Source organism: Nostoc sp., assembly GCF_036917975.1.
Lineage (GTDB): Bacteria > Cyanobacteriota > Cyanobacteriia > Cyanobacteriales > Nostocaceae > Nostoc.
This window is the reverse complement of record NZ_JBALEJ010000038.1, coordinates 57,672-115,342: the sequence shown is the minus strand read 5'-3', so window position 1 is coordinate 115,342 and position 57,671 is coordinate 57,672. Positions and strand designations below refer to the sequence as shown.

The following is a 57,671-nucleotide window of genomic DNA, read 5'->3' as shown; positions in this document are numbered from 1 at the left end:
AAAATTGCTTAACTGAACTGTATTGTACTTAGGGGTTGCTGAATAAACAGAAAACCTTGATAAATCAATGCCTTGAGTGGGATAAAAGGTGAATAAGGTGCGAGGAAAAAGACTTGATATCACAAAAAATCAATCACTTTTTCGGATTCAAGAGATTTAGGGGTAGCTTGTAATTCCCCTTCTGCCTCTTACCTACTTAGACGAGTCATTTCAAACAATTGCTGGGCATTATTTCCTAAAAAAGCATCAAAAAGTACCTGCTTTCCAGATTCCACTTCTACTAGATAGCGCTGGGCAATTTCATAATAGGCGTAAGTCCAAGGAATCTGAATTTCTGCACCACTGTTATCATCTAATACCGTCACCATTTCTGTGACTGCTTGAGTTGCAGTTTGCCGCAAACCACAAGTAATATTTCCCTCTATCTCTGCTTTCATTGGTACACCCAGGTTAGCTAAAGCACTGGCGGTAGTATCAATATCTGGATATTCTGGAGTATTCTGCCCGTTGACATAGCCTGTGAAATGGTTGACAGCATAACCGTGTAGCAACACCCAAGCCCCATATTGAGTAACCTGATTCACCTCTTCGACAAAAGAACGCTGGGGAAGTTGCCAAGGGCGGGTAAAGACTTGCTGGAGTTCTTTGGCGATGGTTTCAATATTCCTGTCTTTTTGTAGAATAATCAGGGGTGAGGTTAGTTCCTTTGGGATTGAATATACTGTTTTAGAGATGAGTTGGGCAATATTAGCAGGCAATTCATCGACAATCAACTCGCTGATAAACAGCTTGGGTAAGTTAAATTCCTCTTGCTGTGGATGACGATAATGACGAGCGTACAAATGAGTTTGAGCAAAAGTATACTCTCCAGCCGCCACGTAACCTAAAGCTTCTGCAAGTTGTCCAAGGTAGTCAATTCCCAAGTTAACTTGACCCTGTGGAGTATCTACTAATAAACGCAATGACCGAAAAGCAATGTGGTCGTTGGCGACAGTCCCACCCGCAGCAGTAATCATTTGTTGGTAGGTACGGGCATAATTTACCCTGGCGCTGTATTCTTGCCAAAGTAATTTCCATAAATTCAGGGTTATTTCGGGTTTCATAATGAACTGGGGATTGGGGATTGGGGACTGGGGATTGGGGATTGGGGATTGGAAATTGGGGATTGGAAATTGGGGATTGGGAATTGGGAATTGGAAATTGGGGATTGGGAATTGGGAATTGGGGATTGGGAATTAGAGATTGGATTAAGTATTAAGGTTCAACTAATTTTTTTCAGTCCCCAGTCCCCAGTCCCCAGTCCCCAATCCCCAATCCCTATAATTTTTTAATAACTTAAAATCTCGCTGATAATCTCAAGGGCTATCTGAATTTGGTCGCTGTCGATAACTAGAGGGGGACAGAAACGAATTGCGGCTTTACCGCAACCTAGTAATAATAAACCGCGTAAAAAAGCTTCTTGGATAATGCGATCGCGTAATTTATGATCGAGATTACCCACTTCATCCAATAAATCCACCGCTACCATCAAACCCTTACCTCGTGGCGGCGATACTCTGGGAAATCTTTGATGCAACTTGGTCAGACTAGCTTGTAATAATTCGCCCATCTGGGTAGCGTTTGCCATCAAACCACTTTCCAAGAGTCGCAGTGTGGCAATACCAGCAGCACAAGCTACAGGATTACCACCAAATGTAGTAGCGTGAGAACCGGGAGGCCAAGTCATTAACTCTGGTCTGGCAAGTATCGCTCCCAAGGGCATACCACTGGCGATACCTTTAGCTGTGGTAATGATATCAGGCATCACACCCCAATGCTCGATCGCAAATAAGCGACCAGTCCGCCCCATCCCCGCTTGTACTTCATCCACTACCATCAGAATACCGTGGCGATCGCATATCTCCCGAATCCGTTTTAAAAAACCATCTTCGGGTACGATATATCCACCTTCTCCTTGAATCGGTTCGACGATGATCGCTGCTACTTCTTGCGGTGGTAAAATTGTCGTAAATAGCTGTTGTTCCAAGTAATCTAAACTAGCGTGAGTGCCGTAGGGAATATGAGTTACCCCAGGAACTAAAGGCCCAAAATTAGCTCGTTGCACTGCTTTGGAACCAGTAAGAGACATTGCCCCATAAGTGCGTCCGTGAAATGCACCTAAGAATGCCACAATTAGCGATCGCTTGGTGTAATATCTAGCTAGCTTAATTGCTCCTTCGTTGGATTCTGCCCCAGAATTGCTAAAAAATATCTTTGCGGGAAACACACCATTACTCTGTGGCTGGGGAAAAGGGGCGCGCATCGCTAATTGTTCCGCTAGTTCTACCATCGGCTCATAATAAAAATCTGTCCCTGACATGTGCAACAGACGCGCCGATTGTTCTTGAATTGCCTTGACAACTTCTGGGTGAGCGTGTCCGGTGGCGGTAACGGCAATACCTGCGGTCATATCTAGAAATACGTTGCCATCCACATCTTCTAGCATACAGCCCTGACCGCGAGATACAACTAACGGGTAATCGCGGGTATAAGAAGGAGAAGTTACGGCGCGATCGCGTTGTACAATTGCTTGAGCGCGAGGCCCAGGTAAAACAGTTATTAAATGGGGTATACGAGGTAAATTTAGGTTAATAGGAATACTTAACATATTTTTTTCGGGATTTTTAAAGATTACTGATAATTAAACGCTAAAGTATTGATTGCTTACAGTAACATTTGATTCCATTGCTGTAAGAATTACGCATTTACCGAAAAATCAGAGTATACGTCAGCGACTCAGGAAAAATACAGCTAATTTTCCCTGAATCCTCAGAAGTATTTCACAAAAAAGCTTGACATTAAGCCCTTTCGTATTGTTTAACCGACTACCGTGGGTTTAAATCCCCCAGTTCAATAACTGGCAAGTTTTGGGTCGGGGTCTAAATCCCCGTCACAAAACTTAATTACGAATTACGAATTACGAATTACGAATTATTTAAGACTCTTGCCCGTTTTTATAACACAACTTTTAGAAAATATTAGATATCTGGTGAAAATGAATGTAGAGACGTAGCAGTGCTACGTCTCTACAAGGATTCTGGATAACGCATATTTAATTTCTGGAGATGTCTATTCCCCATTCCCTCTATGGAAACCACCAGCCTCTACCATTGCCGTAAAACTGAAACCGTCCAAAGCCAAGAAATTGACCGTGAGATTTTTCACCCACAGGGAATGCTGTAACACCTAATAAGTAGACACCAGAAAAGCTGGGATTACTCACAGGGCGGAGGGCGATGGTAATTGTCTGTCCTGGAGTTACAGGTGGGTCAAAGTTTACAGAAACCGTACGTGTGTCGCGGTCGTTTGTGACTGGGCCTAGTTTCAGTTGCGTTTCTTTGCGATCGCGTGTGCCGACAAATGCGCGGGTATCATCAAGATTGTAGCGGATGTTTTCCGATCCTTCTTTTTGTGCGATCGTTACCTTCTGGAGTGATTCTCCAGCATTTTCCGGCACATCGATAGTGAAATAGTAAGTTGCGCCCCAAAAATTCACCTCTTTGTAAGTAGTTGTCGCGTTAACAAGTTTTGGCGGTTGCACGAAATAGACTAGGCCATCTCTAAGCTGCACAGCTTGAGTCACCGGAAGTGTAACTTCTCCAATGCCTATTGCTAACGAGAGTGTTATTCCAAACAAAGTTGCAACGCGCATGATTTTCAGATATAAAAACGCACTTACTTTGATTCTAGTTCCTTGGGAATCAGTGATTTCGGAATAATAGAAGCTTGTTTTTCCCCAACCGAAGATTTCGTATACCACCAAGCCCAAGCAATTAAAACAGCTTGAAAGGGAAGTCTAACTACGTGTACCCAAGGTGAGTTTGGTATATGTTCTAGCTGAATGTGATTAACCGCCATATTGATATTGGCAGGGAAAACCGCAATAAAAAGAGCAATAAGTCCCCAAGCAGCAGCTTGACTCACAGGCGGAACTAATAACCCAATACCACCCAAAATCTCATAAAAGCCACTGAGATAAACTAATCCTAAGTGGTAAGGAAGTTGTGGCGGCATAATTTTGACATAAGGTTCTGGAATCACAAAGTGTGTCACTCCAACCACAATGATGGATATAGCAAGGATGACACGTAATATTTCCTTATACTTCTTCATGGTTTTTGCCTTATTATATACTTACCCTCATTACCTCAGTTTGACTGACGGATGTTAATCTGCAATAAAAATTTTCTTAACTAGTTTCAATCCCTAATAGGGATTTAGGTCAATTGCAATAATGCGCCCATCTTTTTAAAGAAGGCGAATATTACGGTTTCAATCCCTAATAGGGATTTAGGTCAATTGCAATTAGATAACTTGAGGTCGATGATATTCAGGGCGAATTGTTTCAATCCCTAATAGGGATTTAGGTCAATTGCAATTAATCCGTCAGCAGCGTAGTCCCCAATGCCCAATGTTTCAATCCCTAATAGGGATTTAGGTCAATTGCAATATGTGCAAGCGGCGGCGCTTGTGGAAGCGGAAAGCAATGCGTTGTTTCAATCCCTAATAGGGATTTAGGTCAATTGCAATTTCATCAGAGATGAAAAGCGCACGAACTTTGAAACTAGGATGAATTTCAGGTTTCAATCCCTAATAGGGATTTAGGTCAATTGCAATCTCGTGGGGGCTTCCGATCCATAATCGCAACTTTATGTTTCAATCCCTAATAGGGATTTAGGTCAATTGCAATAAACCCGTATACAGGTTTAATATATCAATAGGATGTTTCAATCCCTAATAGGGATTTAGGTCAATTGCAATTAAAGGTAATAGTAAAAAGCCCTGTCACTTCGTTGTTTCAATCCCTAATAGGGATTTAGGTCAATTGCAATCTTTTAATCAAGAAGCTACAGGCATACCATTACGTTTCAATCCCTAATAGGGATTTAGGTCAATTGCAATCTACTTGAGCCTGGTACTGGGGCTGCGCTGCTATTTGTTTCAATCCCTAATAGGGATTTAGGTCAATTGCAATGTTGCAGCGCACTAATTGCCGTGGAAACTGCCGAGATGCCGGTTTCAATCCCTAATAGGGATTTAGGTCAATTGCAATTCGCCAAAAAACAATTACACTCTAGCTTCGTAGCTGTTTCAATCCCTAATAGGGATTTAGGTCAATTGCAATACTTACGCTTTGAGGTGTATCTTCGGCATAAAGTGTTTCAATCCCTAATAGGGATTTAGGTCAATTGCAATCAAAAAACAATTACACTCTAGCTTCGTGGGACACGTTTCAATCCCTAATAGGGATTTAGGTCAATTGCAATTTAACAAAGAAGGGGATGAAATTAATATTAGTCAGTTTCAATCCCTAATAGGGATTTAGGTCAATTGCAATCTCAAGCCAGTAAACGCGGTAAGTAAATTATCATGTTTCAATCCCTAATAGGGATTTAGGTCAATTGCAATATTACACTCTAGCTTCGTAGCCGTCGACAGCGGTTTCAATCCCTAATAGGGATTTAGGTCAATTGCAATCCGTTTGCGAACTGTTCTAGAAACGGTATCCACCGTGTCGACAGCGGTTTCAATCCCTAATAGGGATTTAGGTCAATTGCAATCAGAACTTGAAAATACATCATCGCTCGCCAATGTGTTTCAATCCCTAATAGGGATTTAGGTCAATTGCAATTTAAAAAAGAAGCTTTGTAATACCTGTGTGGTAGTTTCAATCCCTAATAGGGATTTAGGTCAATTGCAATACTCTAATTCTTGTCCTTCGCGTTGAATTCCTTCTGTTTCAATCCCTAATAGGGATTTAGGTCAATTGCAATCATAGACTTAAACCCTGGCAGCAACAACTCTAATTCTCGTTTCAATCCCTAATAGGGATTTAGGTCAATTGCAATCTACCACCAAGGCTACCCTCAAACGAGATTTCACCGTTTCAATCCCTAATAGGGATTTAGGTCAATTGCAATCGCTGGAAGCTGAAAGCAATGCTGTATTTGGTTTTCAAGGTACGGTTGCGCGAGTAGGCAAATCATAACACAGAGAATAGTCATAGCATAAGATGCAAATCGCTGAAACGCAGTCCCTATAAGGTGCGCGGATGGTTTAAAGGTATGATTGCCCTCAAAGCCTTGTATAGATGGAGCGTACAGCCTTTTTTGCTCCTTCTCATTTTGTACACCTACCCATCCGCGCATAAGGCAAGGAAATTAGTCTAATTAGCGATCGCTACTACCATTAAAATAAGCGATCGCCTGACACTTGCATACCTTAATTTACCAAGTCAGGGAATACCTCTTGCACAGCCGGATGTACTAATTGATGATTCTGCACATTCACACCCTTAGCTAAGGCTGGGTTAACTTCCAGTGCCTTAATTCCCAAATTCGCTAACTGGACAACATAAGGTAATGTACTATTATTGAGTGCCTGAGTTGCTGTCCAAGGTACTGCACCTGGCATATTGGGAACGCCATAATGCACCACACCCTCTTCAACGTATACCGGATTTGTATGTGATGTGGGGTGTAAGGTTTCTATGCAGCCGCCTTGGTCAACAGCTACGTCAACTATTACTGAACCAGGACGCATTTGTTTGACCAATTCACGAGATACTAATATTGGCGCTCTACGTCCTAACACTAAAACTGCACCGATGAGCAAATCGGCTTCTTTGACTGCGGCTTCAATATGAGCAGAGTTGCTATAAATCAATTCGACTCTAGAGCCAAAGAGAGTTTCTAAGTAAGATAAGCGTTCAACACTCACATCTAAAATCTGCACGATCGCACCCACGCCCACAGCAATTTTAGCTGCTTCTGTGCCGACAACGCCGCCACCTAAAATTACTACTTTGCCCGGTTGCACTCCAGGAACACCGCCTAAAAGTACACCTCTACCACCTTGCTGACGTTCTAAGAATCTGGCTCCAAATTGTACTGCTAACCGACCGGCAATTACGCTCATGGGAGTGAGCAAGGGTAATCTGTTAGCGCCTGGTTGTTCTACGGTTTCGTAAGCGATCGCAGTTGTGCCACAATCAATTAAATGCTCTGTCAACTTGCGATCGGCTGCTAAGTGTAAATAAGTAAATAATATCTGCCCTTTCTGCAAAAAATTATACTCAGATGTCAGAGGCTCTTTAACTTTAACAACCAATTCCCGATTCCAAGCCGTTTCTGATGTGGGGACAATTTCGGCTCCAGCACTTCTGTAGTCATCATCGGAGAATCCAGCACCATTACCTGCTTGTGTCTGCACAAAGATGCTATGACCACTTTCTCGCAGCACCCGCACACTAGAAGGACTTAATCCTACCCGAAACTCTTGATCTTTATTTTCCTTAGGAACACCAATTTCCATATATCGCCTCTGATAATTTTTTTTGTTTAACTGTAGCCTGCCAATTTCAACCTTGCTACTTTCCTATTGGCGCTGACCTATTACAGATAGCTGCATTAGAGATCATTAATCTGTGTTCTAAGTTTCTCAATTAAATTTGAGTAGCCCCAAACTCTTATCCCAATACGGTTCAGTTAGCGCCAAAAACCCCTCAGATGCGTAGGTTAGGTGGAGGAACGAAACCCAACATTTTCGCGGGTTTGTTGGGTTTCACTTCGTTCCACCCAACCTACGATTATCCTTAACTGAACCGTATTGACTCTTATCCTTGACTATTGCCCCAGTATTTATACAATATATAAAGAATAGTAACGATTTATTAAAAGAGCGATTGTATAGCTCCCGACTAGGAAGCTTTTGCTGAATTTCTCAAGTCATCTTGGCATTCAAGCACTGCAATCGGTCTTATAAGCGACCAAGTGTAGGATAAAAACCCCCACTTTCCTCGACTTCTGCCAGAAGTCTGATATCAATTCCCGTTTGCCGAAAAAAGGTTTCTAAAAAAAATGACACAGACACAACCAACAATTACACCTAAACTAGAAGAGCCTAAGTTTGGCTTTAACGAATATGCCGAACGCTTGAATGGTCGAGCGGCAATGATTGGCTTCGCTTTGCTGCTGGTGATTGAATATACAAGCAATCAAGGGGTGTTATCATGGCTGGGTCTAAAGTAGTGCCATCAACAAGCACAATTTTGAAGTTGTAAGCTAGTGGTCTGTCAAGAACTAATTGACGGATAAGTTCTCTGTAGAGAAGGCGATTTATCGCGTCTCTCTAACCGCCAAAATGAATTTGACAGACCACTAGTACCGCAAGGCGGAATTCAAAATTCAAAATTAATACAGCGTAAGCGTTTCATTGATTTTGAATAGGTGGTTTATTTACGCCGTGCTGTACTAGATACTTTAATTAGACTTATTCATAAATAATTGCCCTAAAATGTAAGCAAGAGAGGAATCGAAATACCTATTTTTGATTTAAATATCATAGACTTGCAACTAGCTGATGCAAGGCGATTAATGAGTAAACTTCCTCCCCTACTAAAGAAAATCATAAATTAGTGTCTGCCTTGGATGAGAAAGGCAAATTACGGGTGAGGTATTCTTGGTAAATATACACAAAAGGTGAACAGGAACCAACCAAGCTGTGATGAATGCTGTATTACCTCGTTTTTTGAAGTCAACCTACCGAAAAGAGCCAATAATCAGTGTATTAATGACGATGGGCGTTATGGATGCTCTGATTGGCGGATTGAATGATAGCTGGTCGTTGTTTGCTTTTGGTTTGGGAACGGCAGGGATAGCGCTAGGCTTTAAGTTGTGGCGTTTCCAGCAGCGTCGTCCCTTACCAGAGGAACCTGTAGTGCAACATTATTTGCCCTCTCGTTCTTCTTCTAGTACGCCTTTACCAATGTTAAGCGTTTCTAAGAAAAAACCGCCTCTTTAAGGATGTGCAGAGTTATTAAGTAATAGCTCTGCAAAATTAATTTGGGTAACTGTATCTATAAAAGTGAGGAAAAACAGTGAGTAGTGAGGGAAGAGGTGGCGGTAATTTTCTGCGGCCGTATATTATCTTGGCATTTATGGCAGCTGTTGCCCTTCCAGTGACTATCTGGAAAGGGTTTTACATTCATCAGGCTCATGCTGCCATTGAAGTAACGCCAAACTCCCAAGCTACTAGCAACTTTGCTAATGCCCAATTGCTTTACACACTTAGAGGACATAACGGAACCGTCAAATCCCTCGCTTTCAGTCCAGATAGCAGAATTCTTGCGAGTGGAGGTGCAGAAAACGAGGGTATAATTCTTCTGTGGAATACAACAAACGGCAAAAAGTTAGGGGATATTAACAAAGCACACAAAGCCGCCATAGAATCTTTAGTGATTTCGCCAGATGGTCAAACCCTCGCTAGCTGTAGTGATGACAACACAATTAACCTCTGGAGCCTGAAAAATTTTAAATTTAGCCGCTCTTTTGTTGGACATACCAGTAACGTATTATCTTTAGCGGTGTCTCCTGATAGTAAAATTCTCATCAGTGGAGCTTTGGATGGGATTCGTCTCTGGGATTTGCTACAGCAGCGCCCTCTAGGGACTCTAGTCAGCTTTGATAATTTGATTTATACCGTGGCTATTAGTCCTGATGGGCAGACCTTGGCTAGTGGTGATAATAAGGGTGTAATCAAGCTGTGGAATTTGAGTACTGGTAAATTAATCCGTGAATCAGTAGCTCATTCTAATGCTGTTAGCGCTGTTATCTTTACGCCAGATGGAGAAACATTAGTTAGTGCTAGCCGCGATCGCACCATAAAACAGTGGAATATTAATACTGGAGAATTAGTCCGCACCTTCACAGGACATAATAACTGGGTAAATGCGATCGCCATTAATCCCGATGGACAAACCCTTGCTAGTGCCGGCAGAGACGGGATTAAATTGTGGAATTTAACTACAGGCGAGTTAATAAATACCCTGAGTGGACATACAGACTGGGTAAGTGCGATCGCTTTTAGTCCAAATGGTAAAATTCTTGCCAGTGGTGGATTTGATCGACAAATCAAGATTTGGGGGATTCCAATAAAACGTAAATAATTGCGAACACCAGATACCCGACTTCTTAAAGAATTTGAGGAACTGAATGCCGTGTGGTGGAAAATGCGTAGTTTACCGCCGTAAGCATCGCGTTATAGTAGTACAAAGCTGATAAATATTATGAATATTGAGCAAGCAGTTTTGGAAAAATTGCGCCAACTACCTATAGATAGACAGCAAGAGTTATTGAATTTTGCAGAGTTTTTGTATCAAAAAAATACTCCTAAAACTCCCTTACATAGCGTCAAAGGGTTATGTGCTGATTTAGCATCAGAATTCAGAATTCAGAATACTCTACCCATAAAGGGATAGAGTTTTAAGGCGAGAATATTTTAATTTTTTTCGCCTACCAGGGGCGAGGTTTTAACCAATATTCATTACCCACTCATACAGAATTCATACTGAATTCTGACCGGAGGCGGAGCGTCTCCGGCTCCGCTCCTGAGTTCTGAATTCTTCTTATAAAAAAATACTCAACTACTTCGTGGGCATCTTGCCTGCCCATATACAAAGGCGGGCAAGATGCCCACCCTACAAGATTGGGTAATTTATTTGTAGGAAGTCCCTAGCGTGTCGCAGACAAGATTTGTTTGCGCCAGGAGAGAAGAGCATCTCTCAGTTTTAGTGATTACCGTTCAGGTTTCTAGCCTGATAGTGATTTTTAGATTGTTGGCTAAAATTTGGTCTTGCCTTTTTATAGTTGTTATAGTAAACAATCAATCAAGGATCAGATCAAATTTTGCCAAAACAAGCCAAAATCAATGATGGTCGCAACCAAGAGCGATGTCTACGACGGGCTACACCTACCCCAAATGTTGCATAACTGTGAATACTTGATGAAAATAGAGCCGAGCTAATATCTAATCCAGGAAATTACTGTAAGTATAAACATAGGGAATTTCAAATCATCTATGCAGCTACTTGCCCTCTAGAACGGAACAAATTCTGAACTTAGACAATCTTAGAAATGGTCATCGTCAGTAAATGCACTCAGGTAAAAATCACTATCTTGGCTTAAGCAAAGGTTTGTAGCGCTGAAGCGCAATTTCAAACATTAGATAACTTGCTACTTAAATAATGTTTAATTTTCCCGAACTGCTTTTGATCCCCATTTCGATAGAATGACTAGGCAGAACCCTAAAACTAAAAACCGCTTTTGACTGCGACACCCATGAATGAACTGAACAATGGTTTTACGCTATTTCTAAGTCTGCTAGTCGAGGCGATGCCTTTTTTGCTTCTTGGGGTTTTATTCTCCAGTTTGCTGCTGTTTTTTGTTGATGAGCGCAAACTCGTAGAAAAAATGCCCACAAATCCGCTATTGGGTGCTTTAGTTGGCAGCATGATCGGCTTTTTATTTCCGGTGTGTGAGTGCGGGAATGTACCGGTAGCGCGGCGGTTCCTGATTCAGGGAGTACCCACACCAGTGGCAATTGGTTTTTTGCTAGCAGCACCAACAATTAACCCAATTGTAATTTGGTCAACTTGGACAGCATTTCGAGATCAGCCAGAAATAGTAGTCTTACGAGTCGTGTTTTCTCTAGCAATTGCCACAATTATCGGGTATGTTTTCAGTTTTCAAAAGGACTTAAATCCGATAATTCAGCCTGCGATCGCTCGTTATATGAAGTTTAACCCACCAGCACCGCCTGAAACCAAGCGCCGTGGTAAGCGTTACCAAGCACAAGAGGAAGCAACAATACCGAATATCTTACAATCTGGGACTTATATCTTAGGAGGAAAAGCAGGTACACCACTGCGGATAGATGCTAATTTAGTACCGCCTACCTCAGCGTCTACTACCAATAAACCCTTGGCAGCGAAACTGCGTCTAGTGGTGGATAATAGCATCCAAGAATTCCGAGAACTCGGCGGCGTCATGGTTGTAGGAAGTGCGATCGCGGCTGCCATTCAAGTCCTCGCTCCCCGTGAATTAATTCTCAGTTTGGGTGCTGGCCCCATTATCTCAATTGTGGTAATGCTGATATTAGCAGTAGTGGTGTCAATTTGTTCTACAGTTGATTCTTTCTTCGCCCTATCTTTTGCCTCAACCTTTAGCAGTGGTTCATTGTTGGCATTTCTAGTGTTTGGGCCAATGATTGACATCAAAGGTATTGGTTTGATGTTATCCATTTTTAAACCCAAAACGGTCTTTTACTTATTTGCGTTAGCAGCACAATTAACATTTGTGTTCACCCTTTTCCTGAACTTGCACGTCTTTTAAAAAATTATTTGTCATTTGTCCTTTGCTAATGACCAATGACTAATGACCAATGACTAATGACTAATGACTAACAAAACCCCCAAATCTAAAATCCCAAATCTGTTACTCCCTTGGCTGGATGCTATAGCAATTACAGCTTGGGGCACTTTGATGTTGAGATATTGGTTAACTAACAAGCTGAACCTGTTGATTCACCCAAATTACATTTGGTTCGTGGTCGTGACTGGTATCAGCTTGATTATTATTGGTTTCTTCAAGATGCAGGAACTTTGGCAACATCGTCGCCGTGATGTGACACCAAACACCCCGCATATTAGTTTATTTCCCCCAGGTTGGGGCAGTACTTTATTGTTGACTACGGCGATTCTAGGTTTTATCATTACACCGCAAGTTTTTGCTAGTGACAAAGCACTCCAAAGAGGTATAACGACTGATTCATTGGGAAGCACACGTGTTAAACCCCAAGCCTTTCGCGCTACCGTTCGCCCAGAGGAGCGATCGCTTGTAGATTGGGTGCGTACTGTCAATGTCTATCCAGAGCCAGATACATATACAGGACAAAAAGTCAAAGTACAGGGGTTTGTCATCCACCCGCCAGATATAGGAAAAGAATATTTGTTCTTAGCACGATTTGTCTTAACTTGCTGTGCAGCAGATGCTTACCCTGTGGGATTGCCCGTCAAACTACAAAATAATCAAGAGGCTTATGCCGCCGATACCTGGCTGGAAGTCGAAGGACAAATGGTGACAGAAAATTTGTCAGGTAAACGCCAACTTACCATTGCTGCCACCTCCCTCAAAAATATTCCTCAACCCCAAAATCCTTATAGTTATTAGTTATTTGTTGATGACAAATGACAAATGACAAATGACAAATGACTAATAACCAATGACTAAATCTAAAATATTTATTCAACCACTAGATCGGATTGCGATCGCACTAATGCTACTGCTGAGTGTGCTGATTGGGTTAATCATCTTGCAAGGTGATGTGGTAACTGCTCGTGTCCGGGATTTTACCTGGCAAAATCAACAAATTGGGGCAGAAGATAACTCTTTCACCCTCACCTTCAGCCGCCCAATGGAAATCAAAAGCGTCGAGGATAACTTGAAAATTGAGCCACCCCTCGCAGGTAAATTCAGTTGGGCTGGGCGGCGGATGGTTTATACACTGGTAGCACCAGCACCTTATGGCACGAATTATAAAGTGCAGTTACAAGGAGCCAAAGATAAGTTTGCCCTGCAAGAGGGCAACAATCGGCTGATACAACCCTTTACAGGTAGCTTTCGTACACGCGATCGCGTTATCCTTTACATCGGCACTGATAAAGAAGAAAAAGGGCGGTTAGTTCTTTACAACTTGACCCAAGAACAAAAAAGGGTACTTACCCCTAAAGACTTGGTAGTAATAGACTTTGAATCATTTCCTGATGGGGAGAAAATTTTATTTTCTGCTCGCGCCGCAAACAATCAAGACTTACTTTCAGCCCAAATATATACAGTAACAACCGGCGTTTCTGCTAAATCTGGACAAAAAGCAGAACCAGAAGGCAAAGTTGACCTGATTTTAGATAATAAAGATTATCAAAACCTGAAATTTGACTTATCACCCGATGGGCAAACTATTGTCATCCAACGGGGAAACAAAAATAATCCTGGCGACTTTGGACTCTGGTTTATGCCAGCAACCAGTGACGCTTCCGCAAAAAAACCCGTCCCGCAACGCCTCAAAAGCCAACCAGGGGGAGACTTTATGATCACGCCAGATAGTAAAGCCGTTGCAGTTGCCCAAGGACAGGGAGCAGCGATTTTACCACTGCAAGGTGATGCAAGTAAACCTTTAGATTTTCTGCCGCAGTTTGGTTTGGTACAGGCTTTCTCTAAAGATGGCTCTCAAGCAGCAATGGTAAGGTTTAATACAGATTACACGCGAGATTTGTTTTTAGTGACAAACCAGGGTGTGCAGAAACAACTAGTAAAAACAACAGGCTCAATTGTCAGTTGCCAATTTGACATCGCCTCACCCACCCTCTATTGTTTGCTGACACAGCTAGTATCCAAGGAACAATACATAGAACAACCTTATGTGGTGGCAATTGATCTGAAAACCGGACAACAGAAACCACTATTAGTACTGCCTCCCGCCCAACGGAATGTGCAAATGAGTTTATCTGCCGACGGTTTGGGCTTGTTATTTGACCAAGTAGTACCGCAGACAAACACCACAGCATCATTACCCCCAAACACTTTAAAAACTGATGATGGAGATACGATCGCTACCAGTAGCCTGTGGTTAATGCCTCTATTACCCATCGCTGATGCTACGACTGTTGAAATTAAACCAGAACAACTCCCCTTAGCTGGGTTTCATCCCCGATGGCTACCTTGAGAGCATAATTCGTAAGGAACGTGGATTAAATTAAGATGCAAAACTTCATCCTGTCTCTAGCTTCCCTCTCCTTTATAAGGAGAGGGATTGAGGGTGAGGTAAACCAGGGACATAAATTGTAAGTAAGTCGGTGCTAATATTTCCAGCTATGTTAAGGAATTTTAATGTAGGGTGTGTTGTCGCAAAGCGCAACGCACCGTCAACAATCTCAGGTGCGTTAGCCTACGGCATAACACACCCTACAGCTACCTTGAGAAAATAAGAGGCAATATCTAGCCTATCAACATTGGGATGAGGATTAATACTGTTGATTTTGACAACTTCAACTTTAAAAATACTCATATCTCACCTCTTTGAAAAATATCCGAATTACAAACTAGTAATTATTTGTTGATAATTTGTCCAAGCTTCCCAAAAAATATAAATTGATAGTATTCCTAGAAAAATACGCAGCACTAAACTCACAGTATAATCTGGTAGTTTTGGCAACGTGCGAGTACTCATCTGAACGCCTAAAAGACCACCAAAGCCTAAAACTATACCTTGAGCAAACAGAATATTTCCCTCTAATGTGTGTCCTGTGCAGGCAGCTAAACCAGTTATGACAATCACACCTAAACTAGTTTGAATTGCTACTTTAATTTCTTCTCCCAATAGCAACATTTGCAACGGCACCATAATCGTACCGCCACCTAAGCCAAATAAACCTGCTAAAATTCCTGCTGCTCCCCCAGTGCCAATTTTAGAAACTAATGGGTTAAATACTGGGGCTGTATTCTCTATTTCTTTAAAGGCTAGTTGCTTACGAAGCTCAATCAGATAGATATTAGTGAGTAGTATAATGCCAAATGTAAAGAGTATTATATAGGATGGAATTTTATTGGCAAAATATACACCTATTCCAGTAGTTAGAAAAGCTGGAATTCCTAAATAGATTACTCGTTTAAAGTCAAAGTAGCCCATCCACAAATTTTGCAAACTTCCAGAAATTGAAGTAATCACAATAGCAAGGCTACTAGTAGCGATCGCCTGAACGGGAGTATAACCTAGTGTGACTAAAAGAGGAATCGTGATAATACCGCCACCTATTCCTAAAAGTCCAGCTATGACTCCCGATATTAAACCCCCACTCACTAAAATCAACCAACTAAAATCAATCATAAATAATTCTTTTTCTAGACAACTGATAGTGCTGAATAGGCATTAGACATCTCCAGAAATTAAATATGCGTTACCCATAACCCTTGTAGAGACGTAGCAGTGCTACGTCTCTACATTCTTTTTCGGAGATGTCTATTGGGAATTGGGCATGGTTATTAATTATTCTCTTTGTCCCCTTGTCCTCCTCATCCCCGTACCATCACCGGATGATTAACAACGCCTCCGTAGAGCAATCCAGAATCATTCCACGGAACTGTAATCGGTTGTGTATTACCTAAATTGTCTGTAGCACGAGCCTGGAGAAAATATTCCCCAGGAAGTGGGTTCCATTCAATGTCCCACCGTACCCATGCAAATGGAAAATTGGGTTCTCTCAGTCGTGCAAATTGCCAAGTTTTGCCGCCATCTAGGCTGACTTCTACACGTGCAATCTTTCCTTTCCCAGACCAAGAACGTCCACGCAGTAAGTGGGTTTTAGCCGAAAGCGTAGCTGGCCAAGCCAACTCAAAAGCACTCTTAACATTTTGGTAGGTAATCAGCTTACCTTTATATGGTGCGATCGCTGGATAGTCTGCACCAACCAGCACCATCTGTTCTGTCACCCACTGGGTATATATCGGTGTTTCAGAAACTTCAATCCGCTCAATCCATTTAACGTTGGCGTTTCCTCCCCAACCAGGAAATAAGACACGGCACGGCTGACCATGATCTGGGGGTAATGGTTCTCCATTCATTGCATAGACAACGAGCGAATTATCTGCTAATGCTTTGCTAATTGGAACTACACTGCTGAACTTGGATTTATTTGTCTCTTTTGAGTCCAGCGAATCTACATCTGCACCCTCAACGAGTACATCTTTTGCTGTGGATTTCAATCCAGCCCGCTCTAATAACATACCAAGTGGTACACCAGTCCACTCAGCCACACCAATCGCCCCAAGCCTCCAACGTGTTCCAGGAAGTGGTGTGTTGTAAGCTTCTTCAAAGAACCGCCGACCATTAGCAGCACACTCAATAGCACAAGTGACTGAGACGGATGGCATGGCAATGATTTCATCGTAAGTAAACTCGCAAGGTGCAGAAACGCCAGTTCCATGAATTTGCAAACGCCATGTAGACGGGTCAAAAGGGGGAGGTGTACTGCGGTTGTGAACATAAAACCAATCGTTTGGTACTAAATAACCACGTCCATACATCGCTTCCCAGTTCATCTCTAATGTGCCTTTGCTATGAGAGATATACCCTGGTGGTAATGGCTTAAGTATTTTGCTCCCTTTAGTTTTAACAGCTGTCTGACTGTGAGCAGATGAAGGTTTAGCTAATCCCCCAATGGCTGTTGCGCCAACCATAGTAGCTAGTATTTTCAGAAAACGCTGGCGCGAAATACCCGCATCTGTACTTTTTTGCCAGATGCACTGCTCAACCCGTTTCTGTACATAATCCTCTTGGTCAAAGAGGTTTTCATCGCTCAAGCTATTACCCCCTTTCAATTCGTAATTCGTAATTCGTAATTCGTAATTTAAGATACACACAATAAGGCTTGATGAAGGAGCAAGGGAGATGAATTAATAACCAATGCCCAATGCCCCATGCCCAATATCCTAAAAAACTAGCTATTTATCGCTGTCCAAACACCAGTTATCTGATCTTGTGTGTAGTTGGGTAAATAGTGAGCAAATCCGTTTTTAGCTATTTGAGCGATCGCATTTATAAAGCGATCGCAGTCTTCTAATGTATTATATACAGCAAAGCTGGCTCGGATAATACTAGGAATGTTGCGCGTAATTCCTCTGTCTACTTCCTGAGCAATTTCGGAGTCTTGTTCGTCTGAAACATTCTTGAGTTTGCGAATGTATTCATAAGTACAGAAAGCCCCAGCCCGAACGCCAATACCGTATTCTTGTGCCAGAATCTCTGCTACTAAGCGTCCGTCAAACCCATCAATATCGAAGGGAATAACATGGGCTAAATTATCTTCGGGAATATGTATTTTTACACCAGTAATCATCTCCAGCCGTGTATATGTGAATTCAACTAAACAGTGTTCATATTGAGCAATGCGATCGCGTCCTACTGCTTCGATAATTTCAATCGCTTTGGCAATGGCGATCGCACCCATTGCGTTTGGTGTTCCAGGATCGTGGGCCCGTTCTGTATAAAAACGCTTGATCTCTAGATTTCTGGTGATATAAGGCAGGTTTCCACCGCCGATTTGATAAGGGTAGGAGCTATCAAAAAATTCCTTTGGCCCTAGCAAAACCCCGGTTCCATAAGGCGCATACATCTTGTGTCCAGAGAAAGCCACAAAATCTAAATGACATGGGTCATCATCAGCACGCATATCTACTCGTTCATGCTGAATTAACTGACACACATCAGCAAATATCTTTGCGCCATACCGATGTGCTAAAGCTGCAATCTCGTAAATCGGAGGTCTATAACCTGTAATTGTCGAAGCACCTGTAATAGTTACTAACTTAATTTGCTCGGCTTCGGGGAGATTTTGGTGGGCTTTGAAGATATCTTCAATTTCTGCAACACTTACACTTCCATCCGGCTGAGTTCTATACTGCACAACTTCGTCTCTAGTCACCCAAGGCAGTAGGTTGGATGAATGCTCAATATCAGAAACTAAGATTTTCCCCGGTTTTTTTGCCCAAAGTGTCGCGGCTCCATTAATTGCTTCTGTTGTATTCTTCGCAAAGATTACATAGTTGTCTGAAGATGACCCTACAAAGTCTCGAATGATGTTTCGGCTAACGTCATATTCTCGTGTAGTGATGATGGACTTTTGCCCAGAACCTCGATGCACGCTGCCATAACCGTCAAGCATTTCATCGACATGCTGCTTGACGGTTGCAAAAGGAGTGGTTGTAGCTCCATTATCCAAGTTTACGTACTTGACATAGTTTCCGTTGAGAGTTTTAACCTTGAAAGATAGAGACTCTTCTGTAAATAACGGTCTGATTTCTTTGTCCCAAAAACTGTCAAAATTTTCTGACAACAGCGATAGTTTGGCAGCTTCTTGCTTGATATTTGCACCCATTGTAAGTATATCGGTCATCTTTAGCACCCCTATTTTAAAATTGAATTTTTTGGACAAGCCTAACTGCCATAACGCTTTATTTCACGCCCAAATCATCTCAATGGCAGTAATAATAGTCTTTATAACTTCTTTATAACTACTTTATTACTAGTGGAAAACTCGGTTATATAAATTATTCTTTAACAAAAGGATTAAAAAGTGTATCCATATTAATACTTAATTATAGTATTTTTACTGTTAGCGAAAATACAATGTAAATAATGTTATTAAGTAGTTAAGTATACTTTAAATGATTTTCTTGTAGTCATTAAAGAAACTTGACGCATTGAAGGCAAGTTGAGAGAAAAACCTCTCACGAACTAAGCCGATAATTGCTTACTAGAACTGCATTTACCCAGATAAAAGCCAGTACTAAGTTGAGATTACTCTTTAAAAAAGTTTCATTAATACACTTAGGTGTATTATTACTTCTTCAATAACTCTTTATAAGTATTTATTCGTGGTCAGCAGAATTTTTTAACATTATCGCGTCTCGAAAACCCAAAATTGTTGCCAGTAGCCCTTAACCCAAGCGTATTATTACAGAATCATCATTAAATAAAAGATACTGGTACTGTGATGTATCCTAAGTATTGAAGAATTCAGAAGTCAGAATAAATCAGTCGGGGATTCAGACCGGCGCAGGAATTGTTGCACCACCAAATTGAAAATTTGGTGGGGGTGCAAAAACGCCGATTATTCAGACGCTCGAAGACTCGCTCTAAGCGAAGCCATGCCGTTGGCGGAGCCTCTCGTAGAGAAGGCTTTACGCTGCGCTATCCGCCAGTCGTACAGAAAACATTGCTGAATTCTGACCGGAGGCGGAGCGTCTCCGGCTCCGCTCCTGACTCCTGAATTCTGTTCGATAAATAAGCCAGCATGTGAATGTATTTAAAAACACATTTATTATTTGTCTCTAAAGACAGATGCGGTTTTAAATAATAAAGTGTAGGTTTAGGCAGTTTTTTCACATAGAAAAACTTCATCAGCCAATATAATTTAGTTCTTAACTATCGGGTTTCTCCTCTCTCTTGCCTGTTCTCAAAGATCGCCGGAGTTCCCCTTCTGCCTACTATCCTTGACGGGAAAGAGCATCATAGTGTTATAACGGCATCAGTCTAGATACAAAATGGGGAACACCAATTGATAATTAATTGCTGGTGCTTGGAGAGAGTTAAACTTAGCTTCTAGAGCAAACCCTGATTAGACAGAGTTGATAAGCAATGCTAATGCCAGCACTGCTGAATATTTTTAAGCAGGTGAGTCAAGAGTGATGAATGAAGCTAACACCTCAAATAAGGGGGCTGTGATGGAATCCCTAAATTCTGCTAATTCGCCACAATCAGAACAGGCGAGTTGTCCCTTTTACTCAGTTGTGCCTAATGACAATATGGCAGTTAAAAAGCTGCCACTCCTCATGCCAGCTGAAGATACACAATTTTCACAAGATACCACCCAGCAGGACTGGGTTGCAGAGCCGGAAAGCGGCAAACAAGCACTTATTGACTCGGAGTTTCAAAACCTGCTGGCATTGAACGAAGAATTACGTGCGGCTAACAATAAATTGTATGAACAAGTGGAGCAGCTAAAAGATAACCTAGCTGAGTCAGAAAAGGTTTTGCAGTGGCAAAAAACGCGCTCCAGCGTTAGTGAGTCGATGCTCAACCAACATACTCAGGAACTCGCTGCCGCTCAAGAACAGATAAAATCTCTATTTCAACAATTAGAAACCGCTGTACAAACTATTCAGCGCCAGGAAATTTTTACTGATACTTATAAAGCACAGTTGCAAATTAGCCAACAACGCCTTGCCCAGTTAGAGCGAGAATGTACGTTGCTACACACTAGCAACAACGAACAGTCTGAGCAGCTATTGCAGTCAGAAAATGTTTGTCGGGAATTACGTACTAGACTGATGCGACAACAACGCCAAACGCTGCAATTTAAAGCAGCTTTAGAAAAATGTCTAGATACATCGGTTCCTAGCTATGACTCCCTAGAGGATGCGGCAAAACATCCTAAAGACATAACTAGTAGCCAAGGAAGATTCTCCAGAAAAGCTCGGTCTTTGTTTCCTAACGCACAGCCAATTACACCTTGGTCAGCAGAAGCAGAATCCTTGAATAACGATCCAGATAATTCTTGGGGCGAACCTTCAGCACCAATCCCATTCCAAAGAAATGAAGTCCCACCAACGCCTTCATCTCCTTGGAACTGGACAGTTAAGAAAGACACGCCAACACCAACGCAACCAGAGTCATCTCCAAAAGTTAATGATTCCCCAAATACAGAGGAAGCTGTTTCATCTTCGGGTTCATCAAATTTAGATCAGCAATTAGATAGTCTAATTCAAATGTTTTTCACCTCCCAGCCTGCATCTGCATCACCACCACCTGCTGCGAAAACGGATGTAGGTGATGCGCCTATCTGGGAGACTTTAGCAACAATCTTAGAAGACGATGAGGAACTAGAAAATCCCCAAAAGGAGCCGGTAGAAGAAGAAAATAATCCTCCTGCAACTACCCCTACTTCTTGGACGACGGATTCTGTGCTTTCACCAGCTAACAGCTTACTGGTTCCCTCTACTCCAACTCACACCGAAACGCCTGTTGGAGAAGCTGAAGACTACTGGTCAGAAGTTTCACAATTGACGAATTTGGAATTGTCAACAACTGATTTGTCCCCAGAGTCATCAAGTGATAACACTAATGATGCCAATTCACCTTCACCAGTGGTTTATCCCCAGCGTCCACCCAAGGGACGTAAGTCATTGGCATCTGTAGAACTACCGAATTTTCGCTCCAAGAGTTAAGAGTGCTGAGTGCTGAGTTTGGAGTAATAAAGTGATTAGTAATTAGTGACCAATGACCAATGACTAATGACTAATTCTTGCTTCTGACTTCGGAATTATGGCTTCTGGGTTGGTTTTTGCGACTTGACTGCGCGATCGCGGTTTGCCTGTGGCGATCGCATAATTAATCGCCAATAGCCGTAGCCACAAGCCTGGATTCCGGGGTTCTAGCCAAAAACCTACCCGATTCAAGAAGCGCTCAAACCACGGACTCAGCAAAGCGCTAACTAGGGCATGACGACCAAAGTTGAAATAACTACCAAGCCATCGCACTAAATCTCTAGGGCCAGCAAGTTCCCAAATCCATAAAAGTAAGGCAGGATTTTTACTGGCGGCTTTCAGTGCTAGGCGGTTAAAGGTTAACCAATCACACTTATCTTTGATGAAATTATCTGCCACCTCTAGTGGTTCGTCTGTTAACAGTCCAAAAAAGGTGTTGAGCATGGCGTTAATTCGTTGCGGGGGTAAAAATTTCCCTGTGGGTACCATCATGCCTTTGGAAAATAGCCAAGTCACGGAAACGTTGCTTTGGTAAGCGCGAATTTGGTTTAAGTGTCGGAAACTTAACAAGTCATGTTTGAGAGCAATATCCAACAGTGTTGTTAAACGCTCTAAGTTGCGAACTAGGGAACCAAAACCAGTGAATACGAGGGGAGATTGCAGTGATGCCGCATCACCGATCGCTATCAATCGATCGAAGGCAACTGTGCGATCGCTACTTCCGATACTAAAATGCCCCGGTATATACCCAAATGTCGGTTTCTTCCACACCAATTTATCCATGTCGCACCTGCGATACTCTGGCAAAATCGTGAAAAAGTCCTCGTACATCTCTAGCAAGGAACCGGGATTTTCGGCATTGACTTGGTGGTAATGAAATAAATAAATCGTCAGTTCATCACCTGCTCCAGGAAACAATTCCCAAATCAACTGCCTTCCCCGCGAAATATCCCCATGACTGTAAAGAACGTCTCCATATTGGGAATCCCATACTCCTGGCTCAAATCCGCTCTCAATTGCCGCTCCCACTGTCGGACAGACACTATCAAAAGCACGACCACCATTTAATTGCCAAGCAATGGGTGATGCAGTTCCCATTGCATCGATTAGCAGTCGTCCACTTACTTGTTTTTCAATCTGACTGGGTAAATGCTTGACTTTCAAAATGACTTGTGATATATCAATATCTGCACGGATAAACTCTGTTTCATCCCAGATTTCGCCACCTGCGGCTTGCAGCTTTTGCCCACACATTTGGAGCCATTTTTCGGAATCCAAGCCTAAATTTAGGACTGTGGGTGTGTGGAGGACGGGCGATCGCAGTTTGGCTGGATTATTAGCATCAAAAAACTTATTGAATCCATCTTTGTATTCCCTGGCAATGATGGTTTCTAACTCAGCGGGGGTGACTAAACCCAGGTTAACCAAGCTTTGAATCTCATCGCGCGAAATATTCCATTCTCGGTTCATCTTCCCAAAGGGCATTCGTTCCACCAGCAAGACTTTATATCCCAGTTTTGCCATCAGTGCTGCATGAATCGCACCTAATGCGCCGCCGATATAAATGATGTCGTACTGGGGATTAGGGACTGGCGATTGGGTATTGGGATGATCTTTTCCCCAGTCCCCAGTCCCCAGTCCCCAGTCCCCTTTACCAGAAAACACAACTTGACGCGGCTGCTGCGGATTCCGTACCCCTTCGCGCCATCGTTGTTCCCACCAATAGGCACGTGTGAGGTCATATTCACCGTTGGGCATTTTCTGAAAATACTTGACGGTGAGGGGGTAAGCAGAGGCTAGCGCGGCAAAAATCGATTGCTGGGATAAATCAATCGCTGGCGGTTCTGGGTAATGATGCGGAAAACGGCTTCTGATTTCTTTGGTTAGGTGTCGCAGAATTTGTCCCTCTCCGGGAAAGGGTTGTTCTGCCCAACGAAACACTTTCAGATAGGTAGTTCGTTGCACTGACCAGACAAATACCGAAAGTTCCGCAGGCAAGTTTTCGGAAAGAGCCGTGCCAGCAGGTGTAGTAGCACTAGGTATTTTGAGGCGAAAGCCTTCTGAGGTAAGCAATTTTTCCCCATTTCCAGGTTCAAAATCTGTTTGTAGCCAGCTACGCACAGTTGCCATATCTGGAGTTGGAATTTCTAAATAAAGGATTTCTCTCATCGTTTCCTGACATCTCCGATCAATCTACTCACTAAGACAGATTTTCTTCAGGCACAAAGTAAGGTAAACTCCGCCCTATTGGTTTGGTAAAGATTCAGTGAAGAAATTTTAAGAATTTGTTGAATTTATTGTTCATTTTGTATTTCTGTAAACCCACGCCATGAATTATCCCATTCCAGACAGTCCCCAGGAAATTTTTGCTCTGCGACAACAGCCGATTGATGAAGAATTAGTTGCTGCTGCGATCGCTGGAGTAATTAAAGTTGTCCGCGCTCAGGGTCAATCTTTGGAAGAATTAACCACTCAGTTACTAGCAGATGATCCACTGCTGGATCAGCAACAGCGTCGCTGGTTGAGCCAATTAGTTGCCCAATCATGGGAAAAGTTCTCCTAAAACCTTTTATTATGATGAAGTTTTGCTCGCAGCATGAGATTTCTCGGTCTGCACCTAAATATTAGCGATGCCTGGGTTGGGCTGCGCCTACGCATTTTAGGTATAGAAGCAACAATAGTTATCAGTATCAGATTGGCAATTGGTTTCTATTTTTGTGTTCATGGCACAGAAGCCACTAGATTAACCATATCAGCGTTTTAAATCTCGTTCCCAGTCGGAGACTGGGAATGGTCGTCGTTGGGGCTGCCGCCTCTCTTACTGGCGGCAGAGCCGCTTTTGAGTTGCATTTCCAGCTGGAGGCTGGAAACGAGGTTTTAAAGCAATACGGTTCAGTTAAGGGTTTACTCTTTGTCAAAGTAATTTTTTTTAACGAACCGCAAAGGACACATAGACACGAAGTGGCTTCCCGCAGGGTAGGACGCAAAGAAAGAGAAGGAAGAGAAGGAAGAGAAGGAAGAGAAGCTTAAATGAACTGTATTGGGTTTTAAAGGAGTTTCAGCTGAAGTTGACACTAATGAGCAATGCTGTACCCTATTGTGTATTGCTTCCATTCGAGAATCGCTATACATATCCCTTTTGTCAACTAGAAGCCTTTAAAGCTGCTAATGCTTGGGAATGTAACAACAAACCATATTCCAAACCCTCCACCACCGCTTGATAGGAAGCCGCCAAAATATTGTTAGAAACCCCTACCGTCGTCCAGCGTTGACGACCATTACCTGACTCTACTAACACACGGGTTTTCGCCGCAGTACCCGTATGCCCATCGAGAATCCGCACTTTGTAATCTGTCAAATCAAAGGTTGCGATTTGGGGATAAAAATTCACCAAAGCCTTGCGTAAAGCTGCATCCAAAGCTGCCACAGGGCCGTTACCTTCCGCCGCCTCCAGAATATTTTTCCCCTCAACAGCGACTTTAACTGTAGCTAGGGCATTGCTAGTTTCTTTCCCCTCAATTAAGTCGCAGTGGACTTGAAAACCTTTGACTTCAAAAAACTTCTGGCGATCTCCTAAAGCTTCGTGCATCAACAGTACAAAACTGGCTTCTGCTGCTTCAAATTGAAATCCTTCACTCTCCAAATCTTTGAGGCGCTGAAGAATTTCCCTCGCCTCTGCTTTTTGCTGATCTAATTCAATGCCAAAACTGCGGGCTTTAGCTAAAACATTGCTCAGTCCAGACTGTTCAGAAATCACAATGCGGCGACGATTGCCGACTTGTTCCGGCTGAATGTGTTCGTAAGTTAGGGGATTACGTTCCACGGCTGATACATGAATACCGCCCTTGTGGGCAAAAGCCGAACGTCCTACAAAAGGGGCATGTTCATCTGGTGCAAGGTTGACAACCTCACTCACAAAACGACTAGCTTCTGTAAGTTGTGTGAGCTGGTCTTCTGTGATACAACTGTAACCCGCCTTCAATTGTAAATTGGGAATTAACGAACAGAGGTTAGCATTGCCGCAACGTTCACCATAACCATTAATTGTACCCTGTACCATCTTTGCCCCGGCCATCACGGCAGCTATTGCGTTAGCAACCGCCATTTCCGAATCGTTATGAGTATGAATTCCAATTTGGGGCATTGGGCATTGGGAAGAGTCTTTCCTAGTCCCCAGTCCCCAGTCCCCAGTCCCCAGTTCCCCAGTCACCCTGACAACATCTTGAACAATTTGGCTAATTTCGTGGGGTAAAGTGCCGCCATTGGTATCACAGAGGACTAGCCATTCAGCACCAGATGCGATCGCCACCTCTAATGTCTGTAAAGCATAATCTCGATTGTGCTTATAGCCATCAAACCAATGTTCAGCATCGTAGATAATCCGACGACCTTGAGAACGGAGGTACTCAATGGTGTCACGAATCATCGCCAAATTTTCTTCTAATGTCGTCTTGAGTCCTGTTGTCACGTGTAAATCCCAAGACTTGCCAAAAATCGTTACCCAGCGAGTTCCCGCAGCTAAAATATCCTGTAGCATTGGTTCGGTTGCAGCAGTGGAGTTGGGGCGTCGAGTCGAACAAAAAGCCACAATTTCAGCAAGTTTTAGCGGATCTTCTTGGAGTTGCCAGAAAAATTGTACATCCTTGGGATTGGCACCAGGCCAACCTCCTTCAATAAAGGGAATTCCCAGTTGATCGAGTCTCCGGGCAATGCGTAACTTATCTTCTATCGATACTGATAGCCCCTCGCGCTGAGTGCCATCCCGTAATGTAGTGTCATAGAGCCAAAGTTGAGGTGATGAATTTGTGGTCATAAAACTGGGACTGACGAGACAACTTTCGAGGCAATGTGTCAATATACAACAAAAAGCCATTTTGGCAGTTTAAAAATGCCTAAAGTACTAACTGAAGGTAAAACAATTGATTGTGAGCAAGGAAGCAATCTCCGAGAGATTTTGCTGCAAAATAGTATTGAACTCTACAATGGCGGTGCTAAGGTAATAAACTGTCGGGGCATTGGCAGTTGTGGTACTTGTACGGTTAAGGTAGAGGGCAAAGTATCAGCAGCGAATTAGCGCGATCGAGCGTGAAAGTGACAAAGTTTGATGGATTTTGGGGACAAGGTTCTCGAATAGTGTGGACACCAAAAGGTTAAAAAGGAGTAAGACAAGATGGGTAGATGGACACCCTTAATTTTGATGGCTGGAGGTTTGGCCATTCTGCTTGGTACGTTACTAGGCATCAATTTTCCGATGGGGGTACAAACTGCTAACGCTCCCAGTGAGAAAAAATCTCAAGTTCTCCCAGCTAATATCAATGTTAATAGCAGTGCAGGCAGCAAGAATGATGAAACTGCAACTGAAGGAAATGAAAAAACTGAAACAAACGAAAACAGGCGCGGCATTGTAGCCCCAAGACCTGATAACAGGAGTAGTGTTGCCCAGAATCCTTCCACTGACTCAACCTCACCTGCTGACAGTACAACTGATGGTAGTACAAATAATTCCGACACAAACACCCCATCCAGCGATACAAATCAAAACAGCGAACCAATTCGCGCCTTGTGGTAACTCTCGATCCGTCTTTAGTTACGAGTTATAAGTTATAAGTTATGAGTTATGAGTTATGAGTTATGAGTTATGTACAAATGACAAATGACTAATGACTAATGACAAATGACCAATGACTAATGACTAATGACTAGTGAGACTGTAATTATTGGTGGCGGCGTTATTGGTTTGGCGATCGCCATTGAACTAAAACTGCGCGGGGCAAACGTCACCGTGCTTTGTCGTGACTTCCAGGCTGCCGCTACCCACGCCGCCGCCGGGATGTTGGCACCAGATGCCGAAAACATCCCTAATGGGGCAATGCGTTCCTTGTGCTGGCGATCGCGTGCCTTATATCCCGACTGGACGCGCAAATTAGAAGAACTGACCGGCTTAAATACTGGCTACCGTCCCTGCGGTATCCTCGCACCTGTCTTTGAAGAGGCAGGGGGGGAGGGGAAAGCAGGGGGAGTAGGGGAAGTAAATTCTTCCTCTTCCCCATCATCCCCGGCTTACTGGTTAAATAAAGAGGCAATTCATCAATATCAGCCAGGATTGGGAGCAGAAGTAATTGGTGGTTGGTGGTATCCTGAAGACGCACAAGTTGATAATAAGGCTCTCGCTCACGTATTGCGGACGGCGGCTGAGTCTATTGGTGTTGAACTCAAAGACGGCATTACAGTAGAAGCATTTTTACAGCAGCAAGGGCAAGTGGTTGGTGTACAAACCAATGCTGGAATGATTCACGCCGCGCACTATGTTTTAGCTTCAGGTGCTTGGTCAAATGAATTGTTACCGCTACCTGTGCTACCCAGAAAAGGACAAATGCTGAGTGTGCGGATACCAGAAGTTTCGCCGGAATTGCCGTTGAAGCGGGTTTTGTTTGGGCAGGATATTTACATCGTACCAAGATGCGATCGCCTCGTTATTGGCGCAACCAGCGAAGATGTTGGCTTTATTCCCAACAACACCCCAGAAGGTATTCAAAAATTACTACAAGCTGCCATCCGGCTTTATCCCCAACTAAAGCATTATCCCATTCAAGAATTCTGGTGGGGATTTCGCCCAGCTACCCCTGATGAATTACCCATCCTTGGCACTAGCCACTGTCAAAATTTAACTCTGGCGACTGGTCATTACCGCAACGGAATTCTACTTGCGCCCATAACTGCCAAATTAATTGCCGATTTCATCTTGGAACAAAAGTCTGACCCTCTACTTGCTAATTTTCACTATTCGCGCTTCCAGTCCAAGCCATCTACCTCCACCCCAATGCTGACTCACTCTGCCAATTTTTCCAACGGGCATCGTACCCCAGACGCGATGAATCGCGTCTCTACAAATTCCCCATTAATTATTGCTGGCAAAACCTTCCAATCCCGCTTGATGACGGGAACTGGTAAGTATCGCAGCATCGAGGAAATGCAGCAAAGCGTCGCCGCCAGCGATTGCCAGATTGTCACTGTGGCAGTCCGACGGGTACAAACCAAGGCTCCTGGACATGAAGGTTTAGCAGAAGCCTTAGATTGGAAGAAAATTTGGATGTTGCCCAATACCGCAGGCTGTCAAACTGCGGAAGAGGCGATTCGGGTAGCGCGTTTGGGGCGAGAAATGGCAAAATTGTTAGGACAGGAAGATAATAATTTTGTCAAGTTAGAAGTAATACCTGACCTTAAGTATTTACTCCCAGATCCGATCGGGACGCTGCAAGCAGCAGAACAACTAGTAAAAGAGGGCTTTGCAGTATTGCCCTATATTAACGCTGACCCGATGTTAGCCAAGCGTTTAGAAGAAGTAGGCTGTGCGACAGTAATGCCTTTGGCATCGCCAATTGGTTCTGGACAAGGGCTAAAAACAACTGCCAATATCCAAATCATCATTGAAAATGCAGGTGTGCCAGTGGTGGTAGATGCTGGTATTGGTTCACCCTCAGAAGCCGCCCAGGCAATGGAATTGGGAGCAGATGCCTTGTTAATTAATAGTGCGATCGCTCTTTCTCTAAACCCAGCAGCAATGGCCCGCGCCATGAATTTAGCAACAGTTGCCGGTCGTCTCGCATACCTTGCTGGCAGAATGCCCATTAAAGATTACGCCAGTCCTAGTTCTCCTCTGACTGGAACGATTACTAGTTAGGGACTGGGGACTGGGGACTGGGGACTGGGACTGGGACTGGGACTGGGACTGAGGAGAGTTAGAACTCCTCATTAATCCACCTTAAAAACTTAATTAACGGAGTTCAAAGACTCATAGAAATATGCGGGATGCGGGAAACGAGCGCGTCTTCAGACCTGAGAGGGAAGCGGCACGGGTGGATGGGATTGATGATGGTGACACAACTTCCCAAAAGTGACTTGAAGTTATGTGCAGTCTTACTGTACTGTTCCCATCGACTCAACCAAATTTGTTCAAATGCCTTTAGGCAAGTTGAAAGACAGATTAAAACAACTGTGTGATTTGCACAGCATTAGATTTATTGAAACAGAGGAAGCCTACACGAGCAAGTCGAGCTTTTTAGATGGAGACTCCCTACCCAAATATGGTGAAAAGCTAGTTGGTTGGAAAGCATGTGCGATTCGTTCAGTCGAAACCTGAATAAGGAGGATGACTGGCTTTGATTGAGTAACCTATTAAGGGTAGAGTTCGCACTTTTAAATCCTCAATCAATGACAACTCACTATCCATGTAGGTGTGGAAATCTAGCCGAGCCAACAGCTAAGAAAGCGAGAAGATAAAGGGAAAGATTTAAGTAACTCAACTTGAATTATAACCTAATCCACAATATACCAAGTCCTACTGTCCCGGTGCGGGATTAAAAGCACACAAACTACCAGACAACTGGTAGCCCCTACATCTGAGACTGATTATCAAAGGCGTAAAGCGGGGGTGAAAGCAGGAATGGGTGGTAATAGCTGAAAGCACCCACTGCAAGCAAGAGTTTATGGGCAGAGAAAACGAAGTGTCATCTGAACCATCGTCACCACCCACCAAGGGAAATAAGCTCACATCTCTTGGGTCAGAAATATCCGACAAGGGTAACAAAGACTATCAGGATTATGCTACCGAGATAGCGCACCTCTTTAAACCCCGGTGGAGAGACACGCCCTAAGAACCCAACCAATGGATAGCGGGAACGAAGTAACCTTCTTGTCTGCGCCTGTAAATAATTATAGGTAGGTATCAAACCATAAGCTACAGGAGGTAGAGATGGTTCAAAAAGTCAATGCCTAGCCCGAATTAACGGGTAATGCCTAAAAAGGGATGGCGTAACTGCCGGGATATACAGACGTGAACCGCAATGTGGAAAAGCTAGAGGTACTAGTAGCAATGTACAAGCCTAATTCGGATTCAGAAATGAAAACTGAGGGATGGAAATCTATTGATTGGCGAAAAGCTGAGAAATATGTTTTTAAGTTGCAAAAACGCATCTATGCTGCTTCCCGACGTGGTGATGTCAAACGATGCCGCAAACTCCAAAGAACGTTGATGAGTTCTTGGTCTAATAGGGTTATAGCGGTACGACGGGTCACAGTTGAAAACCAGGGTAAGCAGTTGTTTCCAACATCTGATAGCGAAGCGGGCGCACGTACCCGTGCGACGGGTACGCCGCAGGGTGGGGTAATTTCCCCGTTACTAGCTAACATCGCCCTTCACGGGATGGAAGAACGGATAAATAAGGCATTTCCAGAAATGTCTCAAACCATGAGGGAAACTTGGTATCACAAAAAAGGTACAAAGTTTAGAAGCCCTCAAGTTATCCGATACGCCGACGACTTTGTGATTCTCCATAAAGACATAACCGTTGTCCAAAGATGCAGGGAGATAATCTCTGAATGGTTAATAGACATGGGTCTGGAATTAAAACCTTCAAAAACACGTCTAACCCACACTCTAAACGAGTATGGGTCAGAAAAACCTGTCATTTTAGTTTGATGCCAAGCAAAACCCCCTCTTTTACCGTCTTTAAATAGACATTCAATCCAAGATCGCATCGAATACCAACAAGCATCCGCAACTTCGGGATGTAAATCGGTGAGAATTAACCAAGGTTCGGCATAACCCTCGTCATGACGGGCTAACAATGTACATTCAATCGGGTTACTTTTGAAACAAGTTACCAATGACTCAAATGACTGACCAACTTCTGGAACAAGAGTATTTAGAGGTAGCCAAGAAACAGTACCTTTAATTTTAAACTGCCCCTGAAAGTTAATCCGCATAAAAGGATGCCAACCACAGTTCAAGATTTGTTGATACAACCACTCAGCATAAAGCCCTCTATCTGTGGTGACAATTACAAACCAATCTGTTGGTACGGTTTTGTCTATATGGCGAAATAATTCTTTCCAGTGGGGTTTCCAACTTCCTGGCTTGGTTGCTTCAACAATTTTCCAGGCAATTGGAATTCCACAGCCACGATAAACAATGCTAATTGCTAATACAGTAAAGCGATGCCTGCGGCGGGCTGCGCCTACGCTCAAAGTTGAGGCATCAGCTGCCAATGCCAGACGTTTTTCGCCTTCAGGCCAAAGACTTATTATCCAAGATAGTAGCGGACTAAAACAAGATGTCACATCTAATGAAGTTCGACCAGTTTTTGTTTTATCTTCTGCGTCTCGATACCATTCCCGCAGTTGCTGACGTATGGTATTCTCCTTTTTTCCCAGTAGTTCTGCTAAAAATACTGAAACCGTTGTCAGTCCACAAGATTCAAGTCATTACTATCCCAAAAGTCCACATTGCGAGTACAACAGCTTGAGGTTTTGTGAGATTTGGCATTTTTTCAATGACTTTTCTAGTCCATTCTCTTAATTCCTCGCTTTTTCCTACTTGCATTCACCCTCCTGCACCCGTAGTAATTCTGCTGATAAAAGCTAGATAAACCTCATCTATGTTGAAACCTAGAGTTTTTTAAAAGATATATTTATGTAGGTTGGGTGGAGTGAAACGCAACCCAACATTACCACCAAATTTTATGTTGGGTTACGCTATCGCTGCACCCAACCTACAAAACTACGGTTTTCAAGGTAGACGAGGTTTAGTATTTTACCTGCAAAAATACGCTCCAGGACAGGCTGCTGCCCACCACGAACAACTTCAATCAATAGAGCGATCGCTCCTGAAGCAACGCAACTAGCCACACCTGTTACCAATCCTTTGACAGCACTGAGTATTGCCAAAGAAATAGAAGCGACACTGGAGTTTCACCAACAGATGTGGCTTCTTGACTATCTGCAACACTGCTGGAGGAAATCCCTAAATAATAGTGATTGGTTATCGAAATTGTCAGCAGCCAAAAACTCCTTGCTCAAAGCTTCTCCTAGATTAATATGGGAAGTTTTACTGCTGAGTAAATAATTCCAAGTAATTGACACTGCTGCAAACCTTTAGAACTTCCAGTGACTTGAATCCTGTAGAAAAAACGCAGGGTATCCTGAACCTCCTGTCAAGCCTGATTACCAATAAAATGAAACCAGCACATAAAAAGCCTGTCTATCGGGAGACTGTTCATGACGGCGACAAACAGTGACAAACAACTGTCGAGAATAGTTTTAAAAGGATTCAAGTCTATCGCTAAGTGTGACCTTGAACTCTCCAAACTTAACGTTTTGATTGGCGCTAACGGGGCGGGTAAATCTAATTTTATCGGCTTCTTCCGCATGGTTGGGCAGTTGCTTGAGCAGAACCTGCAAGTTTTTGTCAGCCGTCAAGGCAGTCCCGATGCCTTATTGCATTTTGGACGTAAAACAACGGAACAACTGGAGTTTCAGTTATGCTTCGGTAATAATGGATACTTCGCTACCCTTGAACCAACCCAAGACAATCGCCTGATGTTCGCTTCTGAATCCTTCTGGTGGAACATGAGTGGTGAGCGTGAAATAGGTAAGGGTCATTTCGAGACTAGGGCTTTTGTCGGTACAGGGACTGCAATTGATGAGTACGTTTTGTCTGCTATGCAGCAGTGGCGGGTTTATCATTTTCATGACACCAGCGAGAGTGCCTATATAAAACAGCCGCACGGTATCAATGACAACGCCTACCTGCGAACTGATGCACGCAATCTTGCATCCTTCCTGTATCTATTGCGTGACAGCTACCCAGCATCATATCAAAGAATCGTCAAAACCATTCGACTTGTTGCCCCATTCTTTGGGGACTTTTACCTGCGTCCTTCTCCACAAAACAAGGAGGTTATTGAGCTGGAATGGTTCGAGCGGGGGCAGGATATCCCGTTTAAGGCACATCTGCTTTCAGATGGCACGCTGCGTTTCATGTGTCTGGCAACTGTTTTTCTGCAACCAGAAGACTTTCAGCCGGAAACAATTCTGGTTGATGAGCCAGAACTGGGTCTGCACCCATATGCTATCACCGTTCTGGCATCATTGATACATAGTGCCAAAAAACAGGTAATTGTTTCAACTCAGTCAGTGGAACTACTAAACGAATTTGATGCCACGGATGTGATTGTTGTAGACCGAGATGAGGGGAAATCATCACTTCGCAGACTGAATCAGCACGAGTTGTCGGCGTGGCTTGAAGACTATAGCCTGGGCGAGCTTTGGCAGAAGAACGTCCTGGGCGGGAGACCTTCACGATGATCCGAGTAAATGTTTTTGTGGAAGGGCAAACTGAGGAAACGTTCGTTAGGGAACTGCTCTACGAGTATTTTCAGGATAAAAATATATACCTCAACCCGATTCTGGTGAAAACCAGTTCAACGGGCAAGGGGGGTGTGGTGAGTTATGCCAAAATCAAGCCGCAATTAAATCGTAAGTGCCTTGAAGACAAATCGGCGTTCGTCACCACAATGTTTGATATGTACGCCTTGCCCAATGATTTTCCAGGAATTAGTTCAGAGCCAAAAACCAGCGACCCGTTCCAGAAAGCTGAACATCTAGAACAGGAAATGGGCAAGGATATCGGCCACAAGAATTTTATCCCGAATTTGCTAGTTCACGAGTTTGAAGGACTTCTGTACAGTCAGCCAGAAGCGTTTGCTGGGTGGTTTGATGCCAGTGTGGTCAGTATTTTACAAGCTGAATGTAACGCCTTTCCTTCCCCTGAGCATATTAACGATCATCCCCTAACAGCACCATCAAAACGAATTCGTAATTGTTGCAATGGATACGACAAACCCCTGCATGGTTCGCTGCTGGCGATCGATATTGGGCTGGATACGATACGTCAACAATGTCAGCATTTTAACCAATGGTTGCTGCGTCTTGAAAGCATAATTCCATAACGAGATAAAAGGAAAAATATCTAATAAGCTAATGCGCGCTAAAAAAGCATAACTAGTCGCGGTGGTTGTTGACAGTTAACCGTTAACTGTCAACCGTCAACCGTCAACCGTCAACTGATAATTTTAGGTCACTAGAAAAGAGAATTACATGACTACGAGCATTAGTTTTAAGATTGGTTTTGACCAAAATAACTATATTCAGTGTTTGGGCAAATTCTTTGTGGAGTAAAGGAGCTTGATAAACATCAGTTTGGATTTCATCTTCTATGCTACTTTTACATAAATACTTTTTAGGTATGTTACAATACTCAGTCTTATCACCGTATTTACGGCGTGAGTATTACAGAATTTATTCGTCGTGCTGCACTACGACGACGTGTTGTAGAACCTCCACCACCCCCACAGTTGAATTGGAAATTGTACGAAGAACTGAATGCGATTGGGGTGAATCTCAATCAGATAGCTAAAGCAGCAAACATTGCTGTCAAGTCTGGACAAGACGTAAATATTGATGTTGAGCAATTACAAAACTTAGTGGAATCTCTGCGTGCTTCAATCAGGGAAACTCAGATGCAGCTGCTGGAGTGCGGAGTAACGGATGATGACCAGGAAGAATCAACGTGATTGGGAATGCGATCGCCTCCGGTGGGCGGGTACGCCATCGCAAAGCGCGCCCTACGCCCCAAATCTCCGATTTTGGGAGGGGGTTTCTGAAAAACCCCCTGGGCGTATACGGGCGATCGCATTCATTCCTCAAAAGTTAAGCTGAAAAAAATGAAAACATTGCTGCACAATCGCCAGAACCACCAACACAGACGACTGCCGTAACTCTAACCGCAGTAACCACTCCCTTCCCAACAACTCAAAATCCTTTGGTTGTATCTTCCCAAAATATTCCCCAAACGGGAGTAATGGCTGACGCTGTAGGAAATTATGAGCAAGCCACTATTGATAGTTTAAGGATTAAAGTCTCAGTATACTTAGCAAGCATCAAACCAGATTCCCATATCATCTCAAATATAAACATCACAAATCATGGCTACTAACGGCAGTGCAAAGAGTCTCAACGGCCAGAGGATATCTTAGAGTGGCAACTGAAAGCGATCGCTCTCTGTTGATCGAGTGGCTTTCTGCATTTTTATCTGAGACAGATCAGGCAGTGAGCGAAGATGTCAAACACCAAGTAGATAATCAGTTGAAACAGCAGAATACTTATTTTTGGGTTGATAATACTCCAGTTTCAGTTGCGTCTAGTAAACAATTGTTACCTACAATTGGTCGGATCAATTTAGCTTATACACCACCAGAGTATCGTCGCCAAGGATATGCCACTGCCTGTATCGCAGCGTTAAGCCAAAAACTGCTAGATCAGGGATGCCGCCATTGTTTCCTCATAGCAGATTTAGCCAATCCCACAGCCAATCATATTTATCAAGCAATTGGGTATCGCCCCCTAAGCGATTGGCACGAATACTCATTCACCTCAAAGGAGTAAGCATAATAAAGCGATCGCTCCAATTAAATTACTTTGGTGAGAGTTTTGGCAAACCTCCTCTAACTTGTCATGCTTGGGTGGAGGTTAGGTATGCTGTATTCTGAACTTCAGTCATAAATTGCTTTTTGAATAAATGCTTAATTTTATTTCCTATTTATTTTTGGCTCAAGCATCGCCTTCTCCTGCACCACAGGAAATTTTCATTCCCCAACAAACAAGACCTTTAACAGGACATCTTGACGAAGTACCAGTATTTAACAGTAATAACCCAGAAGTAGTTCAGAGTGAAGGAATTCTGCTGTCTACATTTCCTCCTCAAGGCAAAAAAGTGCCCAGCGCCCACCTGAACTTTCCATTTCAGGGACGGTTTGATTTATTTTCTCACCATATTGCTAGAGCGATTGAGACGCCAAATGATTTGCGGACTCTTTATTTGGGAGTGATTGTTTACAATCCCAGCGATCGCCCTGCAACTGTCAACATCTTGCAAGCAGCTAGTTATGTTAGTCAACCTGATGCACCTTTTGTCAAGCTTCCTCCCATGCAGGACAATAATTCGGGAGACATTTATGCTGGGCCGGGCGATCGCGTGATGAATGATGTGCTGCGAGTTAGACGGCAGTCAGGATGGCCAACCCAGTTGGTAATTCCAGCAAAACAAAGCCGGATGTTAATGAATCATCCCATTCCAGTGCGGACTTTAACGCCGCCATTGAATGGATGTTCTACTTTGTTACGTTTGTATAGCGATCGTCCTGTTTATCTGGCAAACCTGGCCATGTTTGCTAAACCCAATCCCGATGGTAGTGAACGAGCGCCAACTTTAGAAGAATGGGAGAATTTGTTAGAAAATGGTGATTTTGCAGGGCCTCGTGAACCTGCCCCCAGTCCTCCAGATCGGCTTGCAGGGGCAACAGAAATTTACGGACGGGTAGCGGGGGTAGCTGTTGGCTCTCGTTGGCAAGCACAAGTTACTGACTCTAATAGTTCATACCTGACAATTCCTAAATCAGGACAAGCTTTTTCTTACGGTTTAAGTACGCTTTTAGCAGGCAAAATGGGTACTGGACAAAACCAAACTGCGAAACTAGTGGCGCGTTATCCTGGTACTGCTTACGAAGCTCATGGCAACTACGGCATTGAATACAATATCTCTCTACCATTATTCAACAATACCGATAAGCCGCAAACTATAAAAGTGCTTTTCCAAACGCCTATTAAAGAAGATGAGTTAAGTAAACCAGGGCTGCGCTTTTTTTCACCACCCGAACCATCTATCTTTTTCCGTGGCACAGTTCGTATTCGCTACAATGACGATCGTGGCTTACCCAGAACTCAATATTGGCATTTAGTTCAACAAGGGGGACAGATGGGAGAACCACTTGCACAATTAAAAATATCTCCTGGCCAACGCCGACTGGTAGAAGTGGATTTTCTCTACCCACCTGATGCTACGCCCCCTCAAATGCTGACAATTCAAACTGTAGACCAAACTTAACAATTTAAAATTCCTAATGATGATCTTTGAGAGACGCTGCGCGTAGCTTAGGGACTGACAATTAACAATTCAAAATTCAAAATGACGCTCGTTCGCTCTTAGCGTCTCCCCTTCTCCCAAAGGGAGAGGCTAACGCCAAGGGAGAAGACTCGCTCATAGCCTTGCCATGCCGAAGGCGTTGCCTCTCGAAGAGAAGGCTTTATTTGGATAATTTATTTCTTGGAAATCTCTTAATTGTTCAGTAATCTTTTTGAACGGAGAGGGGGGGATTCGAACCCCCGTTGAGTTTCCCCAAAACGCATTTCGAGTGCGTCACCATGAACCGCTCGGACACCTCTCCATATATTTATTTAGACACTTGGGTATCTATTTGAGATTCAAATGTCGTGCTGCTTAGGGAAATTTTACCGAATTCCCTGTGCCATTATAGCATTATTGCTTTTTTGCGTTACGCAAAAAAAGCAATAATTCCCAATCTGCTTTAGTTAGTTGATTAAGGGGGGTAATTTGACTCTCCGAATTTTAGATTTTAGATTTTAGATTTTAGATTTTAAATTGTTTTTGGTTCAAGCCCCGCCCCTGGTGGGCGGAACAAATCTAAAATCGTCAATTTAAAATCTTTAAGCTGTGTCCCCTTGTGGGCGCAGTCAATCCAAAAGACGCTCTCTACGAGACGCTGCGCGTAGCTTGCTTCTCTGTAAGAGTACGCGGACTCGCTTGCCGCCGGCGCTATCGCAAATCTAAAATCCAAAATTGTTTGACCTGGTTTAGCAACTACAATAATATCTCGCAAACTAGAAACGACTTGCGATCGCCTAAAATCCCATAGCTTTTGTAACAATTGTGTAATAAATTCGCTAACAGTACTCAGTACTCACTGAGACAACCGCCAAATCTTAATAGTGTTATCTTCACTACCACTGACAAGGGTTTTGTCATCAGGACTGAAGGTAACGGATGTCACGGTGTTGGTGTGCCCTGTCAATGTGAGAATTTCCTTTCCTGTGGCTGGATTCCACAGTTTTATGGTGCGATCGCGGCTACCACTAGCAAGAATTTTACCATCGGCGCTGAAGGCTACGGATGTGACTGTGTTGCTATGTCCCGCCAGTGTGCGAATTTCTCTACCAGTATGTAGATCCCAAAGTTTGATGGTGCGATCACGGCTACCACTAGCTAAAGTTTTACCATCTGGGCTAATAGCCACAGTTGTAACTGTTTGAAAATTTCCTTCTAGTGTACGGATTGGGTATCCCTTTGTTAAATTCCAGATTTTGATCGTCTTGTCAAAGCTGCCACTAGCCAGGATCACGCTGTCGGGGCTGATGGCTACTGAACGCACCCAGAATGTATGCCCTGCTAGTGTCCGAATTTGTTCTCCTGTTGCCAAATCCCAAATTTTGATTGTGTTGTCATCACTACCAGTAACCAGAGTCTCGCTATCAGCACTGATGGCTAGGGCATGAACTGAATCAGAATGCCCCATAAGAGTGCGAATTTGTTTTCGCGTTGTCAGATTCCAGATTTTGATGGTGTTGTCATCGCTGGCACTAACCAGAATTTTGCCATCTGGGCTAATTACCACGACATTCACCTGCTGAAAATGCCCGTTGAGTGAAGAGATTTGTTTTCCAGTTGCGAGATTCCAAAGTTTGATTGTGCTATTGTCGCCACTGCTGGCAATGGTTTTACCATCGGGGCTGATGGCGACAGATAAAACTGAGTTTTCGTGTGCTTGGAGGGTGTTAATTAGGGAAACCTGATCCAAAGTAATCTTTAGTGGTTGACTTAAAAGCGCTTCATCTTTGCCAGAATTATTATGGTGAATCAACCTAGAAACCAAAGTGGTCTGAATTTGGCGAAAATGTTTATACCAAGATTCTCCAAAGCCGAACAACATCATCAAAGCACTTACCAAGATTAGAATTCTCAGTAAGGGATAATTTTTTGGTAAAGATGGTGCCCTAGTTGGTGGTATTTTCCCAGATGATTTACCTGCTGGTGGTAAGGCGAGGAGTTGTTTTGGGGTCAAGTCTCTAAGGACTTCATCGGCTGACTGATAACGTTCATGAATATCTTTTTTCAAAAGCTTGTCGATGACAAAATCCAACTCAGGATTTAATGGACTCCGCAAATATGCCCGCCAATTACTCACCCAAGAGTACCCAGATTCCATCCACAACTGAAAGGGCGAATTTCCCGTTAGCAGATGAAAGCAGGTAGCCCCCACACCAAACAAGTCGCTGGCGGGGAAAGCTTTACCATCTCGAATCTGTTCTAGGGGAGAATAACCATGTGAACCAATGGATGTGCCAGATTTCTGCTGAACTTTGGCGGTGAATTGCTTTGAGGAACCAAAATCAATCAAGCTTAATCGCCCATCGCTTTTATGGCGGATAATATTTTCTGGCTTGATGTCCCGATGAATGACTTTGCGATCGTGGATAAATTTCAGGATGGGCAATAAATCTAGCAAAATAGATTGAATTTCCCTAGCGTTATAAGACTTGCGCTGTTGCAACTCCTTTAACAAATTCTCCCCATTGATAAACTGCTGAACTAAATATAGGCAGCCATCTTGCTCAAAGTAAGCTATCAAAGTTGGAATTTGGGGATGTTCCCCAAGGTCTTGTAGACGCTGGGCTTCTTCAGCAAACAACTCCATCGCCTTTTTTTGCGACCAAGTTCCTTGGAATTTGGGAGCTAACTGCTTGATAACACAACGTTCGTTGAGTTTATCTACATCTTCTGATAGATAGGTTCTGCCAAATCCCCCCTCATCTGAAAGGACTCGGATGACACGGAAGCGATTTCTTAAAAGTGACACCAGCGGGGTGTTACAACTTTGGCAAAACTTCTTTCCATTGGAATTCAGGGGATTTGAGCAATCGGGATTTAAGCAGCAGATCATGATCTGACAGGCGCGACTGCATGACAACTTAGGCTAAGTTTGCCCCGAACTTTCCCTTAATAAAATTGACTCTCGGTTACTGGTGGTAGAAAACCCTGTTCTGGGGATTGGGGAATTACTTATATAGTTAGCGTTTGTAAATAGTAGTCAGTCTTCCTCTTCTGTGGAAAACTACGAGAGTCATAAGATTAATTATTCTATCGATTATATAATAATTTGAATATAAATAATTTTCTGAAATATTAAACCTAGTAAATTTGCTTGTATATTGATAAGCAATAACTAACTAAGTATTGAAGATAAACCCTGATTAATTAATCATCACTGAATATCAAGTATAGTTAAAATAATTACTAAATTTGTTTTGGCTATTTTAAATCGCAGATGATTAGTTATTCATTTGATACTTTAGATAAATAAGGCTTCTAGCTGTGTTACCGTGTTTCCTTGAGCCTTGCTCTCAATTTCCGAATGGCATTAGCAGTTCTGGCTACAGGTGGTATGTATACATCATAATTTTCGTATTGTGTAATTTCGTGTTTTGTAATTTCATGTTTGGTAATTTCGTGTTGTGTAATACTTCTATTATTCAATTTTTGGGTAGTTAAACAGTTCGCCAAAGTAGGTGAATAGCTATCATTACCTAAAGCTTTAATCACTTGATCAGCAGTCTTAAATCGATCCTCTAAGGTAATTTTCACCATCTTTCCTAAAATCTGGGCGAAACTGTTGCTGATATTTACGTGTTTTTGCCAAGATATTTCACCAGTATTATGGTCATAATCCAGTTCTAAAGGACTTTTTGCAGTCAACATATAAATACAAGTTATACCCAGTGCATAAATATCACTGGCATAAACTGGACGCAGAGAAAACTGTTCAGGTGGTGCAAATCCCCTAGTCCCGATAAAGTTGGTATTTGCGTGATTCATTGAGTTTTCACAAGCATTAACTAATTGCTCTTTCACCGCCCCAAAATCAATCAGCACTACCCGCCCATCATACTCACACCGTAATAAATTCTGGGGCTTAATATCCCGATGAATCACATGATGTTTATGAAGATACTGTAATACAGGTAATATTTCCTGTAGAAATTGCTTAACTGAGGCTTCACTTTTGGGCCCAGTTTGCCGCACTTCTCGCGCTAAAGTCAAACCCGGCACGTATTCTTGAATTAAAAAAAACTCCCCATTTGCCTGAAAGTAGTCTAATAGCATGGGAATTTGCGAATGACTACCGAGTTTACCCAAAGTTCTTGCTTCTTTTTCAAAGCGCATACATGCCCTTTGCCAACTTTGGGGGTTAGTTACTTTCGGACAAAGTTGTTTAATGACACACAGGGGATTCCCAGGTAATACTGCATTTTTGGCTAAAAAAGTGATGCCAAAACCACCTCGACCCAAAATTTGTAGTATTTCATAGCGATCGCGAAATAACCGTTTAGAACCACACATCTGACCAAGCTGAGTTTGCTGTGAAATAATCTGTTGAGAATTCGTTATTTTCTGAGAAAAGCGATTCATTAGTATAAAATATCTGCTCTGAGATGTCTCTAATTCTACGACAATTTTTTATTGTTGCCAGTAAAATTACTGGGTCTTTGCCAAATCCTCATTAGTCTTCTATTAAAAATTTAAAAAGTAAAAATAAATTTTTGTAGAACTGAGTAAGTTGGCAATGATAAATCAAACTATGTTAATACCGTTTTTGCTTCTGTTAGCGCAGCAAGGCGTAGCTCATTCTGACCGGAGGCAGAGCTTCTCCGGCTCCGCTTCTGAATTCTGCTGTAGATTTATTTAGCTTATATTCTCTAAAAGAAATCTCAAATGCCGTTTTTAAGCAATTTTACTGATTTTGCTTCAAACTAAGAATATAGTCAACACCAATTTTCAAACGGAGAAGGTTAATATATGAGTTTGATAGATGGTATATTCCTGACGCTGTTAAATACTGTTGCCTGCCTAGCACTACCTAAGCTGCTATCTGTAATTCTGCATGGCAAAAGTCAATACACTGAACCATTGCCATCTGCTTCACAAGATTAAAATTGTTAAATTGCCAGTTTTTCTTAGTGTTAACTGACTTTATCTATAGCGGTTCCCATTCAGATGAGGTACAACACTATATCCCAAGGTGTAGTGGCACGGCACATTGGTGTCAACTTAACGTGAAAGCAAGTCTAGAACTAGCTTTTAGATTGCCTCGTTCCCAGTCTCTGACTGGGAATGCTCGTCGTTGAGGCTCCGCCTCTCTTACTGGCGGCAGAGCCTCCAAGAGCAGCATTTCCAGCCGGAGGCTGGAAATGAGGTTTTAAATAAATGATAGAATTACACTTTATTTTCTTCTTAGCACTTGTATTTTTTATCATTTAAAGATTACTAAAAGTTAGTATAGTTGGCGCGATCGCTAATCAGGAAAGCAATATCTTTTTATAAGAAGAATTCAGAACTCAGGAGTCAGAATTCAGTATGAATTCTGTACGAGTGGGTGATGACTATTGGTTAAAACCTCGCCCCTGATGGGCGAAAAAATTAAAATATTCTCGCCTTAAAACTCTATCCCTTTATGGGTAGAGTATTCTGAATTCTGAATTCTGTATTCTGACTCCTGTTTTATTATCTTGGAAGAATAAACTTCTTTCAGCAAAATGTTGACGATCACAAATCTGGAGTTTATAGTATGAACGAAGGCATCGATAACTTCACGTAGAAAATATTTTAATGCTTATATTAAAAACTCCAATCTGGCTAAAAGCTTTAGTTATTTTTATATTAACATTGGGAATATTTTTTCGCTTTATTAATTTAGATAAAAAGATTTATTGGGGAGATGAAACTTTCACGTCACTAAGGCTTTCAGGCTATACAACAAAAGAGGTAAATAGCCAACTCTTTGACGGCAGAATAGTTACTATAGAAGACATCCAAAAATATCAACGCACCAATTATCAAAAAGATTTCACTGATACTATTAAAGGATTAGCATTAGAAGAACCGCAGCTTCCACCGCTATATTTTCTCATAGCTAGGTTTTGGGTAACACTTTTTGGTAATTCTATTGCAGTAACGCGGAGTATTTCTGCACTGATAAGTCTGCTAATCTTCCCTTGCACCTATTGGTTGTGTTTAGAATTATTTGGTTCATCACTGGTAGGGTGGATAGCAATGGCAATTATGGCTGTTTCACCTTTTAATGTGCTGTATGCCCAGGAAGCAAGACCTTATAGTTTATGGGCAGTGACTATTGTTTTATCAAATGCCTCATTTTTGCGAGCATTGCGACTCAAAACAAAACTGAGTTGGTTACTCTATGGAATAACAATGACTCTTGGCTTATACACATATTTACTCACTATATTAGTAGCAATTGGGAATGGATTATATGTGTTGGTAATTGAACGCTTCCGATTTACTAAAACTGTCATTGCCTATATTCTCGCGTCATTTTTGGCACTTTTAGCGTTTGTTCCGTGGATTTTGTCTATTATTGTTAATTTTAATAGTCTTCAAGACACTTCCAATTGGGCATCTGAAACTATGTCAATATCAAATGTCGTTCAAGAATGGATGAGAAATATCAGCTATAGCTTTATGGATTTTTGGTATTTCTTTACATATTTCCCAGATTCTAAATTTAATTTATCTTTTGGTACTTATTTAATTCCTCTACTTTTGATTTTAGTTGGATACTCAGTTTATTTTATTTGCCGTGAAACTCCCCCAAAAATCTCAGTTTTTATTCTGACATTGATGGGTGCTAGCTCTTTACCCCTAATTCTGTCAGATTTAGTTTCAGGGGGATATCGGTCGATTATGGCACGATATTTTGTTCCCTCTTACATAGGTATTTATTTATCTGTAGCCTACTTATTTGCTAAAAAAATAACTTCTATAAATAGAAGGTTATTTATCACTAACTTATGGAAAGTATCTTTCCTTGCTCTTCTAATGGGAGGAATTATATCTTTTTATGTTAGTTCTCAAGCAGAAACTTGGTGGACTAAAAGAACTCTTGATCATGTTATAGTACCCAAGCTAATTAACCAAACTTCTCATCCACTATTAATCCTTGAAAACTCTATCCCAATGGTAGAATCTCTTAGTTATTTACTTAATTCAGACGTTGAGTTCCAGTTTATAAAAACTAAACAACTCCCAATTGTTCCTAACAAATTCAGCAATGTGTTCTTGCTGGAGTCTCCCAAATTCCCAGTAAATAAATTTGAGGAGGAGCAAAAACTGAAAGGGAAGCTTGTCTATAAAGGTCGAAAGCAAAACCTATGGAAACTAGAGAAGAATTCAGGCATAAAATAGACTTAGAGTACTCCAAGTAAAAAAATGCCCAATTGTCATTGCGAGCGAAGCTCGCAATGACGGGTTTTAGATCATTTATTTTTTGGAAGACTCTTAAGTAGATCAACGTAAGGCTTTACACTGCGCTATCTGCCACTCGTACAGAATTCATTCTGACTCCTGAATTCTGCTCAAGAAAATTAGGTAATAGATAAAAATACAATCATTTGCGATTTTCGCGCCGCCACTTACCGCGTACTAAGCGAATTTCATCAAAACTATAGCTTTCACCTAGTTGTTCTCGAATTGGTGTCAAAGAGATATCACCAAGCACTTCTAAAACTTGCCAAATTTTTTGTTGATGTTCCAGAGATACTAACTGATTTAAATCTACGGGCTGATTTTTCTCAATTAAATCTGCCAAATGACGAATAATTGTTGTAGGGCGAATGTTGCGTTTTTTGGCAATTTCATCAACACTCAAACCTTGTTTATGCAATTGGAATGTGAATATTTCTGTGTCGGAAGGTAAGCTAATAGAGGGTGTAAAATTAGCCTGTGGTGGATCTAGCAAACCTTTTTCTTGGCGGTAGGCGCGAATTTCTGTGAGAAATTTATCGCCATATTGGGAAAGTTTGTGACTGCCGACGCCCGAAAGTTTACCAAATTCGGTTATTGTTGTAGGTTGTTGCTGTGCCATCAATTTCAGGGTAGAATCCTGAAAGACAACGTAAGGTGGAACGGCTTGTTCATCGGCAAGTTGTTTACGGAGCGATCGCAACCTCTGCATTAATATCTCCGCTTCAACAGCTTTTTCACTGCCTTCTTCCCAATTAATCTTCTGTGCTACCGGAACAGCAAGGGAAACTGTACGCTGTCGCCGCATCACTTCCCAACTAAGAGGGTTAAGCTTCAAAACTGAGTAACCATCGCTAGTCTGTTCTAGTAATCCTTGATGTAAAAGCGATCGCCCCAGCATTCGCCATTCATCCACACTTTTATCTTTGCCAATACCGTAGGTAGAAAGCTGATCGTGTTCATTTTGGATGATTTTCTGGCTTTTTGCCCCCCGCAACACATCAATAATGTACAGCATCCCAAATCTTTCTTTACAACGCGCCACACAAGATAAAAACTTCATGGCTTCAATTGTCCAATCTTGCATTGGTTTGGGATAACGGCAATTATCGCAGTTACCACAATTTCCCGGAAAACGTTCTCCAAAATAACCTAGCTGAATTGTCCGGCGGCAGACAGTACCTTGAGCATAGTCAATTACTTGACGTAGTTGTTGTTTAGCAATCAACTGTTCTTGAGGATCGGTTTTTTGATCAATACTCCATTCAATGGTTTTAATATCACTAAAACTGAAAAAAAGTGTACAACGGGATGGTTCGCTATCTCTTCCCGCCCTACCGGATTCTTGATAATAACTTTCTAAATTACGCGGTAAATCAAAGTGAATTACTAACCGCACATCGGGCTTATTAATGCCCATGCCAAAGGCAATTGTTGCCACCATGACACGCACATCATCTCGAATAAATCGAGTTTGATTGCTGCTGCGTTCTTCATCAGTTAATCCGGCATGATAAGACAAGGCGGCAATCTTATCATTTTGCAATTTAAAGGTGAGTTCATCAACTTTTTTTCGCGTCAGACAATAAATAATTGCTGAACCATCAGTTTCTCGAACTAGTTCTAATAATTCAGCATAAGCAGACTTGCTTTTAGAACGAACTTCATAGTAAAGATTTTGACGGTTAAAGCTAGCAATGTGGATACTGGGTTGCTTTAGCCCTAATTGTTGGATAATATCAGCACGGACGCGATCGGTTGCTGTGGCAGTCAGGGCAAGGGTAGGAACATCAGGATAACGTTTCCGCAGAGATTTCATTTGACGGTATTCTGGGCGGAAGTCGTGTCCCCACTCAGAGACGCAGTGGGCTTCGTCGATGGCAAAGGCCGCAATGCCAATTTTTTCCTTGACTAAATCGAGAAATGGGAGAAATCTTTCACTCAAAAGACGTTCTGGGGCGACGTAAAGTAATCTCACTTTGCCACTAAGGATGGCTTCTTCCCGCGATCGCACTTTATAAGGATTCAGACTACTATTTAAAAATGTGGCAGCAATGTTATTATTCCGTAATCCTTCCACTTGGTCTTGCATCAAAGCGATTAATGGCGACACCACCACCGTTAAACCTTTTTTGATCAATGCAGGTAACTGAAAGCACAGAGATTTTCCCCCGCCCGTAGGCATAACAATCAATAAATCTCGATTTTGCAGCGCATCTTCGATAATTTGCCGTTGTCCGGGGCGGAATCTGTCGTAACCGAAGTGATATTTTAGCGCTTGTTCGAGATTGGGGTATTGAAGCATAGCGATCGCTTTTTCGGGGGCGTTCTGCGTGGGTTAGTTATTGAAGATATCAGGATTTTAACTCACTTCATCGTTAGCTTTGGTCAGACTTGCCTTTCTCTACTATGCTTTTTGGTATCAAGTAGGCTTTTCTGACTTTTCACAGCGTCCTACTTCCCTTAATTGAAGAAGAATGCAGAATGGGCTACGCCCCGCTGCGCTAACAGAATTCAGAATCAAGACGCGACTCGAAAATACTCGCTCTAAGCGTTGGCGCAGCCTCTCGTAGAGAAGCCATGCCGCAGGCTTTACGCTGCGAAGCACCGCCAGTCGTACAGAATTCATTCTGAATTCTGTACGCCTGGAGGATAGCGATTAAGAAGTAAAAAGTGCATTAGACGTAGGTTGGGTGGAGCGGAGCGCAACCCAACATCAACATATATCAGGATGTTGGGTTACGCAAAGCCTCCAACGCCAGTTGCTACAACGCTCTTAACCCGCGCAACGCAGTGGCTCCCCAACAAAGCAATTTTTTCTTTCTTTTACCTTTTTACTTTTTACTTTTTACTTTTTACTTTTTACTTTTGCCTTGTTCAGTCACGAGCATCTTGATTCTGAATTCTGAATTCTTCTTCAACTAATCATCTTCTCTAAAGCGATTTGCAAATCTTTTTTCAAATCGCTCACAGCTTGTTTAGCCGCCAGGCGATCGCCCTGACAATTGCGAGAGCGTTCTGTAACTGAAATTGGCTTCCCCACGGTGATTTGTGCCTGTCGCAGACCTAACCGAGGTCGTCCTGGAAGTGTTGTATCTTGAATTCTAGAAAGCATATCGAATACAAGCAAAGCTGTTTCTGCAAATCGTTCCGCCGTTGGTTTTTCTTGAATATAAGTAGCTGTGACTGCAACAAAACTTTCCACTATCCGCATGTGTCGCATTCGCAAGTCTGCTTCCTCTGCAATCCAGTCTGCTAAACCGCGTTTGAAGGGTGCTAAAGCATTAATATCTGGCAAATCTTCTCGGTAAATGTAACTCCAGCCAGCCTCTTCTAAGCGGCGACAACGGTCAATAAAATTACCCTGTCCTTGAACTTCAAAATATTGCTCGGTAACTTGTAAAGCCTTATCTAGTAAATGATGAAGTCGGGCAATTAATATCTGATTAGTATTAGCAGATTCATCAATTGAGATGGTTTTGGGGATGTCTTGATGATAGAAGCGACGATAAAATTCTTCCATCTCGCTAATCAGATATTCAGCCAACCTACAGAGGCGTTGATAGTAAATCTCTTCGCGATTACCCGAATCAATTTCCAAAACTTTCAAGCCGCTATCAGCTTCCAACTGACTCAATAGCCAATCTATTTTAGACCAAGGTGGCTCAACGTAACTATATTGGATAGCGATCGGCACAATGATTACAGTCTCAGTCCGGTTAGCTTTTTGTAAATCTTCTACACACCAGAAACCCATTTGAGCAACACCAGGTTCCAAGGGGCTAACAATACCACTATGACCATTAGTACCGCCTTCTGGTGCTACTGCGATCGGTAGTTCGCCATTAGCAAACAACTCCCGTGCAGTTTGGATCGCTTGCCGATCTAGTCGCCTACCGCGATGAACCGGCACACCTCCCAGCCGAGAAAACAGCCAACCTAACCACTTTCCCGCCCAAACTGTCATACCGCGATCGTAAAGAAAATAGCTGTGGACTAGGGATGGTAGTGTAATCCCTTTTTGACGAGCAACTTTTGGTACAATGCGAGAAAGCAAATACAGCATACAGAGGGGATCTTCTACCTCTGGGTGGCGAAATGCCAACAAAAGGCGAATTTTTCCAGCCTGGAATTGTTGATAAAGTTCAGCTAATACCTCAACATTCTTGGCTTCAATTTTGACAATCCCAGCCGGTAGCCAAGAGCGAGTACGAAACCGTAGTGCGATCGGCAATAACCACCTAACAATCTGGAGTACCAGCAGGTTCAACCGTTGGGGAATAAATTTTAGTGGTGGTTGAGTAGACTGAATCGATCTAGGCAAGTCGCTCTCCCGATTGTATTTCTAGCGATTGTACAACGTGGGGTCTTGGTTTTGTGTAAACCCGTAGCCTCTTGTCGTCAAACATTTCAATCCCCATAAGGTTGTTGGGAGAATGCCACTAAGTTAAGATACAGCCCTTGCGCTGACTGGTTCCTAGCCTCCAGGCTGGGAACCCATTCTGGGAGGCTCCGCCTCCTCTTTCTTGACCAGAGGCGGAGCCTCTCGGAATACATTCACAAGCCTCCAGGCTGGGAACGAGGCTACACAGGCTTTTGGGCTTTTCTTAGTGCCATTCGGTCGTTGGGATAAGGCAGGAGGCAGTCCTGATGAAACAAGTTTCACAGCTTTGAATGAAAGAATATACTAAAAACGGCTGAGAACTTGACTTTTGAATAATCGCCAAAAGCTTGTTTGTGCCAAGCTTATAGCCATTTTTTAAAAAGTCTCGTTGTTACCCGTTCGCAGTATAACTGGGGACTGGGGACTGGGAACTAGTATTTTTACTCAGCACTCAGCACTCAGCACTTTCAAGTCAGGGGGCAGGAGTTATTTCTCCTATTTCTCCTTCATCTCCATCACTCACTACTCAGCACTCAGCACTCAGCACTCAGCACTCACTACTCAGCACTCAGCACTTTCAAGTCAGGAGAGTTTCAGCCTCGTTCATTTTTGTTAACATAAAAAATTAGTTTTAATGTTTAGGAAAATTTCGGAGTAAATAGCCAAATACAGCTAAATTCAATACAAAAACCAATACTTTTATCAGAGATATTCCCCGAATTAATTCATAAATCTCTGGTGGAATACTGATACCGACAAGCACCAATACCAAGACGTGTGCCCAACGCTTTTCGTACCATAAACCAACGGCTTCAATAGCCGTAACGATAGCATAGATTCCTGATCCAATACCACTAAATGCTAGAGTTCTAGGATTTAAATTAGTAACTTTCCTTAAAACCCAATCAATAATTATCGATTTACTTTCTAAAACATAGTCGTCTGAAAATATCTCTAGAGTTTGATAATTTTTTAATGTCAATAATAAAGCAATCGAAGTAACCATAAGCAGCAAGGCGGCAAATGATTTATAAAGAACAATTGCCACTAACCCCAATGGACGCTTTTCCAAACAACCCCCTAAGTATATTAAGTCAAAAATTAATTAGCTGGCTTTGGATTATGCCAACTCAGACGCTTATTGTAGCAGGAGTTGATGGAAGCATCTCACCTTTGCATATTCCTTAAATCACTGACAATATGTCATTGCGTTGGCGTAAGCCTTCCAGCAGGGTATGCAACGAAGTGGATGTACTCCTTTGGAGAACCCACAGGGTAGCGATCGCAAAGCTTTGGGATTGCTGCGCTCCCCTCGCAATGATAAACCTCGTTTCCCGCTAGAGGCGGGAAACGAGATATATGTCTAAAAGCTTGTTCTAGACTGGCTTTTACCTTCAGTTGACACCTAGCTTAATAGCTACCAATAGAGTGTAGCAACGCTATTTAGCGTCGAACTTGCTTAGAGATATCTTTGCCTGTCTGCGCTGCACTTTCCCCTACATCACTAGCAGTTTTTTGAGCGCCTTCTACATACCCAGATCCGAATTGTTTAAAGGCTTCTGCTGACTCTTCACCAATTTTTTGAAGTCGTTTTCCAGGAGAACCTTCCGTTTCACGAGCTTCTTTATTCCACTCGCCTATTGTTTTTGGTCTTTGAGAATCATCTTGCTGTACCTGTTCGCGAACTCTTTCACCTAAGGCTTTGTCGTTGTGCCCATAACCAACATTCGTTGTCAGCATTACAAAACCAGCTAGGACAACAGCCAACAAACTTTTTGTCTGAAGTCCTTTAAGCAAGGAACTGATGTGACTAATAGTCCGAGAAATCAAATTTGTCATGCCAATTAGCTTGTTTTTTTGAAGTACAAATAAACATTAACTATAAAAAAGTGATTATCCTTCTAACAAAAGGCATATCTCAGTTATGAAAAGTATTAGATGAGACTATGCCAATCATCTGAGAACAAATTAACTAAATCAAACCATAGGATTTCTGTATGTCAACTGTTTTCATATATTGTATTGCTTGACTTTGACATCACCTAAGCGAGAGAAATTGGTCTACTGAATGTTGATGATTGACTCAAACACGATTTTCTGAGTGAAAATAGACCAATCCACACCCCAAATATCTCGTTGTCTACTGACCGTCTTTAAATAATTCTTGTTCACATTCCAAGGCAAACGACTAAGTTATGCTGCGATCGCTTGTTAACATGCATCGAGATCGCATCGGAGGTAGCGATCGCTAACGATAACCCAGAACGCTGACAGGTAATCTTCCGACTGCCGTCCCCATCAAGGTTAAAACGGAGAAAATAAATTCTGGGTTATCAGGGGTAGGACAACCTGGCCAGAATCTTCTTCAAGTCACACTATAATCTATTCTTAGTAGGGATCACAATCATTGAGAAATAAGGTACTTCGGCTGGATCAACTTCATCTAGGGGAATGATGCGTTGCTGTGATGTTGATGCCCGCTCAATATATCTCGCCCGTGATGCTAGCCCTAATTTGTGCAGGATGTCTCGTACTTTGGTAAAGTGACGACCTAGTTTCATAATCGCGGCGGCATCAGTCATCAGTAGATGTGTGGTTAGTTCTTCTGCTGGCAATGGGGCGGGTAGAACTGTGAGGATATCGGTGTAATAGGTGAAAGGTACACCCAAAGCTACTGGACAAGCCATCAGTGAGGAAACTCCGGGGACAACTTCTGTTTCGTATTGGTCACATAACCGCGTGAACAGGTACATGAAGGAACCATAGAAAAATGGATCGCCCTCGCACAGCACCACGACATCTCGACCGGCGGCTAAATGGTTGGCGATTGGTTGAATTTCCTGGTCATAAATAGATTTTGCCTTTTCTGGTTCCAAAGCGCGGGGGAGGTGAAATAGCACCTCGATTTGATTGCCAGGAAGATACTGCGCTACGATCGCTCTAGCGATACTTTGTTTATCTGTGGCTGATTGATAAGCTACCACAGGAGCCGCACGTAATAGCCGCAGCGCTTTTAGAGTCAATAGTTCTGGATCGCCTGGGCCGACACCAATTCCATAAAGACGACCTTTGGGTTGCATATTCATTCTTCCTCCGTTGCCAGGGCGTTTACTGCTGCTGCCGCGATCGCACTTCCACCGCGCCGACCGTGTAAGGTTAAAAATGGTACATTCCTGCTGTCTGCTGCCAATGCTGCTTTCGATTCGGCTGCACCGACAAACCCCACTGGAAAGCCCAGGATAATCGCAGGTTTGGGCATTCCTTCATCGAGCATTTCTAACAGTCGGAATAGGGCTGTGGGGGCATTGCCAATTGCGATTACCGATCCTTCGAGGTGCGATCGCCATAATTCTAAAGCTGCCGCCGACCTTGTAGTGCCCATACTCTGAGCAAGTTCTGGCACTTCTGGCTCGTTGAGAGTGCAGATAACTTGATTGTTTGCAGACAACCGCCGTCTGGTAACGCCATCGGCAACCATTCGGCAATCGCAGAGAATTGGCGCTCCTGCTGCCAGTGCTGTCCTTGCGGATTGTACTGCTGTTGGTGAATATCCCAAGTCTGTGACAATATCCGTCATTCCACAGGCGTGAATCAGACGCACGGCAACTTTTGCTACATCTGACGGTAGCACATCTAGGTTTGCTTCTGACCGGATGATTGCAAAGGAATTGCGGTAAATTTCGTTGGCATCTCGGATGTAATCGGGCATTCAATTTTGGATTTTAAATTTTGGATTGATTTGTTGGTTAATTATAGATACTTTCTTTTCACTAGAAGAATATCTAATTTAATTAACCGCAGAGGCGCAGAGAACACAGAGTAAGAGAAACGGAGGAATCAATCATCTGTATTTATCTGTGCTTATATCTTCTAAGTATTTATTAAATAACTGCTGTAATTGGGCTAGTGGATATCGATTAGCAAATTCCCCAAAGGACTCATCAGAATTTAAGCGTTGAATTTTATATACATATAGCATCTGCTCTATTAATGCAGGTAGTTCGGCAAAAGTTACATATTGATATAGTTTATGTCCGAATTTCTGCTTGTTGTCACCAACATAAATGTGATAGCCCTCTACAGTTTGATTATCAGTCTCAATGCTGACACCCAGGAGAGTAATATCACTTTTGCTATGCTGGGCACAAGACTTTTCGCAGCCGCTAAAGTGGATATTAACTGGGGAATCGAGAGTAACACGAGTTTCCAGATACTCTGCTAATGCCAACGCATGACTTTTAGTGTCTGTGGCAGAAGCGGCGCAACCCTTTTTTCCAGAACAGGCAACTAATGAACTCTTGATGTTGGTTGCAGAGAAATCTAATCCTAAGAAAGCAATTTCACTTTGGACATCAGCAACCCATTGCTGAGGAATATCTGTAAGGAGCAAATTTTGCCAAGGGGTTAGCCTGAGAGTTCCACTGCCGTATTTTGCTGCTAAATCTGCTAAACACCTTATCTGTCTACTCTCCAACCGCCTAAGGGGCAAGACGACACCAAGGTAAAATAAGCCTGGCTGACGTTGGGGATGGATGCCAATATGCTGATATTTCGCATCTGGCCGCTCCCCCAACCCCTCTCCTACAAGGAGAGGGGAGAATTTCTCCCCCTTCCCTTGCAGGGAAGGGGGTCGGGGGGTTAGGTCTTTTCTTTTTTCACTGTACAAAAGCGGGAAAGATAGACGCTGTTCAACTTCCTGGAGATAATTTTCACAACCCAAGGTGTTCAATAACTCTAAGAGACGTAGCCGCCGCTTACTCGTAATATGACTATGAGTTAGATAGACATCCGTCAAAGCTGCCAAGACGGGTAAACATTGCTCTGGTGATAGCAAAATTCCCGTATTACTGGGCGGTTGACCCTTCTCGCCAACACTGAGATAGAGGCGAAAATAAACATGATCATCAACTAAGACAGCTGCAAAGGTGATATCATTCAAGCGATCGCACACCCGAATTATCCCACCACCATCAAAGCAAACGCTAAATTTTGCCGACAGTCCCGAAAGCGCCGGGTGTGCTGCAATATAACTATCCCAACCTTGGACAAAAGGGCGAGTGTCGATTAATTCTTGGGGATCGATACCAGCAGTTGGACTGGTCATAATATTGCGGATGTGGTCTACAAGAGTATTGCTAGAACCCAATCCCATCATCTGTAGGTACTTCAGAACCTCAGCATTTATCCCTGTGCGGATTTCACGAATTTGTAGGTTAGCTCGATTAGTCACGTCTATATAGCCGCCACCATGCTGATCTGCTATATCTGCGATCGCACGGCACTGCTGACTACTAATAATTCCGCCTGGTATTCTAACGCGAGATAATATACCATCTGCGGCGGGTGTAGCATAAAACAAGCCGGGACAAGTGGCAAATCCAGAAAGCAAATTTAGAACTCCTTCCCCGTGCAACGCAGGGAGTAGACGGTGAGTGTGTCTTGAGGACATCCTGAGAGTTGGCATTCTGACTTGGGCGATCCCATCACAGCTGCGGCACAGTCCCGGAATTTCACCGGAGTTTCCCAACTCTCAGCTTTAGTAATTTAGATTTTGTTTAGGTTATGGATATCAACCAGACATCATCCAGATAATCATCTTACATTACTATAGCCATAAATTTTACCTGAGCTTATCTACTGCTGTGTTAAGGCTAGTGCGATCGTAAGGATCATTTCAGGCGATGCCTACAGCAAACCCTTTGGCTATGTAGGACATAGAAAAAGTCCCCAGCTTTAGGTTGCTAGGGACTAACTACTTTCGGCTCGTAAATTGATTGATTTACTGATTTAGCAGTCCGATAGCCATCTCAAGGTGCATTTTAGCTTTGTGCAAGTTCAATAAACTCTCTTGGTCGTATCGGTCAGGATAGCTCATAGCCTTGCCTTCTAAAGTTATCCGAATTAGTGCCGCTTGTTCATCAGTGGGGGAGTTCATCTCATCTACGATTCCTTCGAGGAATTGAATAACACTGAAGCCTGGTGATTTTAACCCTCTTCCTTGCCTTAATTGAGAGAGTGCTATCTGGGGAAATGCCATCAAGGTAACAATCCAACTAGTCTTGTACCCTCCATTCCCAGTAGACTTTAATCCGTAACGCCTGCATAAGTCTCTCAATTCAGCAGTGGTTTTGATTTCGAGTTCTGACCTTGTGAACATAAAATAGAATTACCCATTTGTAAAAGTGGTATCGGTGGATGCAAACTTTACCAGGGTGAACATCCACCAATTAAATATTTTCCACTGGTAGGCATGTGGTAAATATTATTATTTATATTTCTATACAAATGACTAAGAACAAGGGCAAGCCAGAGAATCTAAAACCGTTCACTACAGACAGAGAAGAACCATTAACCGAAAGATTAAATTTACGTATCACTAAGACAATGAAAGAGGAAGTGCAGCAACAAGACGACCCTCCTGAGTTTTGCAGAGAAGCTATTCAAAAAGCACTGGATGAGAAAAAAGGGAAGTAGTTGCCTCGTTCCCAGTCTCCGACTGGGAATGCTCTTCGTTGAGGCTTCGCCTCTCTTACTGGCGGCAGAGCCACCAGGAGCAGCATTTCCAGCCTCCGGCTGGAAACGAAGTTTTAAAAAGTACTTTCCTACGAGTTCATCTAAAAGGCAAGGATCATTTCAGGCGATGCCTACAGCAAACCCTTTGGCTATGAGTGGTATCGGTGGTGAACTGTTTTGACAGACGCGAACACCACCGATTTAAAACTCTATCTATATGTTCACGTATCGTTCAAGCTATATTTACATCTCTCAACAATGCCTAACCCTAAAGGTAATCCAGAAAATTTAAAACCACTTAAGTCTGATAGAGAAGAACCGCTAACACAAAATCTTAATTTTCGTGTCACCGAAAAAATGAAGGAGGAGGTAAAGGCACAAGACGACCCTCCTGAGTTTTGCAGAGAAGCTATTCAGAAAGCACTGGATGAGAAAAAAGGGAAGTAGTAAAAGTTGTTGGAGTTTAGTAGAGTTGCAAAAAAATTGTAGGTTGGGGAGCCACTGCGTTCATTGGTGTCAACTTAAGCTGGAAATAGCTTAACTGTTGGCTTCCATGCCCGCCCGGAAATAAATAAATGAGTAATGAGTAATAAGTAATACCCATTACTTATTACTTCAAAAATAAATTTCCGGGCTAGTAGGCTAAAGTCTACTGAAGTAGACTGGAGATTTTTGGCGATATTTAGTCATCTTCAGATGACTTTCGCTATTATACGGGAATTTCAATTCCCGGCGAACAAGCGGTTTCACGTTAAGTTGACACCAATGCACTGCGTTGCGCGGGTTAAGAGCGTTGTAGCAAGTGGCGTTGGAGGCTTTGCCAAAGCCAACATCCTGATATATGTTGGGTTGCGCTCCGCTCCACCCAACCTACTGGCGTGGCAAGGCTAAAATAGTGCATTAGAAAATTCTTGGGGGATGGGCGTATCGCCCGTCCGTGGCGGGTAAGATACCCGCCCCACAAGAAAATTTATTGCAACATTTTCGCCTTGTCACGCTACTACCTCGTCAAGTGCAGATGTACGCGCAAAATTCCTTGAATTACCTCTTGTACAGCTTCTTTACTCAAGCTGCCATCTACCCGAACAATTCGTGAGGGATGGGATGCTGCTAAATGTGCATATCCTTGCTGAACGCGGCGATGAAAAGCGATCGCTTCTTGTTCAATGCGGTCTAATCCTACTTGGTCTGAGAGTTTGCGGGAAAGTCCGACTTCGACATCGACATCTAGCCAAATAGTTAGATCGCTTTCTAAACCACCAGTAGCAATATTGTTCAGCTGATTGATTAAACTGATGTTCAGACCGCGACCATATCCTTGGTAGGCAATGGTAGAGTCAGTGTAGCGATCGCATAAAATATATTTCCCAGCTGCGAGATTTGGTTTGAGTTCTTGTTCAACGTGTTGCGATCGGTCAGCAGCATACAATAAGAGTTCTGTCACTTCTGCAACTGGTTTATCTTCTGACTTTTCTAGTAGCAAGCGCCGAAGATGTACACCTAACTCTGTTCCCCCTGGTTCACGAGTTACCACCACAGAAACACCGAGACTTTCCAACCACTCAGAACAAAGCTGCATTTGGCTGGTTTTGCCACAGCCTTCCACCCCTTCAAATACAATTAATTTGCCACCCATGCTTTTTTGTTCGCTGCAATAAACTGATTCGCTGACGTTTGATCAAGAATAACGCGAAGTGTAAAATATTAAACTGCGATCGCAATTGCAGTTTATGATTCAATACAGTTCAGATAAGACCAAAACACTTGTAGAGACGGCGATTTATCGCGTCTTTAAAACTCGAAAACTACGATTTAGTTGCCTGAAAATTGCCGTAACTGAGACGGTATAGTATCTCGCCAGCCTTCGGCACAAGTAAAATGCCTTCATCCTCTCGATTAGCCCATTCTGTCGGTTGAATAGTAGCCGGATCACGATAGTTTAAGTTATGAGCAGCACAGCGTTCAGCAGAAATGCCAGTAGCTAAAGTAACACGAATCCGCGCTTGTTCTCCTT

The 57,671-nt window shown here is 42.8% G+C and carries 50 protein-coding genes, 1 tRNA gene, 3 pseudogenes, 1 CRISPR repeat array and 1 riboswitch (1 of these 56 only partly in view); of the genes and pseudogenes, 30 read left to right on the top strand and 24 right to left on the bottom strand.

Annotated features, from left to right (window positions below):
• Positions 1–188: 188 nt before the first annotated feature.
• The 5 genes from V7K76_RS17275 to ald all read right to left on the bottom strand — a co-directional run bounded on the left by V7K76_RS17275 (position 189) and on the right by ald (position 7,353).
• Complete coding sequence (locus V7K76_RS17275) at positions 189–1,103, bottom strand: DUF1338 domain-containing protein (RefSeq protein WP_334952426.1); 915 nt, start codon at positions 1,101–1,103, stop codon at positions 189–191.
• Between the two features lie 224 nt (positions 1,104–1,327).
• On the bottom strand, positions 1,328–2,647 hold the full coding sequence (locus tag V7K76_RS17270) for an acetyl ornithine aminotransferase family protein (protein ID WP_334952428.1): 1,320 nt from the start codon (positions 2,645–2,647) through the stop codon (positions 1,328–1,330).
• A gap of 477 nt (positions 2,648–3,124) precedes the next feature.
• Entirely contained in the window at positions 3,125–3,691 is a 567-nt protein-coding gene (locus V7K76_RS17265; protein ID WP_334775519.1) for a DUF2808 domain-containing protein, read from the bottom strand.
• 23 nt (positions 3,692–3,714) lie between these two features.
• The gene (locus V7K76_RS17260) at positions 3,715–4,152 is read right to left on the bottom strand and encodes a DoxX family protein (protein ID WP_334775518.1); all 438 of its coding nucleotides are present in this window, start codon (positions 4,150–4,152) and stop codon (positions 3,715–3,717) included.
• An 83-nt stretch (positions 4,153–4,235) separates the two neighbouring features.
• Positions 4,236–5,960: direct repeats of the CRISPR family, unit length 37 nt; unit sequence GTTTCAATCCCTAATAGGGATTTAGGTCAATTGCAAT.
• A 301-nt stretch (positions 5,961–6,261) separates the two neighbouring features.
• On the bottom strand, positions 6,262–7,353 hold the full coding sequence (ald, locus tag V7K76_RS17255; RefSeq protein WP_334775517.1) for an alanine dehydrogenase: 1,092 nt from the start codon (positions 7,351–7,353) through the stop codon (positions 6,262–6,264).
• Positions 7,354–7,898: 545 nt separating this feature from the next.
• Between ald and V7K76_RS17250 the strand changes: the two genes are divergently transcribed.
• The 7 genes from V7K76_RS17250 to V7K76_RS17220 all read left to right on the top strand — a co-directional run bounded on the left by V7K76_RS17250 (position 7,899) and on the right by V7K76_RS17220 (position 14,598).
• Positions 7,899–8,069, top strand: a complete 171-nt coding sequence (locus V7K76_RS17250) for a hypothetical protein (RefSeq protein ID WP_334708678.1) — start codon at positions 7,899–7,901, stop codon at positions 8,067–8,069.
• Between the two features lie 475 nt (positions 8,070–8,544).
• Positions 8,545–8,841: a hypothetical protein gene (locus tag V7K76_RS17245; protein ID WP_179068451.1), complete on the top strand. Its 297-nt coding sequence runs from the start codon at positions 8,545–8,547 to the stop codon at positions 8,839–8,841.
• 136 nt (positions 8,842–8,977) lie between these two features.
• Positions 8,978–9,985, top strand: a complete 1,008-nt coding sequence (locus tag V7K76_RS17240; protein ID WP_442936230.1) for a WD40 repeat domain-containing protein — start codon at positions 8,978–8,980, stop codon at positions 9,983–9,985.
• 120 nt (positions 9,986–10,105) lie between these two features.
• Positions 10,106–10,297, top strand: a complete 192-nt coding sequence (locus V7K76_RS17235) for a DUF2281 domain-containing protein (RefSeq protein WP_334775515.1) — start codon at positions 10,106–10,108, stop codon at positions 10,295–10,297.
• Positions 10,298–11,156: 859 nt separating this feature from the next.
• Positions 11,157–12,209 carry a permease gene (locus V7K76_RS17230; protein WP_334775514.1) on the top strand — a complete coding sequence of 351 codons (1,053 nt, stop codon included), beginning with the start codon at positions 11,157–11,159 and terminating at the stop codon, positions 12,207–12,209.
• Positions 12,210–12,272: 63 nt separating this feature from the next.
• Positions 12,273–13,046: a TIGR03943 family putative permease subunit gene (locus V7K76_RS17225; protein WP_334775513.1), complete on the top strand. Its 774-nt coding sequence runs from the start codon at positions 12,273–12,275 to the stop codon at positions 13,044–13,046.
• A 52-nt stretch (positions 13,047–13,098) separates the two neighbouring features.
• Entirely contained in the window at positions 13,099–14,598 is a 1,500-nt protein-coding gene (locus V7K76_RS17220) for an Ig-like domain-containing protein (RefSeq protein ID WP_334775512.1), read from the top strand.
• A 369-nt stretch (positions 14,599–14,967) separates the two neighbouring features.
• Here V7K76_RS17220 and V7K76_RS17215 read toward each other — a convergent pair whose 3' ends face one another.
• The 3 genes from V7K76_RS17215 to V7K76_RS17205 form a co-directional block, all read right to left on the bottom strand.
• A complete protein-coding gene (locus V7K76_RS17215) occupies positions 14,968–15,759 on the bottom strand; it encodes a sulfite exporter TauE/SafE family protein (RefSeq protein WP_334775511.1) in 792 nt (263 codons plus the stop codon).
• 185 nt (positions 15,760–15,944) lie between these two features.
• Positions 15,945–17,231 carry a sulfite oxidase gene (locus V7K76_RS17210; protein WP_334775510.1) on the bottom strand — a complete coding sequence of 429 codons (1,287 nt, stop codon included), beginning with the start codon at positions 17,229–17,231 and terminating at the stop codon, positions 15,945–15,947.
• Positions 17,232–17,368: 137 nt separating this feature from the next.
• Positions 17,369–18,823: an aminotransferase class V-fold PLP-dependent enzyme gene (locus V7K76_RS17205; protein WP_334775509.1), complete on the bottom strand. Its 1,455-nt coding sequence runs from the start codon at positions 18,821–18,823 to the stop codon at positions 17,369–17,371.
• 1,294 nt (positions 18,824–20,117) lie between these two features.
• Here V7K76_RS17205 and V7K76_RS17200 point away from each other — a divergent pair.
• A complete protein-coding gene (locus V7K76_RS17200; protein ID WP_334775508.1) occupies positions 20,118–21,656 on the top strand; it encodes a hypothetical protein in 1,539 nt (512 codons plus the stop codon).
• Positions 21,657–21,719: 63 nt separating this feature from the next.
• On the opposite strand, the gene V7K76_RS17195 is transcribed toward V7K76_RS17200, so the two are convergent.
• Positions 21,720–23,864, bottom strand: coding sequence for an NAD(P)/FAD-dependent oxidoreductase (locus V7K76_RS17195; RefSeq protein ID WP_334775507.1), 2,145 nt, complete (start codon positions 23,862–23,864; stop codon positions 21,720–21,722).
• A 160-nt stretch (positions 23,865–24,024) separates the two neighbouring features.
• On the opposite strand from V7K76_RS17195, the gene V7K76_RS17190 reads away from it, so the two are divergent.
• Positions 24,025–24,258 carry a hypothetical protein gene (locus tag V7K76_RS17190; protein ID WP_334775506.1) on the top strand — a complete coding sequence of 78 codons (234 nt, stop codon included), beginning with the start codon at positions 24,025–24,027 and terminating at the stop codon, positions 24,256–24,258.
• 227 nt (positions 24,259–24,485) lie between these two features.
• Positions 24,486–24,725: a hypothetical protein gene (locus V7K76_RS17185; RefSeq protein ID WP_334775505.1), complete on the top strand. Its 240-nt coding sequence runs from the start codon at positions 24,486–24,488 to the stop codon at positions 24,723–24,725.
• 112 nt (positions 24,726–24,837) lie between these two features.
• Here V7K76_RS17185 and cimA read toward each other — a convergent pair whose 3' ends face one another.
• The gene (gene cimA / locus V7K76_RS17180; protein ID WP_334775504.1) at positions 24,838–26,508 is read right to left on the bottom strand and encodes a citramalate synthase; all 1,671 of its coding nucleotides are present in this window, start codon (positions 26,506–26,508) and stop codon (positions 24,838–24,840) included.
• 75 nt (positions 26,509–26,583) lie between these two features.
• On the opposite strand from cimA, the pseudogene V7K76_RS17175 reads away from it, so the two are divergent.
• The 9 genes and pseudogenes from V7K76_RS17175 to V7K76_RS17135 all read left to right on the top strand — a co-directional run.
• A pseudogene (locus V7K76_RS17175) lies at positions 26,584–26,766 on the top strand (2Fe-2S iron-sulfur cluster-binding protein); the annotation flags it as partial.
• Between the two features lie 99 nt (positions 26,767–26,865).
• Positions 26,866–27,264 (top strand): hypothetical protein, encoded by a 399-nt coding sequence (locus V7K76_RS17170; RefSeq protein ID WP_334775503.1) that lies wholly within the window; start codon positions 26,866–26,868, stop codon positions 27,262–27,264.
• Positions 27,265–27,390: 126 nt separating this feature from the next.
• Positions 27,391–29,376 carry a glycine oxidase ThiO gene (gene thiO / locus V7K76_RS17165; protein WP_334775502.1) on the top strand — a complete coding sequence of 662 codons (1,986 nt, stop codon included), beginning with the start codon at positions 27,391–27,393 and terminating at the stop codon, positions 29,374–29,376.
• 252 nt (positions 29,377–29,628) lie between these two features.
• Positions 29,629–29,820: pseudogene (locus V7K76_RS17160) on the top strand (RNA-guided endonuclease TnpB family protein); the annotation flags it as partial.
• 747 nt (positions 29,821–30,567) lie between these two features.
• On the top strand, positions 30,568–31,173 hold the full coding sequence (locus V7K76_RS17155) for a reverse transcriptase N-terminal domain-containing protein (protein WP_335029902.1): 606 nt from the start codon (positions 30,568–30,570) through the stop codon (positions 31,171–31,173).
• A gap of 492 nt (positions 31,174–31,665) precedes the next feature.
• On the top strand, positions 31,666–31,881 hold the full coding sequence (locus V7K76_RS17150; protein ID WP_334778580.1) for a hypothetical protein: 216 nt from the start codon (positions 31,666–31,668) through the stop codon (positions 31,879–31,881).
• Between the two features lie 301 nt (positions 31,882–32,182).
• A complete protein-coding gene (locus tag V7K76_RS17145; protein WP_334778579.1) occupies positions 32,183–32,377 on the top strand; it encodes a hypothetical protein in 195 nt (64 codons plus the stop codon).
• 373 nt (positions 32,378–32,750) lie between these two features.
• Positions 32,751–33,839: an AAA family ATPase gene (locus tag V7K76_RS17140; protein WP_334778577.1), complete on the top strand. Its 1,089-nt coding sequence runs from the start codon at positions 32,751–32,753 to the stop codon at positions 33,837–33,839.
• The gene (locus V7K76_RS17135) at positions 33,836–34,483 is read left to right on the top strand and encodes a DUF4276 family protein (protein ID WP_334778576.1); all 648 of its coding nucleotides are present in this window, start codon (positions 33,836–33,838) and stop codon (positions 34,481–34,483) included. The genes V7K76_RS17140 and V7K76_RS17135 overlap by 4 nt, the downstream gene beginning before the upstream one ends.
• Positions 34,484–34,592: 109 nt before the next feature.
• On the opposite strand, the pseudogene V7K76_RS17130 reads toward V7K76_RS17135, so the two are convergent.
• A pseudogene (locus V7K76_RS17130) lies at positions 34,593–34,820 on the bottom strand (IS4 family transposase); the annotation flags it as partial.
• Positions 34,821–34,822: 2 nt separating this feature from the next.
• On the opposite strand from V7K76_RS17130, the gene mobC reads away from it, so the two are divergent.
• The 3 genes from mobC (at position 34,823) to V7K76_RS17115 (ending at position 37,476) form a co-directional block, all read left to right on the top strand.
• Positions 34,823–35,107, top strand: a complete 285-nt coding sequence (mobC, locus tag V7K76_RS17125; RefSeq protein ID WP_334778584.1) for a plasmid mobilization relaxosome protein MobC — start codon at positions 34,823–34,825, stop codon at positions 35,105–35,107.
• 463 nt (positions 35,108–35,570) lie between these two features.
• Complete coding sequence (locus tag V7K76_RS17120) at positions 35,571–35,978, top strand: GNAT family N-acetyltransferase (protein ID WP_334778574.1); 408 nt, start codon at positions 35,571–35,573, stop codon at positions 35,976–35,978.
• A 133-nt stretch (positions 35,979–36,111) separates the two neighbouring features.
• On the top strand, positions 36,112–37,476 hold the full coding sequence (locus V7K76_RS17115) for a DUF3370 domain-containing protein (RefSeq protein ID WP_334778573.1): 1,365 nt from the start codon (positions 36,112–36,114) through the stop codon (positions 37,474–37,476).
• 255 nt (positions 37,477–37,731) lie between these two features.
• Here V7K76_RS17115 and V7K76_RS17110 read toward each other — a convergent pair.
• From V7K76_RS17110 to V7K76_RS17100, 3 genes are all read right to left on the bottom strand, one after another.
• A tRNA-Ser gene (locus V7K76_RS17110) sits at positions 37,732–37,816 on the bottom strand.
• 534 nt (positions 37,817–38,350) lie between these two features.
• A complete protein-coding gene (locus V7K76_RS17105; protein WP_334778572.1) occupies positions 38,351–40,387 on the bottom strand; it encodes a serine/threonine-protein kinase in 2,037 nt (678 codons plus the stop codon).
• 434 nt (positions 40,388–40,821) lie between these two features.
• Positions 40,822–41,913, bottom strand: a complete 1,092-nt coding sequence (locus tag V7K76_RS17100) for a serine/threonine-protein kinase (protein ID WP_334778571.1) — start codon at positions 41,911–41,913, stop codon at positions 40,822–40,824.
• Between the two features lie 387 nt (positions 41,914–42,300).
• Here V7K76_RS17100 and V7K76_RS17095 point away from each other — a divergent pair, with 387 nt between their 5' ends.
• The 3 genes from V7K76_RS17095 (at position 42,301) to V7K76_RS17085 (ending at position 44,703) form a co-directional block, all read left to right on the top strand.
• Positions 42,301–42,435 (top strand): hypothetical protein, encoded by a 135-nt coding sequence (locus tag V7K76_RS17095; RefSeq protein WP_334778570.1) that lies wholly within the window; start codon positions 42,301–42,303, stop codon positions 42,433–42,435.
• A 26-nt stretch (positions 42,436–42,461) separates the two neighbouring features.
• Positions 42,462–42,629, top strand: a complete 168-nt coding sequence (locus V7K76_RS17090; protein WP_334778569.1) for a hypothetical protein — start codon at positions 42,462–42,464, stop codon at positions 42,627–42,629.
• A gap of 481 nt (positions 42,630–43,110) precedes the next feature.
• Complete coding sequence (locus tag V7K76_RS17085) at positions 43,111–44,703, top strand: glycosyltransferase family 39 protein (RefSeq protein WP_334778568.1); 1,593 nt, start codon at positions 43,111–43,113, stop codon at positions 44,701–44,703.
• A 202-nt stretch (positions 44,704–44,905) separates the two neighbouring features.
• Here V7K76_RS17085 and recQ read toward each other — a convergent pair whose 3' ends face one another.
• From recQ to V7K76_RS17070, 3 genes are all read right to left on the bottom strand, one after another.
• Positions 44,906–47,065, bottom strand: a complete 2,160-nt coding sequence (recQ, locus tag V7K76_RS17080) for a DNA helicase RecQ (protein ID WP_334778567.1) — start codon at positions 47,063–47,065, stop codon at positions 44,906–44,908.
• A gap of 612 nt (positions 47,066–47,677) precedes the next feature.
• Positions 47,678–49,084, bottom strand: a complete 1,407-nt coding sequence (locus V7K76_RS17075) for a lysophospholipid acyltransferase family protein (RefSeq protein WP_334778566.1) — start codon at positions 49,082–49,084, stop codon at positions 47,678–47,680.
• A 691-nt stretch (positions 49,085–49,775) separates the two neighbouring features.
• Positions 49,776–50,216 carry a DUF2127 domain-containing protein gene (locus V7K76_RS17070; protein WP_334778565.1) on the bottom strand — a complete coding sequence of 147 codons (441 nt, stop codon included), beginning with the start codon at positions 50,214–50,216 and terminating at the stop codon, positions 49,776–49,778.
• A gap of 163 nt (positions 50,217–50,379) precedes the next feature.
• On the opposite strand from V7K76_RS17070, the gene V7K76_RS17065 reads away from it, so the two are divergent.
• Positions 50,380–50,511: a hypothetical protein gene (locus tag V7K76_RS17065; RefSeq protein ID WP_334778564.1), complete on the top strand. Its 132-nt coding sequence runs from the start codon at positions 50,380–50,382 to the stop codon at positions 50,509–50,511.
• 76 nt (positions 50,512–50,587) lie between these two features.
• Here V7K76_RS17065 and V7K76_RS17060 read toward each other — a convergent pair whose 3' ends face one another.
• The 5 genes from V7K76_RS17060 to V7K76_RS17040 form a co-directional block, all read right to left on the bottom strand.
• Positions 50,588–50,983 carry a hypothetical protein gene (locus V7K76_RS17060; protein ID WP_334778563.1) on the bottom strand — a complete coding sequence of 132 codons (396 nt, stop codon included), beginning with the start codon at positions 50,981–50,983 and terminating at the stop codon, positions 50,588–50,590.
• Positions 50,984–51,519: 536 nt separating this feature from the next.
• Entirely contained in the window at positions 51,520–52,224 is a 705-nt protein-coding gene (locus tag V7K76_RS17055) for a precorrin-2 C(20)-methyltransferase (protein ID WP_334778562.1), read from the bottom strand.
• Positions 52,225–52,226: 2 nt separating this feature from the next.
• The gene (locus tag V7K76_RS17050; protein WP_334778561.1) at positions 52,227–52,853 is read right to left on the bottom strand and encodes a precorrin-8X methylmutase; all 627 of its coding nucleotides are present in this window, start codon (positions 52,851–52,853) and stop codon (positions 52,227–52,229) included.
• 132 nt (positions 52,854–52,985) lie between these two features.
• The gene (cobG, locus tag V7K76_RS17045; RefSeq protein WP_442936779.1) at positions 52,986–54,593 is read right to left on the bottom strand and encodes a precorrin-3B synthase; all 1,608 of its coding nucleotides are present in this window, start codon (positions 54,591–54,593) and stop codon (positions 52,986–52,988) included.
• Between the two features lies 1 nt (position 54,594).
• Positions 54,595–54,678, bottom strand: a riboswitch (adenosylcobalamin-variant (AdoCbl-variant) riboswitch).
• Between the two features lie 245 nt (positions 54,679–54,923).
• Positions 54,924–55,301: a hypothetical protein gene (locus V7K76_RS17040; RefSeq protein ID WP_334778558.1), complete on the bottom strand. Its 378-nt coding sequence runs from the start codon at positions 55,299–55,301 to the stop codon at positions 54,924–54,926.
• A gap of 128 nt (positions 55,302–55,429) precedes the next feature.
• Here V7K76_RS17040 and V7K76_RS17035 point away from each other — a divergent pair, with 128 nt between their 5' ends.
• The 4 genes from V7K76_RS17035 (at position 55,430) to V7K76_RS17020 (ending at position 56,548) form a co-directional block, all read left to right on the top strand.
• A complete protein-coding gene (locus V7K76_RS17035; RefSeq protein WP_292750468.1) occupies positions 55,430–55,618 on the top strand; it encodes a hypothetical protein in 189 nt (62 codons plus the stop codon).
• Positions 55,619–55,646: 28 nt separating this feature from the next.
• Positions 55,647–55,838 carry a hypothetical protein gene (locus V7K76_RS17030; RefSeq protein ID WP_334952442.1) on the top strand — a complete coding sequence of 64 codons (192 nt, stop codon included), beginning with the start codon at positions 55,647–55,649 and terminating at the stop codon, positions 55,836–55,838.
• A gap of 77 nt (positions 55,839–55,915) precedes the next feature.
• Complete coding sequence (locus V7K76_RS17025) at positions 55,916–56,104, top strand: hypothetical protein (RefSeq protein WP_094353117.1); 189 nt, start codon at positions 55,916–55,918, stop codon at positions 56,102–56,104.
• 249 nt (positions 56,105–56,353) lie between these two features.
• On the top strand, positions 56,354–56,548 hold the full coding sequence (locus V7K76_RS17020; protein ID WP_334778556.1) for a hypothetical protein: 195 nt from the start codon (positions 56,354–56,356) through the stop codon (positions 56,546–56,548).
• A gap of 109 nt (positions 56,549–56,657) precedes the next feature.
• Here V7K76_RS17020 and tmk read toward each other — a convergent pair whose 3' ends face one another.
• Together tmk and V7K76_RS17010 are read right to left on the bottom strand one after the other, a co-directional pair.
• Positions 56,658–57,293: a dTMP kinase gene (gene tmk / locus V7K76_RS17015; RefSeq protein ID WP_334778555.1), complete on the bottom strand. Its 636-nt coding sequence runs from the start codon at positions 57,291–57,293 to the stop codon at positions 56,658–56,660.
• A 169-nt stretch (positions 57,294–57,462) separates the two neighbouring features.
• Positions 57,463–57,671, bottom strand: partial view of a lactate racemase domain-containing protein gene (locus V7K76_RS17010; protein WP_334778554.1) — the final stretch only. Its footprint extends 1,075 nt past the window's final position; 209 of the gene's 1,284 nt are visible here — the last part of the coding sequence; the start codon falls outside the window, past its right edge; its stop codon occupies positions 57,463–57,465.

Excerpts from the sequence above, each read along its gene's own strand:
- ald (WP_334775517.1), bottom strand. The coding sequence starts at position 7,353 with ATGGAAATTGGTGTTCCTAAGGAAAATAAAGATCAAGAGTTTCGGGTA.
- V7K76_RS17035 (WP_292750468.1), top strand. The coding sequence starts at position 55,430 with ATGACTAAGAACAAGGGCAAGCCAGAGAATCTAAAACCGTTCACTACA.
- V7K76_RS17215 (WP_334775511.1), bottom strand. The coding sequence starts at position 15,759 with ATGATTGATTTTAGTTGGTTGATTTTAGTGAGTGGGGGTTTAATATCG.
- V7K76_RS17240 (WP_442936230.1), top strand. The coding sequence starts at position 8,978 with ATGGCAGCTGTTGCCCTTCCAGTGACTATCTGGAAAGGGTTTTACATT.
- V7K76_RS17065 (WP_334778564.1), top strand. The coding sequence starts at position 50,380 with ATGCAACGAAGTGGATGTACTCCTTTGGAGAACCCACAGGGTAGCGAT.
- V7K76_RS17115 (WP_334778573.1), top strand. The coding sequence starts at position 36,112 with ATGCTTAATTTTATTTCCTATTTATTTTTGGCTCAAGCATCGCCTTCT.
- V7K76_RS17190 (WP_334775506.1), top strand. The coding sequence starts at position 24,025 with ATGAATTATCCCATTCCAGACAGTCCCCAGGAAATTTTTGCTCTGCGA.
- V7K76_RS17270 (WP_334952428.1), bottom strand. The coding sequence starts at position 2,647 with ATGTTAAGTATTCCTATTAACCTAAATTTACCTCGTATACCCCATTTA.
- cimA (WP_334775504.1), bottom strand. The coding sequence starts at position 26,508 with ATGACCACAAATTCATCACCTCAACTTTGGCTCTATGACACTACATTA.
- tmk (WP_334778555.1), bottom strand. The coding sequence starts at position 57,293 with ATGGGTGGCAAATTAATTGTATTTGAAGGGGTGGAAGGCTGTGGCAAA.
- V7K76_RS17250 (WP_334708678.1), top strand. The coding sequence starts at position 7,899 with ATGACACAGACACAACCAACAATTACACCTAAACTAGAAGAGCCTAAG.
- V7K76_RS17060 (WP_334778563.1), bottom strand. The coding sequence starts at position 50,983 with ATGACAAATTTGATTTCTCGGACTATTAGTCACATCAGTTCCTTGCTT.
- V7K76_RS17030 (WP_334952442.1), top strand. The coding sequence starts at position 55,647 with ATGCTCTTCGTTGAGGCTTCGCCTCTCTTACTGGCGGCAGAGCCACCA.
- V7K76_RS17170 (WP_334775503.1), top strand. The coding sequence starts at position 26,866 with ATGGGTAGATGGACACCCTTAATTTTGATGGCTGGAGGTTTGGCCATT.
- V7K76_RS17225 (WP_334775513.1), top strand. The coding sequence starts at position 12,273 with ATGACTAACAAAACCCCCAAATCTAAAATCCCAAATCTGTTACTCCCT.
- V7K76_RS17055 (WP_334778562.1), bottom strand. The coding sequence starts at position 52,224 with ATGCAACCCAAAGGTCGTCTTTATGGAATTGGTGTCGGCCCAGGCGAT.
- V7K76_RS17020 (WP_334778556.1), top strand. The coding sequence starts at position 56,354 with ATGACTTTCGCTATTATACGGGAATTTCAATTCCCGGCGAACAAGCGG.
- V7K76_RS17105 (WP_334778572.1), bottom strand. The coding sequence starts at position 40,387 with ATGATCTGCTGCTTAAATCCCGATTGCTCAAATCCCCTGAATTCCAAT.
- V7K76_RS17200 (WP_334775508.1), top strand. The coding sequence starts at position 20,118 with ATGAATGAAGCTAACACCTCAAATAAGGGGGCTGTGATGGAATCCCTA.
- V7K76_RS17265 (WP_334775519.1), bottom strand. The coding sequence starts at position 3,691 with ATGCGCGTTGCAACTTTGTTTGGAATAACACTCTCGTTAGCAATAGGC.
- V7K76_RS17050 (WP_334778561.1), bottom strand. The coding sequence starts at position 52,853 with ATGCCCGATTACATCCGAGATGCCAACGAAATTTACCGCAATTCCTTT.
- V7K76_RS17245 (WP_179068451.1), top strand. The coding sequence starts at position 8,545 with ATGAATGCTGTATTACCTCGTTTTTTGAAGTCAACCTACCGAAAAGAG.
- V7K76_RS17230 (WP_334775514.1), top strand. The coding sequence starts at position 11,157 with ATGAATGAACTGAACAATGGTTTTACGCTATTTCTAAGTCTGCTAGTC.
- V7K76_RS17155 (WP_335029902.1), top strand. The coding sequence starts at position 30,568 with ATGTACAAGCCTAATTCGGATTCAGAAATGAAAACTGAGGGATGGAAA.
- V7K76_RS17140 (WP_334778577.1), top strand. The coding sequence starts at position 32,751 with ATGACGGCGACAAACAGTGACAAACAACTGTCGAGAATAGTTTTAAAA.
- V7K76_RS17085 (WP_334778568.1), top strand. The coding sequence starts at position 43,111 with ATGCTTATATTAAAAACTCCAATCTGGCTAAAAGCTTTAGTTATTTTT.
- V7K76_RS17150 (WP_334778580.1), top strand. The coding sequence starts at position 31,666 with ATGCTAATTGCTAATACAGTAAAGCGATGCCTGCGGCGGGCTGCGCCT.
- V7K76_RS17235 (WP_334775515.1), top strand. The coding sequence starts at position 10,106 with ATGAATATTGAGCAAGCAGTTTTGGAAAAATTGCGCCAACTACCTATA.
- V7K76_RS17195 (WP_334775507.1), bottom strand. The coding sequence starts at position 23,864 with ATGAGAGAAATCCTTTATTTAGAAATTCCAACTCCAGATATGGCAACT.
- cobG (WP_442936779.1), bottom strand. The coding sequence starts at position 54,593 with ATGTCCTCAAGACACACTCACCGTCTACTCCCTGCGTTGCACGGGGAA.
- V7K76_RS17220 (WP_334775512.1), top strand. The coding sequence starts at position 13,099 with ATGACTAAATCTAAAATATTTATTCAACCACTAGATCGGATTGCGATC.
- V7K76_RS17135 (WP_334778576.1), top strand. The coding sequence starts at position 33,836 with ATGATCCGAGTAAATGTTTTTGTGGAAGGGCAAACTGAGGAAACGTTC.
- V7K76_RS17260 (WP_334775518.1), bottom strand. The coding sequence starts at position 4,152 with ATGAAGAAGTATAAGGAAATATTACGTGTCATCCTTGCTATATCCATC.
- V7K76_RS17275 (WP_334952426.1), bottom strand. The coding sequence starts at position 1,103 with ATGAAACCCGAAATAACCCTGAATTTATGGAAATTACTTTGGCAAGAA.
- V7K76_RS17100 (WP_334778571.1), bottom strand. The coding sequence starts at position 41,913 with ATGAATCGCTTTTCTCAGAAAATAACGAATTCTCAACAGATTATTTCA.
- thiO (WP_334775502.1), top strand. The coding sequence starts at position 27,391 with ATGACTAGTGAGACTGTAATTATTGGTGGCGGCGTTATTGGTTTGGCG.
- V7K76_RS17095 (WP_334778570.1), top strand. The coding sequence starts at position 42,301 with ATGAGTTTGATAGATGGTATATTCCTGACGCTGTTAAATACTGTTGCC.
- V7K76_RS17040 (WP_334778558.1), bottom strand. The coding sequence starts at position 55,301 with ATGTTCACAAGGTCAGAACTCGAAATCAAAACCACTGCTGAATTGAGA.
- recQ (WP_334778567.1), bottom strand. The coding sequence starts at position 47,065 with ATGCTTCAATACCCCAATCTCGAACAAGCGCTAAAATATCACTTCGGT.
- V7K76_RS17025 (WP_094353117.1), top strand. The coding sequence starts at position 55,916 with ATGCCTAACCCTAAAGGTAATCCAGAAAATTTAAAACCACTTAAGTCT.
- V7K76_RS17205 (WP_334775509.1), bottom strand. The coding sequence starts at position 18,823 with ATGACCGATATACTTACAATGGGTGCAAATATCAAGCAAGAAGCTGCC.
- V7K76_RS17185 (WP_334775505.1), top strand. The coding sequence starts at position 24,486 with ATGGTCGTCGTTGGGGCTGCCGCCTCTCTTACTGGCGGCAGAGCCGCT.